This is a genomic window from Henriciella sp. AS95, from assembly GCF_038900055.1.
Lineage (GTDB): Bacteria > Pseudomonadota > Alphaproteobacteria > Caulobacterales > Hyphomonadaceae > Henriciella.
In genome coordinates this window covers 778,522-836,192 of sequence record NZ_JBBMQM010000001.1, presented here as the reverse complement: position 1 = coordinate 836,192, position 57,671 = coordinate 778,522, and the positions used below count along the sequence as shown (strand labels likewise).

45 protein-coding genes (2 of these 45 only partly in view) are annotated in these 57,671 nt (G+C 60.2%); 32 read left to right on the top strand and 13 right to left on the bottom strand.

What is annotated here, in order from left to right:
- Together WNY37_RS04355 and WNY37_RS04350 are read left to right on the top strand one after the other, a co-directional pair.
- Positions 1 to 652: the 3' portion of a LysR substrate-binding domain-containing protein gene (locus tag WNY37_RS04355; RefSeq protein ID WP_342972238.1), read on the top strand. 260 nt of this gene lie to the left of the window's left edge; 652 of the gene's 912 nt are visible here — the last part of the coding sequence; the start codon falls outside the window, past its left edge; its stop codon occupies positions 650 to 652.
- A 108-nt stretch (positions 653 to 760) separates the two neighbouring features.
- A complete protein-coding gene (locus WNY37_RS04350) occupies positions 761 to 1,408 on the top strand; it encodes a hypothetical protein (RefSeq protein ID WP_342972237.1) in 648 nt (215 codons plus the stop codon).
- A gap of 6 nt (positions 1,409 to 1,414) precedes the next feature.
- Here WNY37_RS04350 and yghU read toward each other — a convergent pair whose 3' ends face one another.
- Complete coding sequence (gene yghU, locus WNY37_RS04345; protein ID WP_342972236.1) at positions 1,415 to 2,284, bottom strand: glutathione-dependent disulfide-bond oxidoreductase; 870 nt, start codon at positions 2,282 to 2,284, stop codon at positions 1,415 to 1,417.
- A 99-nt stretch (positions 2,285 to 2,383) separates the two neighbouring features.
- Positions 2,384 to 3,238: an SDR family NAD(P)-dependent oxidoreductase gene (locus tag WNY37_RS04340; protein ID WP_342972235.1), complete on the bottom strand. Its 855-nt coding sequence runs from the start codon at positions 3,236 to 3,238 to the stop codon at positions 2,384 to 2,386.
- Between the two features lie 64 nt (positions 3,239 to 3,302).
- Here WNY37_RS04340 and WNY37_RS04335 point away from each other — a divergent pair, with 64 nt between their 5' ends.
- Both WNY37_RS04335 and WNY37_RS04330 read left to right on the top strand, forming a co-directional pair.
- The gene (locus tag WNY37_RS04335; protein ID WP_342972234.1) at positions 3,303 to 3,953 is read left to right on the top strand and encodes a hypothetical protein; all 651 of its coding nucleotides are present in this window, start codon (positions 3,303 to 3,305) and stop codon (positions 3,951 to 3,953) included.
- Positions 3,940 to 4,677: a hypothetical protein gene (locus WNY37_RS04330; protein WP_342972233.1), complete on the top strand. Its 738-nt coding sequence runs from the start codon at positions 3,940 to 3,942 to the stop codon at positions 4,675 to 4,677. Before WNY37_RS04335 ends, WNY37_RS04330 begins: the two co-directional genes overlap by 14 nt.
- On the opposite strand, the gene mtgA is transcribed toward WNY37_RS04330, so the two are convergent.
- From mtgA to WNY37_RS04315, 3 genes are read right to left on the bottom strand one after another with little or no spacing between them, the layout of a single operon-like run.
- A complete protein-coding gene (gene mtgA, locus WNY37_RS04325; RefSeq protein ID WP_342972232.1) occupies positions 4,674 to 5,459 on the bottom strand; it encodes a monofunctional biosynthetic peptidoglycan transglycosylase in 786 nt (261 codons plus the stop codon). The genes WNY37_RS04330 and mtgA overlap by 4 nt on opposite strands.
- On the bottom strand, positions 5,438 to 6,568 hold the full coding sequence (gene queG / locus WNY37_RS04320; protein ID WP_342972231.1) for a tRNA epoxyqueuosine(34) reductase QueG: 1,131 nt from the start codon (positions 6,566 to 6,568) through the stop codon (positions 5,438 to 5,440). Before queG ends, mtgA begins: the two co-directional genes overlap by 22 nt.
- Entirely contained in the window at positions 6,569 to 7,243 is a 675-nt protein-coding gene (locus tag WNY37_RS04315; RefSeq protein WP_342972230.1) for a glutathione S-transferase family protein, read from the bottom strand. It lies immediately after the preceding gene.
- Between the two features lie 119 nt (positions 7,244 to 7,362).
- Between WNY37_RS04315 and WNY37_RS04310 the strand changes: the two genes are divergently transcribed.
- Positions 7,363 to 10,089: a M1 family metallopeptidase gene (locus WNY37_RS04310; RefSeq protein ID WP_342972229.1), complete on the top strand. Its 2,727-nt coding sequence runs from the start codon at positions 7,363 to 7,365 to the stop codon at positions 10,087 to 10,089.
- A gap of 103 nt (positions 10,090 to 10,192) precedes the next feature.
- On the top strand, positions 10,193 to 14,938 hold the full coding sequence (locus tag WNY37_RS04305) for an NAD-glutamate dehydrogenase (RefSeq protein ID WP_342972228.1): 4,746 nt from the start codon (positions 10,193 to 10,195) through the stop codon (positions 14,936 to 14,938).
- Positions 14,939 to 15,118: 180 nt separating this feature from the next.
- Here WNY37_RS04305 and WNY37_RS04300 read toward each other — a convergent pair whose 3' ends face one another.
- Positions 15,119 to 16,243: an AI-2E family transporter gene (locus WNY37_RS04300; RefSeq protein ID WP_342972227.1), complete on the bottom strand. Its 1,125-nt coding sequence runs from the start codon at positions 16,241 to 16,243 to the stop codon at positions 15,119 to 15,121.
- The gene (locus tag WNY37_RS04295; protein ID WP_342972226.1) at positions 16,240 to 16,521 is read right to left on the bottom strand and encodes a YrhK family protein; all 282 of its coding nucleotides are present in this window, start codon (positions 16,519 to 16,521) and stop codon (positions 16,240 to 16,242) included. Before WNY37_RS04295 ends, WNY37_RS04300 begins: the two co-directional genes overlap by 4 nt.
- 125 nt (positions 16,522 to 16,646) lie before the next feature.
- On the opposite strand from WNY37_RS04295, the gene WNY37_RS04290 reads away from it, so the two are divergent.
- The 5 genes from WNY37_RS04290 (at position 16,647) to WNY37_RS04270 (ending at position 24,589) form a co-directional block, all read left to right on the top strand.
- Positions 16,647 to 18,155 carry a helicase HerA-like domain-containing protein gene (locus WNY37_RS04290; RefSeq protein WP_342972225.1) on the top strand — a complete coding sequence of 503 codons (1,509 nt, stop codon included), beginning with the start codon at positions 16,647 to 16,649 and terminating at the stop codon, positions 18,153 to 18,155.
- Positions 18,156 to 18,321: 166 nt separating this feature from the next.
- Positions 18,322 to 21,171 (top strand): TonB-dependent receptor, encoded by a 2,850-nt coding sequence (locus WNY37_RS04285; protein WP_342972224.1) that lies wholly within the window; start codon positions 18,322 to 18,324, stop codon positions 21,169 to 21,171.
- Positions 21,172 to 21,250: 79 nt separating this feature from the next.
- Positions 21,251 to 22,300 carry a phytase gene (locus tag WNY37_RS04280; RefSeq protein WP_342972223.1) on the top strand — a complete coding sequence of 350 codons (1,050 nt, stop codon included), beginning with the start codon at positions 21,251 to 21,253 and terminating at the stop codon, positions 22,298 to 22,300.
- Positions 22,301 to 22,433: 133 nt separating this feature from the next.
- Positions 22,434 to 23,867 carry an aldehyde dehydrogenase family protein gene (locus WNY37_RS04275; protein ID WP_342972222.1) on the top strand — a complete coding sequence of 478 codons (1,434 nt, stop codon included), beginning with the start codon at positions 22,434 to 22,436 and terminating at the stop codon, positions 23,865 to 23,867.
- 161 nt (positions 23,868 to 24,028) lie between these two features.
- A complete protein-coding gene (locus WNY37_RS04270) occupies positions 24,029 to 24,589 on the top strand; it encodes a hypothetical protein (RefSeq protein ID WP_342972221.1) in 561 nt (186 codons plus the stop codon).
- 157 nt (positions 24,590 to 24,746) lie between these two features.
- Here WNY37_RS04270 and WNY37_RS04265 read toward each other — a convergent pair whose 3' ends face one another.
- Positions 24,747 to 25,526: an SDR family NAD(P)-dependent oxidoreductase gene (locus WNY37_RS04265; protein WP_342972220.1), complete on the bottom strand. Its 780-nt coding sequence runs from the start codon at positions 25,524 to 25,526 to the stop codon at positions 24,747 to 24,749.
- Between the two features lie 66 nt (positions 25,527 to 25,592).
- On the opposite strand from WNY37_RS04265, the gene WNY37_RS04260 reads away from it, so the two are divergent.
- Complete coding sequence (locus tag WNY37_RS04260; RefSeq protein WP_342972219.1) at positions 25,593 to 26,000, top strand: YkvA family protein; 408 nt, start codon at positions 25,593 to 25,595, stop codon at positions 25,998 to 26,000.
- Between the two features lie 6 nt (positions 26,001 to 26,006).
- On the opposite strand, the gene WNY37_RS04255 is transcribed toward WNY37_RS04260, so the two are convergent.
- On the bottom strand, positions 26,007 to 27,317 hold the full coding sequence (locus WNY37_RS04255; RefSeq protein WP_342972218.1) for a penicillin-binding protein activator: 1,311 nt from the start codon (positions 27,315 to 27,317) through the stop codon (positions 26,007 to 26,009).
- Here WNY37_RS04255 and rsmI point away from each other — a divergent pair.
- From rsmI to WNY37_RS04240, 3 genes are read left to right on the top strand one after another with little or no spacing between them, the layout of a single operon-like run.
- Positions 27,311 to 28,237 carry a 16S rRNA (cytidine(1402)-2'-O)-methyltransferase gene (gene rsmI / locus WNY37_RS04250; RefSeq protein WP_342972217.1) on the top strand — a complete coding sequence of 309 codons (927 nt, stop codon included), beginning with the start codon at positions 27,311 to 27,313 and terminating at the stop codon, positions 28,235 to 28,237. The two genes, WNY37_RS04255 and rsmI, sit on opposite strands and share 7 nt — an antisense overlap.
- Positions 28,230 to 28,613, top strand: coding sequence for a YraN family protein (locus WNY37_RS04245; RefSeq protein WP_342972216.1), 384 nt, complete (start codon positions 28,230 to 28,232; stop codon positions 28,611 to 28,613). Before rsmI ends, WNY37_RS04245 begins: the two co-directional genes overlap by 8 nt.
- Positions 28,614 to 28,649: 36 nt before the next feature.
- Complete coding sequence (locus WNY37_RS04240) at positions 28,650 to 29,282, top strand: BON domain-containing protein (protein ID WP_342972215.1); 633 nt, start codon at positions 28,650 to 28,652, stop codon at positions 29,280 to 29,282.
- Here the strand turns inward: WNY37_RS04240 and WNY37_RS04235 are convergent.
- A complete protein-coding gene (locus tag WNY37_RS04235) occupies positions 29,279 to 30,100 on the bottom strand; it encodes an META domain-containing protein (RefSeq protein ID WP_342972214.1) in 822 nt (273 codons plus the stop codon). The genes WNY37_RS04240 and WNY37_RS04235 overlap by 4 nt on opposite strands.
- 179 nt (positions 30,101 to 30,279) lie before the next feature.
- Between WNY37_RS04235 and WNY37_RS04230 the strand changes: the two genes are divergently transcribed.
- The 6 genes from WNY37_RS04230 to WNY37_RS04205 all read left to right on the top strand — a co-directional run bounded on the left by WNY37_RS04230 (position 30,280) and on the right by WNY37_RS04205 (position 36,907).
- Positions 30,280 to 30,789 (top strand): fasciclin domain-containing protein, encoded by a 510-nt coding sequence (locus WNY37_RS04230; RefSeq protein ID WP_342972213.1) that lies wholly within the window; start codon positions 30,280 to 30,282, stop codon positions 30,787 to 30,789.
- 144 nt (positions 30,790 to 30,933) lie between these two features.
- Complete coding sequence (gene gshB, locus WNY37_RS04225; RefSeq protein ID WP_342972212.1) at positions 30,934 to 31,884, top strand: glutathione synthase; 951 nt, start codon at positions 30,934 to 30,936, stop codon at positions 31,882 to 31,884.
- A gap of 27 nt (positions 31,885 to 31,911) precedes the next feature.
- Positions 31,912 to 32,271 carry a hypothetical protein gene (locus WNY37_RS04220; RefSeq protein WP_342972211.1) on the top strand — a complete coding sequence of 120 codons (360 nt, stop codon included), beginning with the start codon at positions 31,912 to 31,914 and terminating at the stop codon, positions 32,269 to 32,271.
- Positions 32,272 to 32,355: 84 nt separating this feature from the next.
- Positions 32,356 to 33,900, top strand: a complete 1,545-nt coding sequence (locus tag WNY37_RS04215) for a YifB family Mg chelatase-like AAA ATPase (protein WP_342972210.1) — start codon at positions 32,356 to 32,358, stop codon at positions 33,898 to 33,900.
- A gap of 65 nt (positions 33,901 to 33,965) precedes the next feature.
- Entirely contained in the window at positions 33,966 to 35,447 is a 1,482-nt protein-coding gene (locus tag WNY37_RS04210; protein ID WP_342972209.1) for an ATP-binding protein, read from the top strand.
- Positions 35,444 to 36,907, top strand: a complete 1,464-nt coding sequence (locus WNY37_RS04205; protein ID WP_342972208.1) for an MFS transporter — start codon at positions 35,444 to 35,446, stop codon at positions 36,905 to 36,907. Before WNY37_RS04210 ends, WNY37_RS04205 begins: the two co-directional genes overlap by 4 nt.
- Before the next feature lie 12 nt (positions 36,908 to 36,919).
- Here the strand turns inward: WNY37_RS04205 and WNY37_RS04200 are convergent, their stop codons facing one another.
- Positions 36,920 to 39,202, bottom strand: coding sequence for an NADP-dependent malic enzyme (locus WNY37_RS04200; RefSeq protein ID WP_342972207.1), 2,283 nt, complete (start codon positions 39,200 to 39,202; stop codon positions 36,920 to 36,922).
- Positions 39,203 to 39,344: 142 nt separating this feature from the next.
- Here WNY37_RS04200 and mutS point away from each other — a divergent pair, with 142 nt between their 5' ends.
- The 5 genes from mutS to WNY37_RS04175 all read left to right on the top strand — a co-directional run bounded on the left by mutS (position 39,345) and on the right by WNY37_RS04175 (position 47,135).
- Positions 39,345 to 42,008 carry a DNA mismatch repair protein MutS gene (mutS, locus tag WNY37_RS04195; RefSeq protein WP_342972206.1) on the top strand — a complete coding sequence of 888 codons (2,664 nt, stop codon included), beginning with the start codon at positions 39,345 to 39,347 and terminating at the stop codon, positions 42,006 to 42,008.
- Positions 42,009 to 42,499: 491 nt separating this feature from the next.
- On the top strand, positions 42,500 to 43,387 hold the full coding sequence (locus tag WNY37_RS04190) for a LysR family transcriptional regulator (protein WP_342972205.1): 888 nt from the start codon (positions 42,500 to 42,502) through the stop codon (positions 43,385 to 43,387).
- A gap of 103 nt (positions 43,388 to 43,490) precedes the next feature.
- Complete coding sequence (locus tag WNY37_RS04185) at positions 43,491 to 45,302, top strand: SLC13 family permease (RefSeq protein WP_342972204.1); 1,812 nt, start codon at positions 43,491 to 43,493, stop codon at positions 45,300 to 45,302.
- 86 nt (positions 45,303 to 45,388) lie between these two features.
- Positions 45,389 to 46,843 carry a hypothetical protein gene (locus WNY37_RS04180; RefSeq protein WP_342972203.1) on the top strand — a complete coding sequence of 485 codons (1,455 nt, stop codon included), beginning with the start codon at positions 45,389 to 45,391 and terminating at the stop codon, positions 46,841 to 46,843.
- Positions 46,844 to 46,883: 40 nt separating this feature from the next.
- Complete coding sequence (locus WNY37_RS04175; RefSeq protein WP_342972202.1) at positions 46,884 to 47,135, top strand: hypothetical protein; 252 nt, start codon at positions 46,884 to 46,886, stop codon at positions 47,133 to 47,135.
- A gap of 6 nt (positions 47,136 to 47,141) precedes the next feature.
- On the opposite strand, the gene WNY37_RS04170 is transcribed toward WNY37_RS04175, so the two are convergent.
- Entirely contained in the window at positions 47,142 to 49,070 is a 1,929-nt protein-coding gene (locus tag WNY37_RS04170; RefSeq protein WP_342972201.1) for a gamma-glutamyltransferase family protein, read from the bottom strand.
- 100 nt (positions 49,071 to 49,170) lie between these two features.
- Between WNY37_RS04170 and WNY37_RS04165 the strand changes: the two genes are divergently transcribed.
- From WNY37_RS04165 to WNY37_RS04140, 6 genes are all read left to right on the top strand, one after another.
- Positions 49,171 to 49,947 (top strand): enoyl-CoA hydratase, encoded by a 777-nt coding sequence (locus tag WNY37_RS04165; RefSeq protein WP_342972200.1) that lies wholly within the window; start codon positions 49,171 to 49,173, stop codon positions 49,945 to 49,947.
- Between the two features lie 133 nt (positions 49,948 to 50,080).
- A complete protein-coding gene (gene rpsT, locus WNY37_RS04160; protein ID WP_342972199.1) occupies positions 50,081 to 50,344 on the top strand; it encodes a 30S ribosomal protein S20 in 264 nt (87 codons plus the stop codon).
- A gap of 469 nt (positions 50,345 to 50,813) precedes the next feature.
- Complete coding sequence (locus WNY37_RS04155) at positions 50,814 to 52,283, top strand: DnaA/Hda family protein (protein WP_342972198.1); 1,470 nt, start codon at positions 50,814 to 50,816, stop codon at positions 52,281 to 52,283.
- 177 nt (positions 52,284 to 52,460) lie between these two features.
- Positions 52,461 to 53,582, top strand: a complete 1,122-nt coding sequence (gene dnaN, locus WNY37_RS04150; protein ID WP_342972197.1) for a DNA polymerase III subunit beta — start codon at positions 52,461 to 52,463, stop codon at positions 53,580 to 53,582.
- Between the two features lie 663 nt (positions 53,583 to 54,245).
- Positions 54,246 to 55,361, top strand: a complete 1,116-nt coding sequence (recF, locus tag WNY37_RS04145; RefSeq protein ID WP_342972196.1) for a DNA replication/repair protein RecF — start codon at positions 54,246 to 54,248, stop codon at positions 55,359 to 55,361.
- A gap of 142 nt (positions 55,362 to 55,503) precedes the next feature.
- On the top strand, positions 55,504 to 56,595 hold the full coding sequence (locus tag WNY37_RS04140; RefSeq protein ID WP_342972195.1) for a GAF domain-containing protein: 1,092 nt from the start codon (positions 55,504 to 55,506) through the stop codon (positions 56,593 to 56,595).
- Between the two features lie 63 nt (positions 56,596 to 56,658).
- Here the strand turns inward: WNY37_RS04140 and WNY37_RS04135 are convergent, their stop codons facing one another.
- Positions 56,659 to 57,671 carry the 3' portion of a hypothetical protein gene (locus WNY37_RS04135; RefSeq protein WP_342972194.1) on the bottom strand. It continues 361 nt past the right edge of the window, so only the last 1,013 of its 1,374 coding nucleotides appear in the window; its start codon lies beyond the right edge, outside the window — the gene reads right to left on this strand; the stop codon is at positions 56,659 to 56,661.

Genomic DNA, 57,671 nt, shown 5'->3' with positions numbered 1-57,671 from the left:
GCACAACACGATGGCTGGCCGTATAAGACTGGGCGTCCTGCCGTCCATCGGGCCTTATCTCCTACCTGCTGTCACGCGACGTCTGCATGAGCGATTTCCCGAACTCCGTCTCAAAGTCAGCGAATGCGATACGCTTGAACTCGATCAGGGACTTCGCGAAGGCCGGTTCGATGTCATCATCTCGACCGCCGACGCGCATGGCGGGATGAGCAGCGAAATCATGTTCCGCGAAGACTTATGGGTTTGCGGCTCGCCCGAAGATCTTGTTGCCGCGAAATCTGAGTCTGTCAGCCTCGACCAGCTCTCGGCCCGTCCCTTCCTGACGCTAGGGTCCGGCCACCGGCTCAGCCGCCTCATTCAGGACATCGCTAGACGCGCTGGGACGACAATCAGCGCTGAATATGAGGGCTCGAGCCTCGATGCCGCCCGTCAGATGGCGGTCATGGGCGCTGGCTACGCCATCATGCCGAGCCTGTACGCGCTGTCCGAGGCTCGCCGCGATCCGGACTTCATCGTCCGCCGGATCGACGACACGGACTGCCATCGGAACGTTTCGCTGATCTGGAGGCCAACCTCGCCGCTGGAGCCCGAATTCCGCACGCTGGCAGCGCTGATGAAGGATATTGCCGGCGAACTGCTGGGCGGAAAGTAAGCGCTACTCCGCCGCCTCGACCTTATCCTGCGTCTTGGTATCAAAGTCGCTGGCGTCGCGGGACTCGTGTGAGTATCAACCGTCTCTCATCTGCGTTATTCTACTCAGATGCGGGTTATTTTTTCTGCAATTCTACTCTGTCTGGTGGCATCATTCGAAGGCCATAGTCAGTCCGCTGCACTCGAAGATTCGATCGAGCAAAACCCCGCCAGTGTCGTTCGAAGCATGTCTATCCAGAAAAGTGCTGAAGCCGGCGCTGGAGACGAATACATCCAGGGACTGTTCGACCAAGTCGAACGCAAGTTCGGTGTCATCACCACAGAGGGCTCTGATGAACCATGCTTCTTGGGTTGCGAGGGCGGCATTGTTGGCGGCATCGCTTCGTTTGATGGTGAGAATTACCGGGCTTTCGCCGCCCACATTATGTTGGCCCATCTGGCTGTCGATCTTGGACTGGGCCAGCGAGCGATACCGCACATCGAGAAGGCAGAAACGCTATTTTTGCGCGATCTTGATGCGATCAATTCTTCAAGTGGTTTCAGGAGCCAAATGTTTGGATGGCACCAGTCATGGGGGTGCGAGGCGTCGCCCGTAGCACCTTCCCATGCTGCAGCAGATCTTGCCTATGTTGCGCGACGGGCTGGTCTTTCCGACCTTGCAGACCGGACCGAACAAAACTGGAAGCTAAGGCTGAAACAGCGCAGCACCTCCAGCTCCGCCCGCGTATTGAACTACTTGCCAGATTTTCCGTCCTAGCAGGCTCTATGATTCGCCGACCTTATCCTGCGTCTTGGTATCAAAGTCGCTGGCGTCGTGGCGCTCGCGTAGCTGGCTCGCGGGATCACCAAAGGTCCGGTTGACCATGCGCCCGCGTTTGACGGCTTCGCGCTCGGCAAGCTGGTCGGTCCAGCGGATGACGTTCTTGTACTCTTGAACCTGCAGGAATTCGCCGGCTTCATAGATGATGCCCTTGGCCATTGCGCCATACCAAGGCCAGATCGCCATGTCGGCGATGGAGTATTCGTCGCCCGCCATATATTCGCGGTCGGCGAGGTTACGGTCGAGCACGTCCATCTGGCGCTTCACTTCCATGGCAAAGCGATTGATCGGGTACTCGTACTTCTCCGGCGCATAGGCATAAAAGTGCCCAAAGCCGCCGCCGAGATAGGGCGCAGAGCCCATCTGCCACATCAACCAGCTGATCGCTTCGGTGCGCTTGTAGTGATCTTCCGGCAGGAAGGCGCCGAACTTGTCCGCAAGATAGAGGAGGATCGAGCCGCTCTCGAAGACGCGGGTGACGGGATCGGTCGAGTGGTCTGCCATGACCGGAATCTTGGAGTTCGGATTGAGCTCGACATAGCCGGAGCTGAACTGGTCGCCCTCGCCGATATTGATCAGCCAGGCATCATATTCTGCCCCTGAATGCCCCGCCGCCAGAAGCTCTTCCAGCATGATCGTGACTTTGACCCCGTTCGGCGTCCCGAGCGAATAGAGCTGGATGGGATGCTCGCCAACCGGCAGTTTTTTCTCATGGGTCGGCCCCGCGATTGGGCGGTTAATATTGGCGAACCGTCCGCCGCTCTCCTTGTCCCAGGTCCAGACTTTCGGGGGGGTGTATGTCGGGTCGCTCATGACGGGTCCAATTCTTCTGGTTTGTCTTTATCTTGCACCAGGAAGGTAAGGATCGGCGATCCAGCGTTCAATGAACTCAACGTCTTGTGATCGCTCTGATTAGCTTTTCTCAGCATCAAGGACGGCCTGCAGGCCCTCGCGATAAGTCGGATAGGCCGGTCGCCAGCCGGTCGCCGCCTTTAGCTTCGCATTCGGCACGCGCTTGCACTCTGAATAAAAGCTCTTCGCCATGTCGCTGACATCGGCGGACTCCATATCGACGAAGGCCGGCATCGCTGCGCCAAGAAGGTCTGCCGCGAACACCATCACATCCTGAGGCGGAGCCGGCTCATCGTCACAAAGATTGAACGCGCCAGACAGCCCAGGCCTGTCGATGAGCGCCTTCAGCCCGCCGGCGAGATCGTCAACATGGATGCGGGAAAACACCTGGCCCTGCTTGATGATCTGCTCCGCATCACCGCTGCGGACCTTGTCGAGCTGCGATCGCCCCGGCCCGTAAATGCCCGGCAAGCGAACCAGCCGCACATCCGGCCTCGCGCCAAACCACTGGCTTTCTGCAAGAACGCGCCTCTCCCCACGCTTCGATCCGGGGCTGACCGGTAACCATTCAAATGCCCAGCCGCCCTGCAGGTCGCCATACACACCAGTTGTCGAGAGATAGGTGATCGAAGCCGCGCTCTGGGCGAATTCCCCTGCCAGGCCAAAACCGGGACAGCCATCATCCGACGGCGGCGTCGATACAACCCAGTGGGCGCCCCTGGCCGCGAATTCGATCGCACCTTTATCGCCGACGAGCACGCTCTTGAGGCCATCCTCCTCGAGCGCCGCCGCCTTGTCCGCTGACCGCGCCGTGCCATACACCTCCCACTCACCGGCTTCGAGGCAAAGCGCCGCCAGCCGGCTGGCCGAGTAACCAGGCCCGATCAAAAACAGTTTGCGTGACTGATCTGTCATTTGAATATGCCAGAACCTCTCTCTACCGCTAATATGTGTAGAGTTTTCGAGGGGTTTTTAAAGGATGAGCCTGCTTGCCATCGCGATTGGTATCTTGCCCATGAGCCAGTCCGCCGTCACCGACATCAAGGGCGCCGAACAGGTGCGCCTCAATGAATGCATCCGGCTGACCGAGGAAGACCCGGAAGCCGCATTCGAGGAAAGTCTGGCTTGGCTCGGCGAAGGCGGCCGGCCTGCTGCCCGCTATTGCAACGCGCTCGCGATCATCGCCATGGGCAATTACAAGGAAGGCGCCGCCCGGCTTGAAGAGCTGGCCAACGCGCCAGATGCTGGCGGTCTGGAAGACCGGGCGGTCTACCTCGCCCAATCGGGCAATGCGTGGCTGACAGCGGGATATCCCGAAGCCGCCTTGGTGACGCTCGACAACGCCGTCAAGATTGCTCAGGACGATCCGGAGATTCGCGTGGACCGCGCTTCGGCCAAGCTGATGCTGGAGCGCTGGGAACCGGCCCTGGACGACCTCGATTTCGCACTGGAAAAGATCCCGAACAATCTGTCCGCGCTTCAATTGCGCAGCCGCACTCATCTTGAACTCGACAATCTCGACCAGGCTGAGGCCGATCTCAACCGAGCCCTTCTGATCGATGGCAAGAATATCGAAACGCTGGTCCTTCGCGGTGACATCCGGGAAGCGAAAAGGCTTGCAGGACAATAAGGCAGCCGACCGCCGCCAAAGCGGGACGCGACTCCGCCATTCCTGGCCGCTGCTCGTTTCGCTCTTTGGCGTAAACCTGCCCCTCCTCGGCCTTCTTGGCTTGATGTCCGGCCATGCGCGGCAAAGCGACCTCGCCGTCATTGTCCCGGTTACGCTGATTGAAATACCAGACAAGGTTGAGCCTGAACCTGAACCGGTTCCTCCACCCGAAACAATCGCGCCAGCGCCTGCGCCCTCCGCTCCAGCGCCGCCCGAACCAAAATCACCCGAAATCGATCGCCCGACGCTCCAGTCGCCCATTGTTGCAGCGCCAGGAGAAGTGGCCGACGCCAACATGCCGGAACCTGGCCCCGATAACGACGCGGCGGACATGACGCCGACGATACGCGAACCAACACAACAAGCCGTCACGGCGCTCAAAGCGTTTCGGTGCAATCGGCTCGGCGCGGACCGTCCTGCAGATTGCGACAGCATTGGCGACGCAGTCACACCGGTCACAAAGCCAGCCTTTGCCGAGGAGCCCGATATGAAATCGAAGGCGTGGGCCGATTTCGAGCTTCAGCAGCCCGACCTCGCCCTCGCCCGCATTCTCGCCGAAGGCTGCCCGCCGAATGACGGCGTCATTAATGACGTCTTCGTGCCGACCGACAATCCGTACCTTCAGGGCGCGGCCAGCATGGTTGGCAGCCTCAGCGCAAACAGCGCGAAACCGGAGTGCGGCTAGGGCTGTCGCGCCGCCGATTTCTCAGGGTCGAGCACGCAGTCATCGAGGCCTTCATTGGCAACCACCCGCATGCGCGCCTGCAACGTCCCAGCCCGCTGGCTGACATAAGGCCCGGGCGGATCAACGCGCCATTTGTGCGGATTGGGCAGGACGGCCGCGAGCAGCGCCGCCTCACGCTCGCTCAAATCGGCCGCACGCTTGCCGAACCGGATACGAGCGGCGGCTTCTGCGCCGAAGATGCCGTCGCCCCATTCGATCGTGTTGAGATAATTCTCCATCACGCGGCGCTTGCCCCACATGCCGTCAATGAACAGCGCAAACCAGGCTTCGCCGCCTTTGCGGACATAGCCGCCGCCATTCCAGAAGAAGACATTCTTGGCTGTCTGCTGCGTGATTGTAGAGGCCCCGCGCAGGCGCCCGCCCCGCTCGCGTTCCTCAACGGCTTTCTGAACCGCTTCGAAGTCGATGCCGTCATGCTCACAGAACCGGGAATCCTCCGCAGCGATCACCGCCGTCACCAGATTGGGAGAAATACGGTCGATTGGCATGATGATGCGGCGGAACTCGTCGCCGCCCAGCGTGCGCTCCACCATGGTGATCGAGCCTGGGACCGGCACCCATTTCAGCGCCAGGGCATAGACATGGGCGAGCACGAAGAGGAGCAGCGCCAGCTTGATGATGCGCCAGATCCAGCGCCCGGCCATCGCCAAGGCGCCCGGCTTGTCGCCCGGAGGCTCCAGAGTCGGCGGTCGATCACTCTCTAGACTGGCATCAGGGCCCATTCGGCTTTTACCTCATCATCGGTTTCATCCGCGGCGCGCGCGTCTCTTTCGGCGGCAAACCGGGCCTTATCAAGGCAGGCGAGCGCCCAGACTGCAGCGCCGCGCACAATCGGATCCTCATCTTCCAGATGAGGCAGCACGGACCGTTCAACCAGATCAGCCTCACCGCTATTGCCTATCGCAATAAGCACGTTTCGCAGCATCCGGTTCCGCCCGGTCCGCTTGACGGGTGATCCGGAGAACACGTCGCGGAACGCGGCGTCATCGAGCGCCGCCAGATCCGCAAGTTCCGGCAACTTCAATTCCGCCCGCGCCCAGAGCTTTTGCTCGGAGGATCGGCTGGCAAACTTGTTCCACGGACAAACCGCCAGACAATCATCGCAGCCATAGATCCGGTTTCCCATCGCCTCGCGAAATTCGACGGGGATAGGCCCGGAATGCTCGATCGTCAGGTAAGATATGCAGCGCCGCGCATCGAGCTGATAGGGCGCCGGAAACGCCTTCGTCGGGCAGATATCGAGACAGGCGCGGCAGGACCCGCAATGGTCGGATTCGGCCTCGTCGGGCGCAAGGTCCGCCGTCGTCAGGATTGCGCCGAGAAAGAACCAGCTACCCAGTTCGCGGCTGACAAGGTTTGTATGCTTGCCTTGCCAGCCCAGCCCGGCCTTTGCCGCTAGCGGCTTCTCCATGAGCGGCGCGGTATCGACGAAGACCTTCACCTCTTCGCCGCTCAGCTCGACAAAGCTCCGCGCCAGCTGTTTCAACCGCTTCTTGATGAGATCGTGATAGTCGCCGCCTCGCGCATAGACGGAGATATTGCCGTGAGACCTTAGCGCCAATTGCTCCAGCGGATCACTGTCAGGACCGTAATTGACGGCCAGCATGATCGCGGATTTTGCATCCCCCCACATGGCGGTCGGCGCCTTGCGACGCTCCAGCGTCGCCTCCATCCAATCCATGTCGCCATGCCGGCCTTCCGAAACGAAATGCTCAAGCCGCTGACCAGCCTGCCAGGGCGTATCGGCCCGGCAAATCCTGCAATCGGAAAACCCGAGATCGAGCGCGGCCTGTTTCAGCCGCGCTTCGAGGCTGTTGCGCGTGTCCGCCATCTAGAAATCCAGATCAGCATAATGCTTGGCCGGACGCGTGCCGTCGACCTTGTCCCCAAGCAGCGGGCGAAAACTCGGCCGCGACTTTATCTTCGAATACCAGGCTTTCAGATCAGGCGTGAGATCCCAGGGCACGTCGCCGAAATAATCATAGGCCGAGAGGTGCGCCGCAATAGACAGGTCCGCCATGGTGAGCGCTCGCCCCGCCATGTATGCTCGCGTCTCGGCAAGGCCATTCAAGAACGTCATCTTGCTTTTCAGCGCATGAACCCCTGTCCGCAGAGATGCGGTATTGGTTTCGCTCGAGCGGCGTACCCATTGGTTGACGCGTTCGGTCAGCAGGGTGGCATTTACCTCTGCGAAACTGTCCTCGCTCCACCGCCAGAGCCGCCTGGCTTCAGCACATTCATTGGCGACAAAAGGCAGCAGGCGAGGATTGGCATGCGCGGTTTCCAGATACTCGCAGATTGCATGCGTACCGATCGCCGTGACCTTCACTTCAGCGGACGTATCCACCAGCGCAGGCGCGATTGCGCCGGGGGCCATCTCGATCAACTCATCCGGCAGGGACCACGGCGCCGCAATACATTCCTGATACCGGCAGCCCTTCTCGCCGAGGACGAGACGCACCGTTCTTGCCAGAGGATCGATTGGCCAATGCCACAGCCGTTTCATATATTCACACCTATAAGGCCGAATTCACCCGATAGCGACCACAACAGCACAAGGTTTTTGCGTATTCTTGCCAACCATGTTTGATGCGGCCCGCAACATGTCCTCCTGGAGAATCCCTCATGACGCTTAACAGGTTCAAAACAACCATCTTCGCTGGCGCAGCCAGCATCGCGCTTCTTTCAGCCTGCGGCCCGAATCCAGGCCCGACAGAGACCGACACCACCAGCGAAAAAATTGAACCGATCAAGCTCGAAACGCCGCCAGCCGGTCAGCTCCCCGACACTGTTATCCCGACAGCCTACAGCCTGGATCTCGTCACCGACCCGGCAGAAGCAGGCTTTACCGGCACCGCCGCAATCAAGATCCGCCTGTCTGCGCCGCATCTTCGCATCTGGCTCCATTCCCTCGACCAGACCATTGAGCGCGCCTATGTCCGCCTCGAAGACGGCACCGAGATTGAAGGGACCTTTGAAGGCAGCCTGGCCGATGGCGGCGTCTCCAAGATCGATTTCGAGGAACCGGTCCCTGCCGGCAATTCGACGCTCGTCATCGACTACCGCGCCCCCTACAATTTCGGTCTCGCCGGGCTTTACAAGGCCACGCAGAATGGTCGGCCATACCTGGCAACGCAGATGGAGCCGATCGATGCCCGCCGGATGTTCCCCGGCTTCGACGAGCCACGTTTCAAAACACCATGGACGCTGACCGTCACTGCCCCGCAAGGCAATCAGGTGATCGCCAACGCACCGCTGACCGGGACAAGCCAGCTCGACGATGGTCTGGTCAAACACACTTTCGCCCCGACCCGCCCCATCCAGTCCTATCTGGTCGCGCTGGCCGTCGGACCGTATGACATGCGCGAAGGCACTGCCCTGCCCGCCAACACGCTTCGCGCCACGCCTGTACCCTTCCGCGGATTTGCACCCGCCGGCAAGGGCGACCAGCTCAAGATAGCGATGGACGTGACCGACGATTTCGTCGGCTATCAGGAGCAGTACTTCAACTACCCCTATCCGTACGCCAAGCTCGACATCATCGCCGTGCCGGACTTTGCCTATGGCGCGATGGAGAATGCCGGCGCGATCATCTACCGCGAAAGCGCCCTGCTCATCTCGGACCGCACCTCTCTCAACCGCCGCCGCGGGGTCCTCGGCACGCACGCGCACGAACTCGCCCACCAATGGTTTGGCAATCTCGTCACTCCGAAATGGTGGGATGATATCTGGCTGAACGAAGCCTTCGCGACCTGGATGAGCAACAAGACGATGAATGCGGTTTATCCCGATCAGGGCTATGACCGCGCATCGCAACGTGGCGGCCTCGGTGTGATGGCGGCTGACAGCCTGCTGAACGCAAGGCAGATCCGTAACCCGATCGAACGCAATGCCGACATCAATGATGCCTTTGACGGGATCACATATCGCAAAGGCGGCCATGTGCTGTCGATGTTCGAAAGCTATCTCGGCGAAGATGCCTTCCGTGAAGGCATACGCGTCCACATGAAGCGCTTCGAGGACGACGCCGCAGACGTGGAAGACTTCATGACGTCGGTCGCCGATGGCAGTGGTGACACCGGCGTAGTCGACAGCTTCCGCAGCTTCATCTTCCAGCCGGGCATCCCATACCTCAACGTCGAAACGAGCTGCGAAGCCGAAGACGCCGGCCTGATTACCGTCACCCAGTCGCGTTACGCGCCCCTCGGGTCGAAAATCGACGCAGATGCATCGACCTGGCAGGTGCCCTTCGCGATCCGTATCGCCAGCCCGGCCGGCGACACAGTTGTCCGCGAGATGCTGACTGATAAGACAACTGAAATCCCGCTGGACGGCGCCTGCGCGGACTGGGTCATGCCGAATGCATCAGGCGGCTATTGGCGCTTTTCTCTTTCAAATGAAGACTGGGCCTCGCTCACCGAACAGTTCGACGCGCTCACACCGCCTCAAAAACTGGCTTTCATTGACTCGATCAACGCGGCTTTCCGCGCGGGCGATGCACCCGCAGCAGCCGTTCTGAACGCGCTGGAAGCATCCGCAACCGCTGAGTGGGATGTCGCCAATCTCTCCGTTTCGACGGCGAAGGGTTACTTCGAAGCGCTGCCTGCAGAAGACCAGGACGCGATGCGCGACTGGGCACAGGCAACCTACGGTCCGGTTTATGAGGACCTGAAGGCGCGCGCGGGCTCGCTCAGCCAGGGAGAAGAATTGCTACAGCAAAGCCTGTACGCCGCACTCCTCACCATGGGCAATATGGAGGCTGAACGCGAAGCGCTCGCCGATCGCGCCGCCGCCTTTGTCGGTGTAGACGGTGAGCCGGACCCGGATGCGGTCGACGCCGATACGCTGACGCCCGCAATTACCTGGGGCACAAAACTGGGCGGACGCGACTTCTATGAAGCCGCTCTGGAATATGCTCGCAACGATGAGAACCAGTATGAGCGCCGCATCATCCTGCAAACCATCGCCCGTAATGCTGACGAGAGCGAACTGGCTGATCTCATGAAAGAGATGCAGGGCAGCGACTGGCAGGGTCAGGAAACCTGGTCCGTCATGCAGGTCTCTCTCGCAAACCAGGCGAACTGGGACACGGCATGGGGCGTGTATCAGGCGAGCTTCGACAATTTCATCGCCCGCACGCCGGAAATTCGCAAACCGCAGACCGCCAGTGTGGTGCAGAACTTCTGTGATGCAGACAAGCTCGCCGAAGGCACAGCCTTCTTCCGCGAGAAAGCCTCCGCCATACCAGGCTATGAACGATCCCTCGCCCAGGGCAGTGAAGGCGCCGAATTGTGCAGCGCCTTCCGCGCTGAAAAGCTGAACGAACTGAGGGCAGCGATCGCCGAAAAATAGTCAAAATGCGCTTGCCCTTCGCACCTGCAACGTGCGGAGGGCAATTGCCGCAAGGGACGGCTCGGGGTACAAGCGGGAACGTCCAGACAAACAGGATTCCGCCATGCCCGATCAAGCGCACAACCCCGCAAAACCTGCGGGAAAATTGCCGCTTGAAGAGCTTCGCAAACGCTTTCGGGCGGAGGCTGAGAACGACACGTTGATGTCGCTATCACCCCAGGACAGCGACGCGCTGGCCACATCTATCGCAGAGCTGGCAGATGGTTTTGAAGGCGATGCTTCTGTTGTCCGCGTACACGATGCCCGCGGCGCCGATGGCAAACTGCTCGGCACCACTGTTCTGGAAGCCGTCAGCCTCGACAAACCTTTCCTGGTCGACTCCCTGCTCGGCCTCTGCGCCGATTTCGGGTTTGAGGTTCGCGGCCTCCTGCACCCGATCCTGACGACAGACGCAGGCACCGACCTTTCCCTGATCCAGATCCACGTGCCGCCGCTGAGCGCCACAGAATGCCGCCAGCTCAAATCGCAAGCCGAAGAGACCTTGCGGGACGTCACAATGGCTGTTCGCGACTTTGCCGCCATGCAGGAGCGCATGGCGAATGAAATTGAACGCCTCAAGAGCAGCACACTGACCGATCCGAGCATGCTGGAAGAGGCCGTCGCGTTCCTCGAATGGCTTAGCGATGACCATTTCGTATTTCTTGGAACGCGCAGCTACGATTTCGAGACCGGCCCCGACGGCACCGTGCTTCCAGAAGAGCCGATCATGGTTGAAGGCTCCAACCTTGGCCTTCTGCGCGATGAAGATCGCAATGTGCTGAACCGCGGATCAGAACCGCTTGTGTTGACGCCAGCCATCGGCTCCTTCCTGTCAGAGCCTTCGCCGCTGATCGTTGCCAAATCGACGCTCAAGAGCCTCGTCCACCGCCGCGGGCTTTGCGACTATGTTGGCGTCAAACATCTCGACGACCAGGGCCGCGTGATCGGCGAGACCCGCTTTCTCGGCCTGTACACGGCAGAAGCCTACAATGAGAGCGTGCGGGCAATCCCCTGGATCAGGCGCAGGGTCCAGAAGGTGCTGGAGGCCACCGGCGCGATCGATGGCAGCCACAATTATAAAGCCCTCACCAATATTCTCGAAACCTGGCCGCGCGACGAAATTCTTCAGGCGAAATCCGAAACACTGATCCCGCTCATGAAAGGCGCGCTCAGCCTGGTTGGACGCCCCCGCACCCGCATGTTTGTGCGCCGCGACCAGTTCAACCGCTTTGTGTCGGTGCTCGTCTTCGTGCCACGGGATGCCTATAACACCGCGTCTCGCGAGCGCATGAGCGCGCACATTGTCGACGCCTTCAAGGGCAAGCTGATTTCGTTCCAGCCCCGCTTTGATTCATCGCAACTTGCGCGCGTCCACCTGCTGATCGAGCTGACGGACAGCAACGTCCAACCGGACCTGGTGAAACTCGAAAAGGAGGTCGCCGATCTTAACCGGACCTGGGAGGACGCCTTCCGCGCCGCACTGGTCGGGCTTGACCTGCATCACGAAGATTTCGAACGGGCCAGCGGATTCCGCACCGGCTTCAATGCCGGCTACCGCGAAGCCTTCACGCCAGATGACGCCCTGGTTGATGTCGATGCAATCCGGCAGCTGACGAGCGAACGGCCTGTCAGCATGCGCGCCTTTCGCAATATCGAAGATGATGACGATACGGTCAGGGCGAAGATCTATTCCCGCAGCGGCGCGATCACGCTGTCTGACTGCGTTCCCGTTTTCGAGAATATGGGCCTGATGGTCTATTTCGAGACCGGCTACCCCGTGACGCCCTCCCCGAAACCGATCGACAACGGTCCGGCGACCTACTGGATCCATGCCCTCAAGATGCGCTCAGGGACGGGCGAAGAGCTCGACCTCGAAGCCTTTGCCTCACTTTTCGAAGAGGCTTTTGTTTCTGTCTGGATGGGACAGACAGAAGATGACCGCTTCAATGGCCTCGTCCTGTCGGTTGGCGCTGACTGGCGCGAGGCGGCCCTCTGCCGGGCGCTTTGTGCCTACCGTCACCAGACGGGCCTCGACCCGGCGCGCAGCACGCAAATCGAGGCGCTGAAACGCCATCCGAAACTGACGCGCGCCCTGCTTGAGCTCTTCTCGATACGGTTTGACCCTTCCCGGCCCGAGACCCTGTCAGAGCGCATGGCGCTCGCCCTCTCTAAACAACAGCAAATCGAAGCGCGTCTGAATGAGGTCTCGTCCCTCGACGAAGACCGCGTCATTCGTCGCCTCACGCGCCTGATCCTGGCCATCCAGCGCACCAATTTCTGGCAGCGCCAGCCAGACGGCACACCTTACCCCTTCATCAGCTTCAAGATCGCCAGCCAGGAGATCACGGACCTCCCGGCACCCAAGCCATTCCGCGAAATTTTCATGTCCAGTCCCCAAGTCGAAGGCGTGCATTGCCGGTTTGGCCCGGTCGCTCGCGGCGGACTTCGCTGGTCCGACCGCCGGGACGATTTCCGAACCGAAGTTCTGGGCCTGGTCAAGGCGCAGCAGGTCAAGAACGCGGTTATCGTGCCCGTCGGCTCCAAAGGCGGATTCTTTCCCAAACAGATCGCTGCGAATGCCACGCGTGAAGAGCGTAATCAGGGCGGCATTTCCGCCTACCGAACCTTTATCAATTCGCTGCTCGACCTGACGGACAACCTGGTTGACCATGACGTCCACCACCCTGAGAACACTGTCATCTGGGACGGCGATGACCCCTATCTCGTCGTCGCAGCCGACAAGGGCACGGCGACTTTCTCCGACATCGCCAATGAGATCAGCCTCGAGCACGGCTTCTGGCTCGGCGACGCCTTCGCCTCTGGCGGGTCTGCAGGCTATGACCACAAGAAGATGGGCATCACCGCCCGCGGCGCCTGGGAAGCGGTGAAACGCCATTTCCGCGAGATGGGCAAGGACATCCAGACCGAACCGTTCACCGTCATTGGATGCGGCGACATGTCGGGCGACGTCTTTGGCAATGGCATGCTCCTGTCGAAGGAAATCCGGCTGCAGGCGGCCTTCAACCACATGCACATCTTCATCGATCCTGACCCGCAGGATCCGCACCGTCTTTGGGAAGAGCGCCAGCGCATGTTTGATCTGCCGCGGTCATCCTGGATGGACTATGACCAGTCGCTGATTTCCGAAGGCGGTGGCATCTTTGAGAGATCGGCGAAGTCGATCACTCTGACTGACCAGATCAAGAAGCTGACGGGCCTCAGTCAGGATGAGGCAACCCCGGACGAGGTGCTGCACGCCCTCCTCATGGCCGACTGCGAACTCCTCTGGTTCGGCGGCATCGGCACTTACGTAAAGGCCTCACACGAGACACATGGCGACGCTGGCGACCGCGCCAATGACGCTATCCGCGTCAATGGCCGTGAGCTCAAAGCGAAAGTCATTGGCGAAGGGGCCAATCTCGGCCTCACCCAGGCTGGACGCATCGAGTTTGCCTTGAAAGGCGGGCGCATCAATACCGACGCAATCGACAATTCGGCAGGCGTCGACAGCTCCGACCACGAGGTCAACATAAAGATCCTGCTGTCGCAGGCGATGCGAAACGGCAAACTGCCCTCCGGCAAGCGGAACGCGCTGCTCGCCCAGATGACCGATGACGTTGCGGCCCATGTCCTGACGCACAATTACAGCCAGACCGGCGCCTTGTCGCTCGCGGAGTCGACAGCCGCGCGCGATCATGAAGCCAATGAACGGCTCATGGTCTATCTGGAGGAGCGCGGCGTCCTCGATCGCCAGGTTGAAGGCCTCCCGACCACGTCGGACATGCGTGAGCGAGCCGAATCCAGATCATGGCTGACCCGGCCGGAACTCGCCGTTCTCATGGCATGGTCGAAGATTACCCTGTTCGATGACATCATCGCGTCGAAAGTCCCGGACGATCCGTGGTTTGTCGAAACACTGGACGGCTATTTCCCCGACGAGCTGCACAAGTTCACGGACGCCATGCAGGCCCATCGGCTGCGCCGCGAAATCATCGCAACCGTTCTGGCGAACAGGCTCATTGATGCTGGCGGGCCGCTGATGCTGCTGCGCCTTCGAGAACGGACAAATTGCGAGAACGCCGCGATCTGCCGCGCCTTCGAAACGGCGCGCGTCCTGCTCGGACACGCCGAGTATCGCGCGGCGATTCACGCTCTCGACAACAAGATCAGCGCGGATGCCCAGACGGACCTTCAGCAGCTCGGCGCCGACGCAATTGCTGAAATCATTGCGGCCCTGCACAGACAGTCTCGCGACCTGAGCGTTCAGGACGCCGTCGATACCTATGCGCCCGCCTTCGAAATCCTCGGCCAGAAGCTCGCCGATACGCTTGGCGGGTTCGAATTGAGCCAGCTGCGCCGGCGCACCCAGTCTCTTATAAACGCTGGCGCCCCCGAAGACCTGGCCGCCAGGGCCGCCCTGATGCCGCTTTTGCCGATCGGGGTGGACCTCGCTTCGATCTGCGCCTCAACCGGCGTCGATCTTGAAGATGCGTTCTCAGCCTATCTGAAGATTGGCGAAGCCCTTCGCCTCGATCGCCTGCGGGCCGAAGCGTCCCGCAATCTTGACGATGCGAGCTATTGGGAACGTCTTGCCACGCGCCGACTGATCGAAGACCTGCGCAGACACCAGGCGGATGCCGCCTCTCAGGCGCTAAGCTCCGGCGAGCCCGACAGCTGGCTGAGCGAACGCGAAGGCAACCGCAAGCAACTGGTGCAACAGCTCAACGCCTTGTCGTCATCAAAAGCCAATTTCGCGCAATTCACACTGGCAGCCGATGCCGTCCGCAACTTCATGGCGCAGTCGACTTAGCAGATCGTGGGTATCAGGAGAGATCGGGATGGGCCCGCCAAACGGGGACGTGTCTGACGGGCCCTACAGACTCTCCGCAGGCTGGGTGGGGGGACGCACGCGGAGGCCTGATCTAAGAGCAGTGGCAAGAGGTGCCGCTGCGAATGAACACTATGATTTGATCCCCATATCTTGCCAAGCTTAGTCAGCAGAAGTTTCTGCAGTGATAATACTATCACTATGGCCATGTTCAGCAACGAAATCACCCGGTTTTCCGTCCGCAGACAACAAGATTGCAATCCATCTTGTGGAAGAAGACTGTGAAAACAAGATCATAAGCAGAACAGTGAGCGGGGCCGACAGAAACATGCCGGGGATTCCCCAGATCGCGCCCCAGATCGCCAAAGACAGCAAAACAACCAGAGCGGACAGATTCAGCGTCTCGCCCATAATCCTTGGTTGCACGAAATTTCCGATCATGAACTGCCAGAAGCTGACGCCGAGAAACACGATGCCCGCATAGATATAGCCCTCATTCGTCCCTTCGCCCGGAATCCAGGCCGGCACTTGCGGCTGCACCAGCGCAAACAACAGAGGGACAAAAGCGGCAACGATCGAGCCGATCGTCGGAATATAGTTCAGAACGAAGATCAGGGCCGACAGAAATAGGGCATTTTCAACCCGAAGGACCAGCAGCGTCACATAGGTCAGGCCTGTGATCAGCGCCGATATGACGGTCTGGGTCCACAGATAGGTCTCAATCCCTCTGCGGGCCGCATCGCCCACCTCCCGCACCCGGTCGCGATTGCCGGAATCTGGAAACAGCCGATCCAGCTTTGCGCCCCAAGCGGACTGGGCGATGAAGAGGAAGGCAACATAGATCAGAATGATGACGAGGTCGCCTGAAAGGTCCCCGGTGGCAGTCGCGATCGTGCCGACGAATTTCTGACCCGTGTCATTGAATACGATTTCTGTCAGCGTCGGCGCACTTTCCATTTGCAGCACGCCATAGATGTCGGCAATCAACTCGTTGATGCGCGTCTCATAATCGCTCGCCTGCCCGCCAAATTGAGCGATCCCCTGCGCCAGCAAGGCGATAAAAAATCCGAACCCCAACAAGACCGCAAGAATGGCGAATGCCCGGCTTACCGTTCGTCCTACGAATCCGATCTGGTTATGGATCGCCCTTGCGAACCCCTCCATCACCAGGAAAAGAAAAACCGCCATCGCGAATGGCGCGAGGATGGACCGTGACTGGTAAAGCATCGCGATGATCACGCCCGTAGCGATGATCCATATTCCGACAATACCGGATCGCATCGTCATTCGTCAGTGTCTCCCCCCTCCGAACCTTCTACCGGCAACCGCGCCATATGAAAGTCCCGCACCAAATGAACCAGCGGCCTGACAGCAAAGAAAAATGAGCCGATCAGGAACAGCCAGGTCCCCGCATTCTGTGTCTTATCGCTGAAAAATAGCGCTGAGCCAATAATGAAGGCAATGGCTGCGAGCGCGTCAATGGAATCATAGACCCACGAATATCTCTGATAGACCTTGGCATGGGTGTCGGTCTGAAAATTGAGCCACTTTGACTGTTTGCTCATGATGTCCTCCTTTCAGGTGTACAAGCGATGCACGTTTGTCCTGTTCCATCTGGAGCAGCCATTGCGCGCTTTGCCGATACCTGCAATTGCGTCTAGCTTCATGGCAACTGGCAGGGAGTTCTAGCATGGCGAATGCAATTTATGTCGGCGGCGGCGGCCCGGAGCAGAATGAAGCCCAGACGCTTCTTCTCAATCGCGCGAACCGGCACGGCATCATCGCAGGTGCAACCGGCACAGGCAAAACCGTCACGCTGCAGATTCTGGCCGAGGGCTTTTCAAACCAGGGCGTTCCCGTTTTCTGTGCCGATGTGAAAGGCGACCTTTCCGGGCTCGCCAAGTCAGGCACTGAAGATTTCAAACTGCACGATGCTTTCATGTCCCGCGCCACGAAGATCGGCTTTGCAGAGGACTATAGCTATCACGACACGCCTGTCGTCTTCTGGGATGTCTTCGGCAAGAAGGGACACCCGGTCCGCGCCACCATCTCGGAAATGGGCCCCACCCTGCTCTCGCGTCTGATGGACCTCACCGAGACTCAGGAAGGCGTTCTCACCGTCGCATTTGAATATGCCGATGATGAGGGCCTGCTCCTTCTGGATCTCAAAGACCTGCAAAAGCTCCTCATCCATCTCGGGCAGAAAGAGGTCCGCGACGATGTCTCGCTTCGCTATGGCAATGTCGCGACAGCCTCGCTGTCCGCCATCCAGCGCAGCCTGCTTGGCCTGGAGCGCGATGGCGCCGAGGAGTTCTTCGGCGAGCCTGCGCTCGACCTGATGGACCTGATGCGCACGTCGCGCGATGGCCGCGGCATCGTCAACATTCTGGACTCCACCCGCCTCATCAATTCGCCGAAGCTCTATTCGACGTTCCTGCTGTGGTTGCTGTCTGAGCTGTTCGAACGCCTTCCCGAAGTCGGTGACCCCGACAAGCCGAAGCTGGTCTTCTTCTTTGATGAGGCCCACCTGCTCTTCAATGATGCGCCCAAAGCCCTGCTGGCGAAGATCGAACAGGTCGTCCGGCTGATCCGCTCCAAGGGCGTGGGTGTCTATTTCGTCACCCAGAATCCGCGCGACCTGCCAGACAGCGTCCTCGCCCAGCTGGGCAACCGTATTCAGCATGCCCTTCGCGCCTATACGCCAACGGAACGCAAAGGCGTCAAAGCCGCGTCGGACAGTTTCCGGCCCAATCCGGATTTCGACACCGAAGAAGTGATCACCCAGCTCGGCACAGGCGAGGCGCTCGTCTCGACCTTGGATGAGAAGTCCGCGCCTCATGTCGTTCAGCGAACCCTGATCCGCCCGCCATCTTCCCGCCTCGGCCCCATCACTGACAAGGAACGCGCCGAGATCATGGCCGACAGCCCTGTCGCCGCGACGTATGACGAGGCGATTGACCGGGAGTCAGCCTACGAAATCCTGATGGAGAAGGAAGAGCAGGCCGCCAAGGAGGCCGAACGGCTCGCCAAGGAAGAAGAAAAGGCCAAACGGGAAATCGAGAAGAAGAAGTCGCGCACCAAATCGCGCTCGCGTCGTCAGACCCCGGCAGAAGCGGCCGTGAAGACGGCAACCCGCACATTTGCCAGAGACTTCACCCGCTATGTTCTTCGCGGAATCCTCGGCAGCCGAAAGCGCTGATCGAAAATTGCTGCGCTGCACGCAACCACACGATGCGGAGCAACTGTGATGCGGAATCCTCGTCACAAAAGTTGAGAAAATCTGTTGCAGAACTGAAACTGAAACGTCGCCGAACAGTCATGTAACACTGATAGCCGCCTCTCATTCTTAATGAGGGGTGAACTCGATGAATTTCAAACTCGGTAAGCTGGCAGCAGCCAGCGTTGTCAGCCTTGGACTGGCACAAATGGCGCACGCCGACGTGCTTGAAGGCACCGTCACCGATGGATCCGGCGAAGCCGCCCTGGAGGGCGCGCTGGTCAAAATCGAAGGTCTGAACCGTACGACCAGCACCGGCCGCTTTGGCGACTATCGTTTCTCCGGCGTCCCGGCCGGTCAGTATGATGTCACGGTTTCCTATATCGGCGCAGATCCGATCACCCAGACCGTTACGATCACGGGCGACTCATCGGCTGACTTCCGCCTCGGCGGCGATATTCGCTATCTCGACAACGTCCTCGTCGTTGGGTCTTCGGCGGCCCAGGCCGGCGCCATCAACCAGCAGCGCGCCTCTGACGCCATCATTTCGGTGATCGATTCTGACGGACTGGGCAATTTCCCGGACACAACGGTCGCCGATTCGCTTTCCCGCGTTCCCGGCCTCTCGATCAAGACCGACCAGGGTGAAGGCCGCTATGTTTCCATTCGCGGCATCAACCCCGACCTCATCGCCGCCTCCATCAACGGCGTTCGCACGCCCTCGCCGGAAGATCGCCGCGGCGTCCTGCTGGACGGCGTTCCGTCGGATCTGCTCGACGGCATCGAAGTCCAGAAATCGCTGACACCGGATGTCGACGCCGACACGCTTGGCGGTGTGATCGACCTGAAGACGATCTCCGCGTTTGACCGTGATGGCCGGTTCATCCGGGGCAAGATTGAAGGGGCGTACAATGAGATCACCGAAGAGGTCTCCCCGAAGGCAACCCTGACCTATTCAGACACCTTCGCCGACACAATCGGCGTTGCCCTTTCGGTCAACTATCAGGACCTCAGCATCGAAACGCACAACAATGAAACCGGCGAGTTCGGACTCACAGACGACGGCATCGGCTATCTCAATGACGACTACGAGATGCGCTGGTACGACCTGAACCGCCAACGCCTCGGTTTTGTGGGCAACTTCGACTGGCGCTTCAGCGAGAACACCGACCTTTATCTGCGCACCCTGTTCAACAATTACGAAGATGACGAAGTTCGCAACAAGTTTGAGTTCAAGGACCTCGACGACTCTGAGGATGACGGCATCATTGCCCCTGGCTCGCAGACCGTTCCACTGAACGAAGTCGATGCGGAGGCGCGCAAGCGCCGCGAAGTTCGTCAAATCCAGACTTACTCGCTAGGCGGCGATACCGCCTGGGATGACTGGAACTTCAAATACGAGGTCTCCTACGCCTACGCCGAAGAAGACGACAGCGACAATCACGATGTCACGTTCCGCTTTGAAGACATTCAGGATGCGGCCGCCGATGCCGGCCTGACCGACACCAATGTCGTGTTCGACTTCAGCAACCCTGAAACGCCCGTCCTCTCCGGCGACGTGCTCTCTCTCGTTTACGACCCGTCCAACTACATCATGGACGCATTCGAGGAGGAAAAGACCACCAACGAAGACAAGGAAGTCGCCGCGCGCTTTGACGCCGAGTATGACAGCGTAATCGGCAACACGCCGGTCACCTGGAAAGCCGGTGTAAAGCTGCGGGACCGTGAGAAGACGCGCGACGCGAATGTCATCTTCTGGGAAGCCGATGAAGACCTTAACCTCTCGCCTTATGTTGGCTCACGCCTCCTGTCAGGCTGGCGCCTGCCGAACCCGATGGTCGAGTGGCCGGACGCAAACCTGACCACCGCCCTGCGCAATGGGGCTGGCCCAACCTTCGAACTGGACGAGGACGCAACAAACTTCGACAGCCTCGCCGAAGATTTCACCATCGAGGAAACGATCACGGCCGTTTACGGCATGGGCACATTCGACATCGGCGATCTGACCCTCGTGGCTGGTGTTCGCATGGAAGACACCAAGACCGATCTGACCGGCAACGTCTTCGCCGAAGAGGATGATCCGGCAAACCTTGTGGCTCGCGAGGTGTCGAACGACTACAGCCACTGGCTGCCATCGGTGAACGCCAAGTACCACTTTACTGACAAGATCATTGGCCGCGCCGCATATTACGCTGCCGTCGTTCGCCCGTCCTTTGGCGAATATGCGCCCTACACGCTCTTCAATGACGACCGCGACGAGCTCGAAGTCGGCAATCCGAACCTCGACCCATACGAAGCGGACAATTTCGACCTCGGCATCGAGTTCTACCCGACCGAATTCTCCGTGCTGTCGATGGGCGTCTTCTACAAAGAGATCGACAATGCGATCTATCCGGCGACCTATGAACGCGATGAAGACATCAATGGGGACCTGATCCCGGTCGCAGACTTCCGCGCCCTCGTGCCCGTCGACCTGACCTATCTCACTGATGCCCAGCTGGCCGATGTCGAGGAGATCGAGACCTACATCAATGTCGGCAAGAGCGAGATCACCGGTGTTGAGTTCAACTATGTCCAGGACCTCGGAGACGTGTCGGAGGCGCTGGATGGCTTCCTCCTGTCGGGCAACCTGACGCTGACCGATTCTGAAAGCACGCTGCCGGATGGCCGCAAGGTGCCGTTCCTGCAACAGTCCGATACGGTCTGGAACATCGCTCTCGGCTACGACAAGGGGCCATGGGACCTGCGCGTGTCGGCGAATTTCCGCGGTGCCCAGCTTGATGAGCTCACCGAAGAAAACCTCGACCGCATGACCGATGAGCGCACGCTTGTCGAAGCGTCGGCCAAGTACAAGCTGAACGACCATGTCCAGCTTTACCTTGAGGGCAAGAACCTTACCGATGAGCCTGAATACTACTATTTCGGCAGCAAGCGCCGTCTCTCGCAATATGACGAGTTCGGCACCACCGTCGTCTTCGGCGCCCGAATGACTTACTAGTCTGGCTCAAACATCGATTGCGCGGGCCGGTGCGATCAGCGTATCCGGCCCGCAGGACTCTTTGACAGGATATTCCCAAATGAGATTTTCTGCCCTGGCACTTACCGCCATTTCCGCCTTCGCCCTTACTGCCTGTGAAACCAACGATGTCTGGATTGACGACGGCATCGCTGCAATTCCCGTCGCCGCCAGCTTTGAAACGGCTCCCATGACCGGCATTGGTGACCGCGCCGATGACCCGGCCCTCTGGGTCAATCCCGACTACGTCTCCAAGAGCCTGATCCTCGGCACCAACAAGGAGGAGGGCCTGCACGTCTACAATCTGTCTGGTGACGAAGTTCAGTTCCTGGATGTTGGCCGCCTGAACAATGTCGATGTCCGCGGCAACATCGCGGCGGCATCGAACGACGAGTTCAACGCGATTTCATGGTTCGCGATGGCCCCGTCGTCAGAGACGGTTTCCCACTGGTTCGACAGCCCGACCGAAAAGGAAGAGCCGTACGGCATCTGCATGGGCAGGATCGGCGATGATTATCTCGCCATCCCGACCTACAAGGATGGCTCCATCCAGATCTGGAAAAGGTCGGGCACCTATGGTGCGCCGTCTGCCGACCTCGTCCGCACAGTGCAGGTCGGCCAGTTCGGCCCGAAACAGCTCGAAGGCTGCGTCGTCGATGATCGCGCCGGTGTGCTGTTCATCGGCGAGGAAGAGCACGGCATCTGGAAACTCGACCTGCGCGATCCCGACAGCACCCCCGAAATCGTTGACACAATCGCCGCCGCAAACGGCCTCGTCGCCGATGTCGAAGGCATGGATATCTGGGAAGGCGAGAACGGCGAGGGTTATCTCGTCGCATCCGCACAGGCCGCAGACCGTTTCGTCGTTTACGACCTGAAAGCCCCGCACGCGCCGCGCGGTATCTTCACGGTCACCGAGAGCGCTGATGGCAGCGTCGACGCGGTCAGCCATACAGACGGTCTCGATGTGAACTCAGCGCCCCTGCCCGGCTATCCGCGCGGCATCCTCATCGTTCAGGACGACGCCAATCCGGACCCGGAAGTCGATCAGAACTTCAAGGTCGTCGACTGGGCAGCGATCGAAGCGGCGCTCGGGCTCGACACAAATTAAGCCAAACTGAACGACTGCTGGCGCCCCGTTGACGCGTTTTGACGCGGCTTCACGGGGCGTTAGCGCTTTTAATTATGCCTCTGCGCGCTTAGATATCCACCAGCTATATCAAAGACACTCCGGAGGACTGAATATGCAGGACTATCTCAAATTCTATATCAATGGCGAATGGGTCGACCCGGTTGAGCCGCGCACACTCGAGGTCGAAAACCCGGCCACTGAAGAGCCGTTTGCGCGTATCTCGCTCGGCTCCGAAGCCGATGTCGACAAGGCCGTCGAGGCCGCTCAGGCTGCCTTCGAATCCTTCTCGCAAACCTCGGTCGAGTATCGCGCCGAACTGCTCGAGAAGATTGCCGCGGGCATCAAGGAACGCAGCAGCGACATGGCCAAGGCCATTTCCGACGAGATGGGCGCACCGATGTGGCTCGCTCAGGCCGCCCAGGTCCCCGCTGGCATGGGTCACTACATGACCGCCGCCAAGATCCTGCGCGAATATGAATTCGAAGAGCAGCGCGGCAAGACCCTTATCCGTAAAGAGCCGATCGGCGTTTGTGGTTTCATCACCCCATGGAACTGGCCGCAAAACCAGATTGCCTGCAAGGTGGCTCCAGCCATCGCGACAGGCTGCACCATGGTTCTCAAGCCGTCTGAAATTGCGCCGCTTGATGCAATGGTTATTGCTGAAATCTTCCACGATGCTGGCGTACCACCAGGTGTGTTCAACCTCGTCAATGGCGATGGACCCGGCGTTGGCGCCTACATGTCCCAGCATCCTGGCATCGACATGATGAGCTTCACCGGTTCGACCCGCGCTGGCTCGCTCGTCTCTCAGGCGGCGGCGCCGACGGTTAAGCGCGTCGCGCTCGAACTGGGCGGCAAGTCGCCAAACATCGTCCTGCCGGATGCAGACCTCAACAAGGCGGTCGCTGGCGGCGTCATGCACATGATGAACAATACAGGCCAGTCCTGTAACGCCCCGTCCCGTATGCTCGTCCAGCGCGACCAGCAAGACGAAGCGATCGCCATCGCCAAGGCCACGGCCGAGAAGGTTCAGGTTGGTGCCGGTGCCGACGCTCCGAAAGGCGCGATGGGCCCGATCTCCAACGGCAATCAGTGGAACAAGGTTCAGGATCTGATCCAGAAGGGCATCGACGAAGGCGCGACGCTGGTCACCGGCGGCACCGGCCGTCCTGAAGGCTTCAATAAAGGCTACTTCACCAAGCCGACCGTCTTCGCCAACGTCACCAACGACATGACGATCGCCCGCGAAGAAATCTTCGGCCCGGTGCTGTGCATCCTGCCATATGACACCGAAGAAGACGCCATCAAGATTGCCAATGACACCGTCTACGGCCTGGCTGGCTACGTGCAGTCTTCCGACATCGACCACGCCCGTGACGTTGCCAACAAGATCCGCGCTGGCAACATCCACATCAACGGCGCTGGCGGCGACCTGAATGCGCCATTCGGCGGCTTCAAACAGTCAGGCGTCGGCCGTGAGTGGGGCGACTTCGGCTTTGAGGAATTCCTTGAGGTCAAAGCGGTCCTCGGCCACAGCCCGGCCTGACCCTCGCTTCAAGACACAAGACAGAGCCCGCAGCCATCACACTGCGGGCTCTTTCAATTGTACCGTCGACACATCACATAGGAAGACAGGAGCAAAACACGTTGTCTGGCGTTCAGTTTGGACACGTATAATATGGCCAGAACTATCAGGGCGAACATATCATGTTGACCAAATCCCTCATTCCCGCGCTCGCTAGCCTTGCATTGCTTGGCGCCTGCGCGACCGCCACACCTTATCAGGCCGCTTCACCGAGTGATCGCGGCTATTCCAGCCAGAAGATCGAAAGCAATCGCTGGATCGTCAGCTTTTCGGGCAACAGCCTGACAGATCGCCAGACGGTCGAGACCTATCTACTCTACCGCGCTGCCGAACTGACCGTTCAGAGCGGGCACGACTATTTCAATATGGTTCGCCGCGCCACGGACGCTGACTCCAGCCTTGTGCCAGTCGGCGGCTCCTACGCGCCATACTATAGCTACTTCGACCCGCATTACCGCTTCTATGGCCCTCGTGGCCGGATCGTGCATCCTTATTACCGGGATCCCTGGGGCTATTATGATCCCTTCTGGGGCGGCCCGAACGAGTACCGGGAAGTTACCCGGTTTGAGGCTTCCGCCGAGATCATGATGGGCAGTGGCCCGAAACCAGACGACCCGGCCTACTTCAATGCCAGTGAAGTCCTGGCGAATCTTGGCCCGAGCATCGTGCGGCCAACCAACTGATCGGTTCCGGCCTACAGCAATAAAATGGTAGTCTGCCGCGCTCCTGCGCAACAGCGATTTCCTGACACATCGCCCGACCGTCTGATCTGAGCTGACAAACAAAAAAGCCCGCCCCGGTCTGTCCAGGGCGGGCCTTCTTTCTTGCCGTGGCTCTCGCTTAACGCGGGGCCATACGGATCGCGCCGTCAAGGCGAACATCTTCGCCGTTGAAATAGCCATTGGTGATCATCTGCTCGGCGAGCGAAGCATATTCGGCCGGGTCACCCAGGCGAGCCGGGTTCGGGACCGATGCAGCCAGCGCCTGTTTGACGTTATCTGGCGCGCCTTGCAGCAGCGGCGTGTTGAAGATGCCCGGCAGGATCGTGTTCACGCGGATCTGCTCGCGGGAAAGGTCGCGTGCGATCGGCAGGGTCATGCCGACAACGCCGCCCTTCGATGCGGAGTAGGCGGCTTGGCCCATCTGGCCATCTTCAGCAGCGACAGACGCCGTGTTCACGATCGCGCCGCGCTCGCCGTCAATCGGGTCGAGCGTCATCATGCCAGCGGCAGACTTCGCGATACATGTGAACGTGCCGACGAGGTTGATCTGGACGATCAAATTGAACTTGTCGATCGGGAAGTGTTTGATCTCGCCAGTGTTCTTGTCGCGCGAGGCGGTCTTGATGGCATTGCCGGTGCCTGCGCAATTCACGAGGATGCGCTCCTGGCCGATTGCAGCGCGGGCTTTTTCAAAGCCGGCATCGACGGAAGCCTCATCGGTGACGTTCACCTTGCAGAAAACGCCGCCAAGCTCATCGGCAATGGCTTCGCCTTTTTCTTCGTTGAGGTCAAAGATCGCGACTTTGACTCCCTGGCTGGCAAGACGGCGAGCGGTCGCTGCGCCGAGGCCGGAAGCACCACCGGTGACGACGGCGCTGATGTCGGAATTGAGTTTCATAATGCGGGGCCTCTCTTGAAGGTTCGACTGATGAGAGCGATCTATAGGGTGAGGAGCCGTCCGCCAATGCGTAACCCAACGGAAATCATTATAGAAAACGGTGAGTCCCAGCCGCGCCGCCTGCCCATTGATGTGGAAGCAGACCGCCGGCGGACAAAGCGCAAATTCATGACAAAGCTCTTGAAGGTCGCCGGGCGTCTTCCGTTCGCCGATGACCTTGCGGCGTCCTATTACGCCGCCATGGACCCGAAGACACCAAAAAAAGCCAAGGCGGTACTCTTCGCGGCGCTAGGCTATTTCGTCGTGCCAACTGACGCGCTGCCAGACGTGATCGCTGGCCTCGGCTTTACAGACGACGCCACGGTTCTTGCGACAGCACTTGGAATTGTCGGCTCGCAGATCAAGGAAAAACACCGGCGCGCCGCGCGTCGCCTGCTTGGCCTGCCAGAGCCTGCGAGTCCAAAAGAAGACTAAAGCGGCCTAACCGATGTCCGGGCCGAAGCTGTTGCTGGCCGGCTGGATCTCGACAGCGCCGCTCGGCTGCACCTCATAGATCGCCATTTTACGCTGCGTCGTGCCATCCGGCGCAAACCGGAAGAGCCCGTTCAAGCCATAGAACCCATCCTGCTGCGTCATCTCATCAGCCTCGAGCTCTCCATCCTTGGAGAGCTGCATCACGAGCGCAGCAGCATCGTAAGCCTGCGCCGCAAGTGAACTCGGTGCACGGCCATAGATCCTGTTATACCGGGCTTCAAATGCCTTCAGATCAGCCTCTGGCGGCGCAACGAACCAGCTGCCCGCCAGCGATGGCTCACGCCAGATGCCAGGATCATTCCAGTTGCTGAGCCCCATCAGTTTCACGCGGCGGCTCACGCCATAATAAGCCAGCAGTGGCGCGACGCGGCGGAGCTGCGTTCCGCGTTCAGGGATCAGGACAGCGACACGGCCAGAGGCTTGCGCCTGATTGATGGACCTGGCGAGATACTTCGCTTCGCTCGTCGGGGAGCCCTCACCTGCCGGGTAGAATCCGGTCGAGATCACGACACCGCCAGCTTGCTGCGCTTCAAACTGAAGCGCTGTCTGGATACGCGTCCCAAGATCGCTCTGAGGGCCAAAGAACGCGAACTGACGGATGCCGTTCGCAACCGCATAGTCCACCAGCGCCTTGACTTCCTCTTCCGGCGTAATCGAAGCCAGCCAGGTCGAACCGCCCGCGACCGTATTGTCGTTGGAAAAGCCGATGATCGGCGTCCCTGCGAGCGCGCGATCTGTATTCAGGGCTGCAATATTGGCTCCAAAAAGCGGCCCGAGGAAAAATTCTGCGCCTTCGCGCTGCGCCTGTTCAGCCGCTTCAATGGCAACGCTCTGCGAGCCAGCAGTGTCTTTCGGCAAGAGCACGAACTCTTCATTGCCATGATCGAACAGCGCCATCTCGATACCGGCCAGCATGCCTTCGGCTTCGGCGCGCACACCGGCGTTCGGATGCGAGAATGGCAGCAGCACAGCGGCGCGCATGATATCCCGCCCCTTCAGGTATTCCGGCGTAAACCGGCCAGGCTGAGGCAGCGGCATGCCATTCACATCCGCCAGGATGCCGGCACCGTGAATATCATTTGGTAACTCATCGTCCGTCTGAGCTTGGCGAGGATCAGGATCAACCCGCGGCTTGCCGCTGGAAATCGGGGCTGGCGGCTGGCTCGGGCCAGTGGCACACCCGGCGAGCGCGAGAAAAGCTGCGAGAACAAGGCTTGGCGCGAGGCCTGCAAAGCGCGATGGTGCCCAAGATGTCATCCAAAGATCCTTCCGTTCCGGCCGCGAGTCGCCCCGATGGCGAGCCTAGTGCTGAGACCGCCCCCGCGCAACACGGCAAAACCCGTCTTGAGCCCGGCCTTCATGTCGTCTCGACCCCCATCGGCAACCTGCGCGATATCACCCTGCGGGCTCTCGATACGCTGGCGGCTGCCGATGAAGTCTTGGCGGAAGACACACGCGTCGCCCGCAAACTGCTAGATGCTCACGGCATTCGCGCAAAACTGAGTGCCTACCATGACCATAATGGGGCAGAGCGACGCCCGGACATCCTGTCCCGTCTCGAGGATGGCGCCACGATTGCGCTCATCTCGGACGCCGGCACCCCGCTCGTCTCGGATCCGGGCTGGAAGCTCGTCCATGAAGCGGTCGAACGCGGTATCAAGATCATCCCGGTGCCCGGCGCATCAGCCCTTCTGGCAGGCCTCGTCGCATCCGGCCTCCCAAGCGACCGGTTCATGTTCTGTGGCTTCCTGCCCCCGAAGTCCGGCCAGAGAAAGCGCGAAGCCGAATCCCTGAAGGCGGTACCGGCAACGCTCGTCTTCTATGAAGGCGGCTCGCGGCTTGCCGCCTGCCTGTCGGACCTTGCCGAAACGCTGGGCGCTGACCGCCGCGCCGCCGTCGCCCGCGAACTCACAAAATTCTTCGAGGAAACACGCCACGGCACGCTTGGGGACCTCGCTGCCCATTATGGCGAGAACGGCCCCCCAAAAGGCGAGATCGTCATCCTTGTCGGCCCGCCCATCGATGCCGCCCCGGACGAGGCTGACATCGATGCAGCGCTGATCAAGGCGATGGCGGAATCGCCGATGAAACGCGCCGCCAACGATGTCGCCGAAGCGTTCGGCATATCCAAACGCGACGCCTATCAGAGGGCACTCGCCCTGAAGGACAATGGCTGAGGGCGTCCGGCAGCGGGCCGAGCGGCGCGGGCGGCGCGCTGAAACGCTGGCCGCACTCTGGTTGCGGCTGAAAGGGTATCGCATCCTCGCGCGCCGCGTGCGCTTGCCCGTTGGCGAAATCGACCTCATTGCCCGGCGCGCCAATACGGTCGCCTTCATCGAGGTGAAGGCGCGGCAGACGCGCACGGTCGCCGAGACAGCCGTTCCCGAAGCAAACTGGCGGCGGATCAATCGCGCCGCGCAAAGCTGGATGGCACAACAAGCGAAAGCCGAACATCTCGACTGGCGCTTCGACCTCGTGATGATTTTGCCACACCGATTGCCAATACATTTGCGCAATCAGTGGCGCCCAGATTTTGCCCCATCCGGCGCCTAGGTCATACTTAGCTTTTAGATGAAAGAGATTTGGCCCATGATCAGATCATCCCTTATGGCTCTCGCCCTGACGGCACCTGTCCTCATGTCCGGCTGTGCAGCCGCTGTCCTTGGAACCGCTGGCGCGGTCGGCGTCGCCTCGGTGCAGGAACGTTCACTCGGTGAAGCCGTCGATGACGCGACGGTGTCCAACCAGATCAAGGCCATGTTGCTCAATGAAGACGGTTTTGGCGAGGTCGATGTTGAAGTCGCTCAAGGCCTCGTCCTGCTGTCTGGCCGTGTCGCAACACCGGAACACCGCGTACGCGCGGAAGACATTGCATGGACAGCAACCCGCACCCGCGATGTCGCCAATGAGATTGTGATTGAACGGCCCGGCGGCTTTTTCGCCAACGCTTCTGACGAGTTGATCACGGCGCGCGTGCGCGCCTCGCTGATCGCCGCCAAGAATGTGAAAAGCGTCAACTACAATATCGAGACGTATGATGGCGTCGTCTACCTGATGGGGATCGCCCAATCCAACGAAGAACTGAAAGAAGCCGCAGAGCGCGCCAGCGTCGTCGGCGGCGTGCAGCGTGTCGTGTCCTACGTCAAAGTGCGTCAGATTCCAGCCCAGTTCGAAGCGTCAGGCGGCAGCGATAGTGAATTGCTGGGTGGCTCAGGCAGCTAACGCGCCGTCAGGCTGCGGCCATCCGCGCCCGTCAGGGTCAGCAATCCATTCTCGTCGAGATCGACATCCGGATTGTCGCCCATGACCGCAACAAAAGCCTGCTCCTGTTCCATGATCTCCTGCGGGAAGCAGGCGCGGCGCGTCATGGCCAGCGGGCCAAATGTCAGCGTCCCCGCATTCAGCTTGAAGCTCCCCGTATACGAGTTGCACGAGGACGAGCCGCTAACCCGGCCGTCTTCTTCAAAGGTCATCGTGATCTGCGAACTCTGAAAAAGCGGGTCGCCATTCAGGGTGGCTGCCATCCACTCATGCGCCGTTAGCTGGTCCATTGAAACAACGGCGGACGTTGTCGGCACGAGATTGATGTTACCTAGCTCATAAAGACCCTCGGTACGGTCGAAAATGTTCGCCGTGTCGCTCGTCCACATCAGGTCGCCTGCGGCATCATGGATCTCGGCCCGCAAGGACAGTCTGTCACGCTCCAGCTCGATGTCCGCCGGCACAATCACCTGAAACGGAATAGGCACCTGGCGCCCGTTCAGCTCGAAGCTCTCACTTGCGATTTCTTCCCTGACCATATCAGCAGGCCCCTCCTCATAAACGAGGATGCTGGCAATCGCATCTGCCGGCAGAGCAATCCGCTGGCGATAGGCAAGCGTGCCCGTAATGGTCATCGGTTCGGTCTCTGCAGGGTCTGACATCTCTGCACTCATTTCAGCGTCGGAACCGGCTGTCCCGTTCGGCACGTCTTTCGCCGTATCCGTTTCGCAAGCCACAAGCATCGCCATGGCGACAGGAAGGACGAAGAGCGTGCGCATGGTCGGCACCTTTCACGATTTTGCGAGCAAGTGATCCACGATCTGATACACATCGTAATGCCTTGTACAAGGACGGGTCCATCCAAAACATTAGATCATTGTTTTTATAAGTTTTTTAATGATCCACGCATGAGCGGTCGCCGTATTGAGGATATCCACAACTCAAAAGGAGACCCCTCATGAAATCCCTCTTCACCGCCGTTGCGACGACTGCCCTCTTTGTTGGTGGCGCGGGCCTCGCCCACGCCGAACACCACATGGAAAAGTCGGAAAAGATGGACATCGTTGACACCGCTGCGTCCAACGACGCCTTCTCGACTCTCGTCACAGCTGTCACTGAAGCAGACCTCGTCGAGGCTTTGAAAGGCGACGGCCCATTCACCGTCTTTGCTCCGACCAACGAGGCCTTCGCGGCCCTGCCAGAAGGCACACTCGATACGCTGCTCATGGAAGAAAACCAGGATCAGCTACAGGGCATCCTCAAGCTCCACGTCGTCTCGGGCAAGATCATGGCCGGAGACATCGCTGAAGGCTCCACCGAGGTGGAAACCCTGGCCGGTGATACGATCACCGTCACCAAGGACAGCCACGGCGCTGTCACTGTCGGCGACGCAGATGTCGTTACCGCTGATGTGAAAGCCTCCAATGGCGTCATCCACGTCATCGACAGCGTTATCCTGCCAGAATAATCGACCACGCCCCTCACGGGATCGCCCCTCTGGCCTCGCGCCGGAGGGGCTTTTCCTTATCAGATGGCGCATTGATCGGCACGGGCACTTATCAAGGCGCTCAATCGCCCTCATATAGCAGCCACACTTGCTGAGGGAGCCTTTATGAGCCTGCGTATCGCGATCCAGATGGACCCGCTGTCCACGGTCAATATAGATGCCGATACCACGTTTGCGCTGGCAGAAGTAGCGCAGGCACGCGGTCACAAACTCTGGATCTACGAACCGCGCCACCTTTCCTTCGATACCGGCCGCGTCACCGCCCGGGCCAAGCCCGTCACCTTCCAGCGCGTCGCCGATGAGCCTGGTCTTGTGGGCGAGGAAACCCTGCTTGATCTTGCCGATGATATCGACGTCGTGCTGATGCGCCAGGATCCGCCTTTCGACATGGCGTATATTACGGCGTGCCACATCCTTGAGCTTCTCAAGGGCGAGACGCTGGTTCTCAATGATCCGGAATTCGTTCGCTCGGGTCCGGAGAAACTCTTCCCGCTCCTATTCCCGGAAATCATTCCCGATACGCTGATCTCGCGCGATCTGAAATCCATTCTCGACTTCCGCAAACGCCACAAGGACATCATCATCAAGCCGCTCTACGGCAATGGCGGCGCCGGCGTCTTTCGCATGAAGGAAGACGACAGCAATTTCAGCTCGCTGATGGAAATGTTTCTCGAGCGCACACGCGAGCCGATGATTGCCCAGGCCTTCCTTCCTGCCGTCAGCAATGGCGACAAGCGAGTCATCCTTGTTGATGGCAAGGCCGTCGGCGCGATCAATCGCCGGCCGCAAAAGGGCGAAACCCGGTCAAACATGCATGTCGGCGGCACGGCAGAGCCGGTCGAGCTGACCGAGACCGACCTCAAAATCTGCGAGGCCATCGGCCCGGAACTGAAAAGCCGCGGACAGATTTTTGTCGGCATTGATGTGATCGGCGACAAGCTGACCGAAGTGAATGTCACTTCCCCGACCGGCATTCAGGAACTGAAGCGCTTTACAGGCATCGATGCAGCGGCCATCTTCTGGGACTGTGTGCAGGAGATGGTTGCCAAGAGCTGATCTGCACCCCAAACTGAGGGTATGAATATGAAAGCTGCCGTCTTCGCATCTGTTGTCGCCCTGTCCTTTACCGGCGTCGCCTGCTCGGAAAAGGCACCTGCCGAGTCCGGCACGGCTGCCAACGTTTCGGCTGAAACCGCCAGCGCACCAGCCGCCTCTGAGTTCAATCTCCGTTATCCGGGGTCTGAATCGACGACAGCATCTGATTCCAGCGGCGGGTTTAACCTGCGCATTCCAGACGCAGGCGCGCCGCAGGAAGGCATTCGCCTGCCTGATGGGGCGATCAATGAGAACCGCCTGGCCGACATTCCGGAAATCGAAACGCCGGCGACAGAAGTGCCTCCAGCAGAAACCGACCCCGACGACGAGATTATCCGTCTCGACTAGTCTGGCTCGCGCCAAAGTTTAAATTTGTTCTTTATTTGTTCCGAGTGTCATGCTAGGCAGTGGCCAGCATTGGGGCGCACGGATATGGTTTGTCGGATCACGACATTTGCATTTGAGGGCATCGAGGCAAAGCCTGTCGACGTTCAGGTGCAGATTACCTCGGGCAATCCATTTTTCACCATCGTTGGCCTGCCCGACAAGGCCGTTGGCGAAAGCCGTGAGCGTGTACGCGCCGCCTTTTCGGCAATAGGCCTCGCCCTCCCTCCCAAGCGGATCACCGTCAATCTCGCGCCGGCCGACCTGCCCAAGGAAGGCAGTCATTATGACCTTGCGATTGCATTAGGTGTTCTGGCAGCGATGGGCGTGATCGCGCCTGACGCTCTGGATGGTCACGCGGCCATTGGCGAGCTTTCGCTGGACGGCGCGCTGGGCCAAACGCTCGGTGTCCTGCCGGCAGCCATGGCTGCGATCGCCATGGATCTGCGATTGATCTGCCCTGAAGCATGCGGGCCTGAAGCCGCCTGGGCAGGCGAGGGGGCGCTGGCAGCGCCAAACCTCATATCCATGATCAATCACTTTGCCGGCCGCGCCAGCCTCGTGCCGCCTGTCGCGGGCGAACTTGCACCGCCAATGGCAATTCCCGACCTTTCCGATGTCAAGGGTCAGGAAGGCGCAAAGCGCATTCTCGAAATCGCTGCAGCGGGCGGACATAACCTCCTGTTCTGCGGCCCGCCGGGTTCGGGCAAATCCATGCTTGCCCAACGGCTTCCCGGTCTGTTGCCGCCGCTCTCTGCGACCGAACTGCTGGAAGTCTCGCAGATTCAGTCGGTCGCCGGCCTGCTGGAGCGCGGCCAGCTTTCGCGCCAGCGCCCGTTTCGCGCGCCGCATCACTCAGCATCGATGGCAGCCCTCGTCGGCGGCGGCATCAAGGCGCGTCCGGGTGAAGTTTCACTGGCCCATCACGGCGTGTTGTTCCTTGACGAGCTGCCCGAGTTTCCAGCCCAGGTGCTCGACAGCCTTCGCCAGCCTCTCGAGGATGGCTCGGTCGTCATTTCACGCGCCAACCGACACGTGCGGTACCCGGCACGCTTTCAGTTGATCGCCGCGATGAATCCCTGCCGTTGCGGCGGGGGCCCGGGCGACGGGGCCTGCAAGCGTGGGCCCGCCTGCGCGCGGACCTACCAGTCGCGCATTTCGGGCCCTTTCTTTGATCGCATCGATCTCTTCTTCGACACACCGCCCGTCACAGCCATGGACCTGGCCTTGCCCGCCCCGTCGGAAGGCACCAAAGAAGCGGCTGCTCGCGTTCAGACCGCTCGTGACATCCAGACAGAGCGCTATTCCAGCCCCGCCGAAGGCCGGCGCGCTGTGAACGCCGATGCGCCAGCTCGCGACATCGCCGCCATTGCCGCTCCTGATGACGCCGCGAGCAGCCTGCTCTCAGATGCTGCGGCAAAACTCGCTCTGTCGGCGCGCGCCTATCACCGCGTGCTGAAAGTCGCGCGGACCATTGCAGACCTTGATGGTGCAGGCGGTGTAAAGCGGGTTCACCTGGCCGAAGCCCTGTCCTATCGCCGCAGGCTTCCGGGCGATCAACCCGCCTCCAGCCAATCCTCGCTGGCCCGCTGAACCTGTAACATCCGCCTGCGATATTAAGCGATTCATCAGGCTTTTCGGTTAGGTCTGGCCGGGTCATGACAGATCCATCCGGTAAACTCTCCCCAGAGCAGGCCTTCCTGGCCACAACGAGCCATGAAATCCGCACGCCGCTCAACGGCATTCTCGGCACCGTCTCGCTGCTGCTCGAAACAGAGCTGGATCCCGCCCAGAAGGAATATGCCGAAGCGATCCGCCTGTCGGGCTCGCGCCTTCTGGACCTGCTGAATAACATCCTCGATTTTGCCCGCCTCGACAGCGCGCCCACCGAACTCGAGCAGGAAACAATAAACGTCACCGATCTCGCCCGGGAAGTGACAGAGCTGCTTTCCCCCCGGGCTCACAGCATCGGCCTGGATGTCGCTGTGCGAACACATGCCGGCATTCCGACAGACGTGGTCACGGACGGCGGAAAACTGCGCCAGATCCTGTTCAATCTTGTCGGCAACGCGCTCAAATTCACCGAAACCGGCGGCGTTCTGGTCGACATCGATGCGGATGAGACCAGCCTCCTCTTCAACATCATCGATACTGGCCCCGGCATCGCGCGCGCCGACCAGACAGCGCTGTTCGAGGCCTTCCGGCAGACTTCGGCGGGCGACGCGCAGAAGGATGGCGGCGTCGGTCTCGGCCTTGCGATCGTCAAGAAGCTCGCAGAGCTTATGGGCGGCAGCGTTACGCTCGAAAGCCAGCCGGGCCTCGGCACGAAATTTACCGTCCGCATCCCCGTCACCGCTGCAGAACAGACCCGTCCGGCCGGCCCCCGCCTCGAGGCACGCGTAGCCCTTGCCGGATTTTCGCCGAGCACCTGCCTGTCTGCCGCCGGCGCCCTGGCAAATGCGGGCGCAACGCCGCTCATCACAGACAATGCTCAGCACGCCCGCCAGGCCCGGCCGGATCTCATTCTGGCGGATGCGAAGCTGCCGGAACGGTCGCTGCGCGCGCTCACCCGGATTGCACCGACACTGGTCGTGATGCGTCCGGAGGACCGGGGCCTGCTCGGCCGCTTTCACGACATGGGCGCCAGCGGTTGGCTCGTGCGGCCCTTGCGAGACCGGTCCCTCATCGAACGGGCCCATCTCGCCCTGAAAGGCACAGCTTCACCGGACGAAAAAGAAAGCCCCTCCGCGAGCGGACGTGTCCTGATCGCCGACGATAACCCGGTCAACACTCTGATTGCGCAACGTGCCTTGGAATCGGCAGGATTCTCGGTCAGTGTGGTGTCGACCGGTCGCGACGCGGTCGATATCGTGCAGCGTCTCAAGCCGGCTCTCATTCTCATGGATCTGCGTATGCCGATCATGGATGGGTATGAAGCGATGAAGAGCTTGAGGAGCGCCGGACACAAAATGCCGATCATAGCCATCTCAGCCGAGATCAATCCCGACATTGAACGTCGCGCGCGCGCCGCCGGGGCGACCGGCGTCGCCGCCAAGCCGCTCGATGCCGAAGCCCTTCGCCGCCTCGCAACGGACTGGACCACTCGCTCGTCTTCTGGCCGCAAATTGGGCGCAGCATGAGCACGCAGTCCTCCGAGGCAGCCAAGCCCCGCAAGGAAACGCTCAAAGCGTCTTTTAAATCCTATCTGAAACCGACCATGGCCTTCATGCTGGTGCTGGGCTTTGCCTCTGGCCTGCCGCTGATGATGGTCTTCTCGAAGCTGTCCTTCTGGTTGCGGGAGTCCGGCATCGACCGCGCCTCGATCGGCGGTCTTTACGCTGTTTCATTTGCCTATTCCCTGAAATTCCTGTGGGCGCCCGTCGTCGACCGGATCCAGATCCCAGTCCTCAAACAGCTCTTGGGCCAGCGGCGCAGCTGGATGGTGCTCGCCATATGCGGCACGGCGCTCGGCCTCTTCCTGATCAGCTCGACAGACCCGGCCGTCGCGCTCGGGCCTGTTGTGATCGGCGCGCTTGTCCTCGCCTTCTCAGGGGCCACGCTCGACATTGCGGTTGACGCCTGGCGCATTGAATCGGCGCCCAATGACGAGCAGGCCAACATGGCCGCCGTCTACAATCTCGGCTACCGCTTTGCCATCATGTTTGCGGGCTTCGGCATGGTGATTGCCGGGTCGACGAGCTGGCATTTTGCTTATGCCCTGATGGCTGTCGTCATGCTGACGATCGGCGCCATCATCATCTTCTTCGTCTCAGAGCCGGAGCATGTCGATCGCATCAAGGATGAGACCAAATCCTTTGCCATGAAAGTGAAGGACGCCGTCGTCGAGCCCTTCTGGCAACTTGTCCGCAAATTCGGCATTTGGATCATACCGGTCGCCGGGATCGTCACACTCTACCGGATCAGTGACTTCACCATGGGCGTCATGGCCAGCCCCTTCTATGTAGACCTCGGTTATTCGCGCGAAACCGTTGGCTGGATCCAGGGCATCCTCGGCCCTTGGCCGATCATTGTCGGCGGCTTTGTCGGCGGTTTCGTAGCCGTCCGCTACAGCCTCATGCCCGCGCTCATTGCCGGCGGCGTCATTACCCTGCTCACCAATGGCGCCTTCGCCGCCCTGGCGATCATGGCAGGGCCGGATCTCGACGTGGTCGCCAATGCCGTGTCTGCGGGGGTCGCGCCGCCCGAAGGCGCGGTTGTTCACACACCGGACGTCTGGGCGCTGATGGGTGTCATCGTGGCTGACAATCTGGCCGCCGGCTATGTCGGCTCGGTCTTCATCGCCTACATGTCCTCGCTGGCAGACCGGAAATTCGCCGCGACGCAATACGCTCTGCTCAGCTCGGCCTATTCCTTCTTCTGCAAGCTCGCCGCAACGACGACCTCCGGCCCATTGTCGGAATCCATAGGCTGGGCCGGCTTCTTCACGGTTACCGCGCTTTACACGCTGCCGCCCATCGCGCTCATCCTGTTCGTGATGAAATACGGCCCGGACCGCGCCAAAGGCATCCGCATCGAAGGGGATGAGGTCGACAGCGACGCGGTGCCCGCCCCTGAAGGGCCGACACCCGCCAAGGCCTGACGCGCGCTGCGCCTAGCCCTTATTGTGAACCAGCTTGTCGATGTCGAAGGCGGCAAAGGTCGCGAGATTCACGATATCGTTCACCGTCGCACCGAGAGACGCGATCTGAACCGGCTTTTCAAAGCCCAGCAGGATCGGACCAATCACCGTTGCACGGCTCATCGAGGTGAGCAGCTTGGTCGCAATCGCCGCCGAGTGGATCGCCGGCATGACCAGCACATTGGCCGCATCGGTCAGGCGCGAGAACGGGTAGAGCAGCTTGTGCCCCGGGTTCATCGCGACATCCACAGCGACATCGCCCTCATACTCGAAATCGATATCATCGCGCGCATCCAGCATGGCGACCGCTTCACGGACTTTCTCGGCCCGCTCGCCCATCGGGTTGCCGAAGGTCGAGTAGGACACGAAAGCGACGCGCGGCGTAAACCCTAGGCTTCTGACCGAATCTGCGGCTTCACAGGCGATGCCGACAAGATCTTTTGCCACGGGCAGTTCAGTGATCGACGTATCGGCAATGAAGATCGTCTTGCCCTGGTTGATCACCATGGACATGCCGATGACCTGCTTGCCCGGAATGGGGTCCAGCACGGTCTGAACGTCTTTCAGCGCAACGTCATAATTGCGCGTAACCCCGGTAATCATGCCGTCTGCATCGCCGAATTTCAGCATGCAGGAGCCAAATACGTTCCGGTCCTGGTTGACCATGCGCTGCGCGTCGCGGCGCAGGAATCCCTGCCGCTTCAGCCGGTCGTAGAGATAGTCGGTATATTCCGGGTTCCGGTCGGACAGGCGCGCATTGATGATATCGAGTGAGCCTTCCGGCACACCCATTTGCTGCATGCTGCGCGTAACCTGGTCTTCGCGGCCGATCAGGATCGGAATGCCGAGACCCTGGTTCTTGAACGAGAAGGCAGCGCGCACGACGCTCGGCTCCTCCCCCTCTGCAAAGACAATGCGCGGCTGTTTCTCGCGCACGTAGCCCTGCACGCCCTGAATGAACGACGCCGTCGGGTCGAGCCGGCGCGCCAGCTGGCGGCGATACTCGTCCATATCCTTGATCGGTGTGCGGGCAACGCCAGTATCCATCGCCGCTTGCGCCACGAAGGGCGGCACAAAGCTGATCAGGCGCGGATCGAACGGCGTCGGGATGATATATTCCCGGCCAAATTGCGGGCGCGAGCCGTGATAGGCCGCTGCCACTTCGTCCGGCACGTCTTCACGGGCCAGCTGGGCAAGCGCTCGAGCTGCCGCGACTTTCATCTCTTCATTGATCCCACGGGCGCGCACATCGAGGGCACCGCGGAAAATGTAGGGAAAGCCAAGGACGTTATTGACCTGGTTCGGATAATCGGAACGACCCGTCGCAATGATCGCATCGTCACGCACCTGCTTGATCTCTTCAGGCAGGATTTCCGGGTCCGGGTTCGCCATGGCAAAGATGATCGGATTGGGGGCCATGCTGGCCACCATTTCCTTGGTGACGGCGCCCTTCACCGACAGGCCGAGGAGGACGTCAGCGCCCTCGACGGCTTCTGACAGCGTGCGCTTGTCGGTCTTCACCGCATAGGCAGACTTGAACTGGTCCATCTTCTCGGTGCGGCCTTCATAGACGACGCCGGTGGAGTCGCACATCAGGATGTTCTCGGCCTTCACACCGAGATGACGGATCAGGCCCGCACACGACAGACCAGCGGCGCCAGCGCCAGACACGGCAACCTTGACGTCTTTCAGTTCGCGGCCGGTAATGGCACAGGCGTTGATGATGCCGGCGGCGGCGATGATGGCCGTGCCGTGTTGGTCATCATGGAACACAGGAACTTCCAGCTCTTCGCGCAGGCGGCTCTCGATGATGAAGCATTCCGGCGAGCCGATGTCTTCGAGGTTGATCCCTCCCCAGGTCTCGCCGATGTTGCGAACCGTCGTGATGAATTCCTCAGTGTCGGTCGTCTCGACTTCAACGTCGATGGAGTCGACATCCGCAAAGCGCTTGAACAGGACCGCCTTGCCTTCCATCACCGGCTTCGATGCCATCGCGCCGAGATTACCAAGGCCAAGGATCGCCGTGCCGTTCGAGATGACGGCGACCATGTTGCCTTTCGACGTGTACTCGAACGCAAGGTCCTTGTCCGCTGCAATAGCGTTTACAGGGACTGCGACGCCCGGGCTGTAGGCGAGCGACAGGTCACGCTGCGTCGCCATCGGCTTGGTCGGCGCGATGGAGAGTTTGCCGGGACGTGGCTGGCTGTGGAAGTCGAGCGCTTCCTTGTCGGTGAATGTCGGGCGCTTTGACGTCATGTCTTCTGACCTTTTATGCCTTGTATTGGTTTGCCAGTCTCTACGCCGCTCCGAAGGGGGCGACAACCCGCTGAAGCGCGCTTATTTGAAATGCAGACGCCGCGCCCGAATCCGTTACACTCCCGCAATGCCCGATAGTCACATGAGTGCAAAGCCTGCCAAAGCGCCGACTCCTTTCATGGCGCAGTATCTTGATATCAAGGCGAGACACGCGGATGCCTTGCTGTTTTTCCGCATGGGCGACTTCTACGAATTGTTTTTCGAAGATGCCGTTCGCGCCTCGGAGATCCTCGACATCACGCTCACTTCGCGCGGCGAACATGAAGGCAGGCCGATTCCGATGGCCGGCGTGCCATACCATGCCTCCGAGGCCTATCTCGCCCGACTGATCAAATCCGGCGAACGCGTTGCGGTCTGCGAACAGACAGAAACGCCCGCCGAAGCCAAGAAGCGCGGATCGAAATCCATCGTGAACCGTGATGTCGTGCGCATTGTTACGCCCGGCACGATCACCGAAGACACAATCCTCCCTGCCCGTCAGGCCCAGGCGCTCGTCGCCATTGCGTTTGCATCTGGTGGGGCAGACGCAGCCATTGCCGCTTGCGATGTCTCGACCGGCGCTTTTGACATCCGGTCGATTGCGCCCGAGGCCATCGGCGACAGTCTGTCGGCGCTGCCCATGCGGGAACTTCTAGTCACAGAGGAAGACGAAGCCCGCCCGCTCGTCCGGCAAGCCCTGTCAGCGTTCCGCACGCCGGTCACCCGGCGCCCGAAACGCGCCGCCTCGCCCAAATCGGGTGAAGCCGCCCTGAAGGCGACCTACAAGGTCGCCGCCCTCGACGCCTTCGGCGCGTTCACGCGCGCCGAGCTGTCTGCCGCCGGTCTCCTGCTCGACTATCTCAGCCTCACCCAGGCAGGCGCCGATATCCGTCTCGACCCGCCCCAACGCGGAGAGACCGGCAATCGGCTGGCCATTGACCCGGCCACCCGCGCAAGCCTGGAGATTGACAGCGCGATAAATGGCGGACGATCCGGCACGCTGCTCGCCACAGTCGACCGCACGCTCACCGCGCCGGGCGCACGCCTGCTGGCCGCCCGTCTCGCGCAACCCTCGTGTGACATTGAGGAAATAGCCGCGCGCCACGATGGTGTCAGCTTCTTTGCGAACGAAACCGACCTTTGCAGCGATGTTCGCGCTCAGCTCAAATCCGTCCCCGATATCGAACGCGCGCGAACGCGTATCCGTCTGGACCGGGGCGGCCCGCGCGATCTCAAAGCCATCGGCGACGCGATCAGAGCGGGCGGTGACGTTTCAACCTGTCTCGCCAGCCTTGAGACCGGATTGCCGAAGCTGGTCGCCGATGCCGCCAACGCGCTCGCGCTCGAACAACAGGCCGACCTTGCGACGCTTGCCTCCGATCTCGCCGCCGCGCTTCGCGAAGACCTGCCAACCCTCGCCCGCGATGGCGGCTTCATCGCAGACGGGTGGGACGAGGCACTGGACGAGGCCCAGTCCCTTCGCCGCGACTCGCGGAAGGTCATCGCGGCCCTGCAGTCGCGCTACGCAGAAGAGACCGGCATCAGCGCCCTCAAGATCAAATTCAACAATGTACTCGGCTATTTCATCGATGTGCCGGCCCGCCATGGCGAAGCCCTGCTGAAACCGCCGCACGCCGAGACCTTCATCCATCGCCAGACGCTTGCCTCTAACATTCGGTTTTCCACCGCCGAACTGTCGGATCTCGCTGGCCGGATTTCCCGCGCCGAGGAAGCGGCCAAGACACGCGAACTCGAACTCTACCGGGAGCTCTGCACCCGCGTCGAGGCGTATTCAAGGGCCATATCGGCCGTTTCGAACGCCCTCGCCGCGATAGACCTTGCTTCGGCAGCGGCATCGTGGGCGAACGAAGTCGGCGCGGTTCGCCCTGCCCTGGTGGCGGACCCTGTCTTCAAGGCCGATGGTCTGCGCCATCCCGTCGTTGAAGCCGCGCTCAAGGCGGAAGGCGAAGGCTTTACAGCCAACGCCCTGGAGCTCGATGCCTCAGGCAATACCGCCCCACGGCTTGCCCTCGTCACCGGCCCGAACATGGCGGGTAAGTCGACCTATCTGCGCCAGGCATGTCTTGCCATCATCATGGCTCAAGCAGGCTTGTTCGTCCCCGCCAGATCCTTGACGCTCGGCGTCGCGGACCGGGTGTTCTCTCGCGTTGGCGCATCCGATGACCTTTCGCGCGGACGGTCCACCTTCATGGTCGAGATGGTCGAAACCGCCGCCATTCTCAGCCAGGCAAGCGACAAGAGCTTTGTCATTCTCGACGAAGTCGGCCGGGGTACATCGACCTATGACGGCCTCGCCATCGCCTGGGCCGCCGTCGAACACCTGCACAATGTCAACGGCTGCCGGGCCCTCTTCGCGACCCATTATCATGAGCTGACAAATCTGGCTGACGATTTGAACCACGCAGCCAATCTCAGCCTTCGCGCCAAGGAATGGAAGGATGAGCTTGTCTTCCTGCATGACGTGCAATCAGGCCCGGCCGACAAATCGTACGGGGTGCAGGTCGCGCGCCTTGCCGGGCTGCCTGCTCGGGCCGTGCGACGCGCAGAACAGGTTCTCAAAAAGCTCGAAGCCAAACCCGACGCGGTCGATGCCCTGCCCCTGTTCGCAGCGGTCGCTGAGGACGCCGAACCCTTCGATGCCGCCCCGGAATCAGAGGCCCTCAAACTGCTTGAAAGCATAGAACCGGATAATCTGACGCCGAAGGAAGCGCTCGATCTCATCTACCGGCTGAAGAACAATAGCTAGCGCCTGCGCCGGCTTCATCTGGAGACAACCCACCAGCGAATTTGTTCGCGCCGCGAGACCACTCAGCGGGCGAATCTCGCGCCGAGCGCGAAAAAGATGCAATTTTTGATTATTTTTGCGCCTGCGAAGGGATTCGCGCTTGTCATTAACAAAAATTTAAGGATGAATGAGCTTGTCGACGCCAGCCCAATTCACAGCCACATCATGGTAATGGGGGACAACGTGGCAGTGACGATGCAAATTCATTCGCAGCAACGAATCTGCATGCAAGAGTTACCTCTTGGTCCAGGGACGGGACCTGGGCGGCGTCGACAATTTCAAACAGCTGACCAGTAACGGCCAAACTGAAACTTGTGGGCAGGTTTACATACTTGAGAAAACTCGCCTGTTAAGCGAATTACTATATAAATCAGCCCGCGTCTATTGAAGAACGATTCCAGCTGTGCGTCTATGCCTAAGATCGTTCAAATTTGCCCAAAGATTTTGCAAAAATGCACAACTGGAATTGGGATGACCTGCGCTATGTCGCAGCGCTCGCCGACACTGGAACTATTGCAGAAGCCGCCCGACGGCTGAACGTCAACCGGACCACGGTTCAGCGGCGAATTTCAGCGTTCGAAGAGCAACTGCAATACAGGCTGTTTTCCCGCGACGGTTGGGGACTAACCCCGCTCCCGGAGGCGACGCCCTTCCTGGAGGCCGCTCGCCAGATCGACGAATCCCTTTCGGCGATCGAGCGAAAAATGAGCGGAGCCTCTGGCGACGTGTCCGGCGATCTCACATTCACCACCACGAATTCGATGTATATCGCGCAGATCGCTGAACTCGTCAGCCGGTTTCAGAGCGCTCATCCGGGCATCCTGCTCCACATCAACCTCACCAGCAGCACCCTCAATGTCAGCCAGCGCGAAGCCGAAGTGGCCATCCGCCCATCCATGGCGCCGCCTGAACATCTGGCGGGCCGGCGGATCTGCGACGTGACTTTCGGGCTGTATGCTTCATGGGAATATGCCGCTCGCTTCAGGTCCCACTCGCCGGCAGAGCATGACTGGATTGGCTATACCGACAGTTTTGAAGGCACGCCGGCGAATGAATGGATTTCGAACAACGTCCCCCGCAACCGGGTCCGAATGCGGGCAGACAATTACGTCGCCATTGCTGAGGCGGCGCGCTGGGGATCAGGGATTGCCGTCCTCCCCCGAGCCTTCGGCGATCAGCACGATGGCTTGAAACGCATCGAAGGGATGCTGGATGAGCGCATCTCGACCGGGCTATGGATGTTGACGCACCCTGACTTGCGCCAGTCGCCTCGCGTTCGGGCTTTTATGGATTTCATGAGCCATGGGCTATCAGACGTTCGCAAGGTCTTCGACTGTTAGCCATTATGGCGTTTCACTTTTCTGATCGCACAAATCAGTTGCAATGACGCTGCCTGTGCGCGCAAGACTGTAGATAGTATAGCTCCTCGAGACCCAAGCCTGCATGATTGACTTCACCCTGTCCGAACCGATCCAGATCGCGATTGTGCTCGGTCTTCTGGCATTGGTCTTTGCGGGCTTTGTTCGCGAAAAACTGCCGTCGGACGTCACGGCGCTTCTGGCCATGGCGGCCTTGCTTGTCACAGGCATTCTCACGGTCGATGAGACGCTGGGCGTCTTCTCCAACGCCGCCCCCATCACCATCGGCGCCATGTTCATCCTGTCGGCTGCGCTTGAGCGCACGGGCGTTATCGGCGCAATCGGTAATCTGGTGATCCGTCTGGCGACACGATGGACGCCGACGCTCGCCGTCGTGGCGCTGATGGCAATCGTCATCACGCTTTCGGCTTTCATGAACAACACGCCGATCGTCGTGATCCTTATTCCAGTCGCAATCCGGCTGGCGCAGACGGTTGGCACGTCGCCGTCGAAACTGCTGATCCCCCTATCCTTCGCATCCATCTTCGGCGGCATGACAACGCTGATCGGGACATCGACAAACCTGCTAGTGGACGGCGTAGCCCGGGATGCGGGTCTGGCCGCTTTCGGCATATTCGAAATCACAGCGGCCGGTCTGTTCATGGCGCTTGGTGGGACGATCTACATGGTCATTATGGGCCGTCAGCTCTTGCCGGACCGTGACAGCCTCGCGGCATTGCTACCCACGACGAAAAACCGGCGATTCGTTGCGCAAGTTCTCGTCCCGGTCGACTCCCCGCTTGTTGGCAGCACCGTCAAGGAAACGGGCTTCTCCGCCGAGAAAGGATTCACCGTTATTGACGTCATGCGCGAGAACCGTTCGCGAAGAGACGAATTGTCGACGCTGACCCTGCAAGGCGGCGACCGCCTGGTCATCCGCTCCCCTGTGTCAGAAATGCTGACCCTTCGCGAGGCCGGGAATGTCGCTATTGGCGCAGGCGCGGGCGGGCAGCACGCATTCGAGCCGGTCCAGACGACCGAGACCCATGTCATGGAAGGCGTCGTCGGCCCTGAATCCCGGCTTGTGGGCCGTCCCATCGTCGGCGCAGGCCTGGTCCGCCTGTATGGTGTCTACGCGCTGGCCATCCATCGGCGCGGTGAGAATATTGGCCTTGGCGGACGCGATATTCGCTTCGATGTGGGCGACACCGTCCTGCTGGAAGGCCCGGCGGCCGGCCTGAAACAGATGTTCGAGGATGGCATGCTCTCCAACCTCACAGAGACCACAGAACGCCCGGTTCGCCGCGACAAGGCGCCCATCGCCATTGGCGCCGTTCTCTTCGTGATGGTGTTTGCTGCCCTTGGCGTGATGCCAATCGCTGGCCTTGCCCTCATCGCCGCGGCCGGTGTCATCGCGCTGGGCTGCCTTGATCATCAGGAAGCCTATAAATCCATTCAGTGGGATATCCTGATGCTGATCTTCGGCATGCTCGCCTTTGGCATTGCGCTGGACAAGTCGGGCGCGGCCGCCCTGATCGTCGGCGGCATTGCCGGCCCACTAGGCGCGTTCGGCCCTCTGGCCGCCCTGGCGGCGATCTATCTCATCACCTCGGTGCTGACAGAGTTTGTCTCCAATAATGCGACCGCCATCCTCATGACGCCAATCGCCATCGGCCTTGCAACCAGCCTCGGCGCAGACCCGCGCGGCTTTGTCGTCGCTGTGATGTTCGCAGCGAGCGCCAGTTTCGCAACGCCCATCGGCTATCAGACCAATACGCTGGTCTACTCCGCGGGCGGATACAAATTCACCGATTTCGCCAAGGTCGGCATTCCCCTGAACCTGACCTTGTTCGTCGTCGCCATGTTCGTGATCCCGGTTTTCTGGCCGCTGGCCTGATACGAGCGCGGTCTGGCGAGACGATCACGATTGGCAGCGCTTCGATTGATGCTAATGTGCGGCCCAGACTTGAGGGGGACGGTTTCATGAAACTTCTACGTCGTGGAATGGCGGCAGCGGCGCTGGCCGTGGCTATGGCGGCATCTGCAAGCGCTGAGACCTGGGCAAGCTACAAAAACTGCATTGCCCCCACCGCGATGGGCAATGAGCCGCAAGCCCTGCTGCAGGACCCCTATTTCTTCACACGTTCCGGCATCATTCTGACCTGGTATATCCATGGCGCAGCGCCCTTCGCGTCAGCCAATCCGGAGGCTGTCCTGCCTTTCGCGGACTGTTTTGACCCGGACTTTGTCCTCGATTGCGGCATCCCGCGGGACGCGGCGATGGCCGCCACGCTGCGCGGCCCGAATGGCGCAGCCGCGCTCCAGCCCGGCGGCGCGCTCTACCGCTATTTTGAAGCAGGTCCACCTCCGCCTGCCGCCATCAAATATGCGGGCCAGAATATCGGCACCTGCTTTGGCGACGACAATGTCCACATCAATCTCGAAGACGATTTCTATGTCAGCGAGTTCGACCAGGAGGCCTGCACAAACCTGTCGAACGAGATGAGCATCAAGACCAATGGCCAAGGCCTGAAGATCGACGCGACAAAGCTGAACCAGAGCGCCGATCCGGCCCTTTTGCGTCAGGCCGATTGGGCAATCATGTATGGCATGACCTTCTTTGAAAGCTACAACTGCACCTTCTATCCGAAATCTGGTGAGAAGACGGTCTATGATTACTACCAGTCGAAGCTCGCCAATGAGAGACAAGCTGCCCGCGACGCAAAATTCGCCGGCCTCAACGGCTGCGAGATCGCTTACGGCTATGTCTACAACGGCATCAACGCCGACTACGTGCCCGCAGGACGCGTGCCTGGTGAGGGGATCGGCTGGGCGCTCGACTATGAGAAAGCCAACCTCAACAATGAAGAATGTCCCGTCATGCCCCAGGCGCTGAGCGACTGGGTGATGAAACAGCCCCTCGAATCTTTCCAGCCCGCGCCCGACCCCTACACGGCTCTGCGGCGTCGCACCCGCCCGACATTCGGAAACGACCACGCCGCCTGGACCGATTTCGCCGAAGCATGGATGGAGCGCTACGACCTCGTCAACGCTTCTAACCGGTGCCAGGACGTCAAGGATTATGTGTTCGGCACGAACGGCGACAACATGTCGGCCGACAGCGCCGAGGCCGCGTTCCGCCGTCTTCTGTATCTGGCCGAGAAGTCGCCCGAGCGTCAGGTCGCAACCTCAGCCGTCTGCGCCTTCACGCCGGACTATGTCTGGCCGAAGGTCCAGCAATATAGGGCGAAACAGTCAGCAGATCGCGCCGCCGCAGAACGCCAGCGACGGATCAATGAGCAACGCACGCAGCAATCGCGCGATCGATGGGCGCCGCCAGCGCAGAAGAACTATCTTTGGACGAACGCACCGACGACACGCTGCTATTCGGCCGGCGATACCAAGTACGGCACAAAACAGGTCTGCTTCACGAACTAGCCGACTTCGCAGCGCCGTATTTTCCCGATAGTCTGGGCGAATGGCGTACTTCCGAAAGCCGAAAACCCAGAATGAGCGCAAGGCGGACCAGGCTGTCCTGGCTGAGCAGGGCGCTCCTGTTCACAAGATCAAGGCGCGGAAGCGCACGCTGAAAAAGGCCGAGGCGGGACCGCCCACGGACCATAGCGATCTTAAACCGGCTGCGCGCAATGATCGCTCACGCGGGAAGCCGAGCCACAGTCCGGCACGGAAAGCAAAACAGAAGGTGCGGGACAAGACGCCCCGGACCTAGCGCTGACTAATACCCGTCCGCATTGCCGTCCTTGCGCATCTCGGTCGCGGCGATCCAGGCGCCGGTCTCGAAATCCTTCGCGATCGCCTGATAGCCGCCGCCATTGGCGCTGCAGCACTCGACTGTAAAGCCGCGGCGCTCAAGCTCGGCGCGCGTTTCCGGCGGGATACCGCTTTCGAGGTGGACGACGCCCATATCGCTCTCGCAGGCGTCGCCGGAGAGGTCATCGGTCGGCTCGCAGCCACCTGTATGTTCCCAGCGCGCCGCGTCGCCCGCCTCCTGCAGGCCCATATCGAAATCGACGAGGTTGAGGATGATCTGGACATGGCCCTGCGGCTGCATGCCCCCGCCCATCAGGCCGAAGCTCATCCACGGCTCATATGGGCAGGCCTCTTCGGCGGCCACAGCGCGGACCTGACAGCCCGGCATGTCCTTCCTGAACGCGAAGGCCGGAATGATCGTATGGAAAGGCCGTTTGCCTGGCTCGAAGACGTTCGGATGCTCAGGGTCGAGCGAGAAGAGCTGGCCGCGATCCTGGAACATGAAGCCGAGACCATCGGCCACAAGGCCTGAGCCCATGCCGCGATAGTTCGACTGGATCAGCGAGACCATCATGCCGTCCTTGTCGACCACGGTGAGATAGGTTGTGTCGCCATCATTCAGAGCCGCGTCTGCCGCGCCAAAGCCAGCTTCAGGTGGATCCATGGCCTTGCTGAGATCAATCAGCTGGCTGCGTTCGGCGTTATAGCCCTCGCGGATGAAGACCTCAGGATCAATGCCGCTATAGGCCGGATCGGCATAGCCCTTGGCGCGATCCGCAAAGGCGAGACGCTTCGCTTCGATCTGCGCCACCAGACTATCCGCCGAGCCAAAACCCATCTCCCGCAGATCGAACCGCTCCAGCATTTGCAACATCTGCAGCGCCGCGACGCCCTGCGTGTTCGGCCCAAGTTCGCAGAGCTTCACCTCGTCTCTATACGTCACACACAACGGCTCGACCCACTCGCCGTCATGCTGGTTGAAATCCTCATAGCGCAGCGCCCCGCCAATGCGCTCGAAATAGTCCGACATGATGTGGGCGGTCTCGCCTGAATAGAATTCGGCCGCGCCGTGATAGGCAATCCGCTCCAGCGTGTCGGCAAGGTCCGGGTTCTTGAACAGCGAGCCTTCGCGCGGCGCCGGCGAGAAATACGTCGCCTTGGCGTTCTCATACTCTTCCAACATGCCGCTCTCATAGGCCGGCTCGTATCGCTTTGGTCCAAAGCTCCAATAGTAAGAGATCACTTCGGGGATCGGCGCGCCTTCGCGCGCATAGCGGATCGCTGGCTCGAGGTTCTCGTTCATCAGACGCTTGCCGAACCGCTCATGCAGCGCATACCAGGCCTCGACGGTCCCTGGCACAGTCACGGGCGCCGCCCCATAAGGCGGGATTTCCTCGCCATCCATGAATTCATCGGCCTTGGCCTGCATATCCTCAAGTGTCGCGCCCATCGCCGAGCGGCCCGACCCATTATAACCGTAGAGCTTCTGCGTTTCTGGATCCCAGACGATAGCGAACAAGTCGCCGCCAATGCCATTGCCGGTCGGCTCAACCAGCCCGAGCATCGCATTCGCGGCAATCGCCGCATCGACCGCACTGCCGCCGCGCTTCATCACATCAAGCGCTGTCTGTGTGGCCAGCGGATGGGCCGTGGCCGCCGCCGCATTCGGCGCGACGACAGCCGATCGAACACCGATATCGCGGCCTGACGGCATCCGGTCGCCGGGGCCGGGCAGCACCGGTTCAGAGTCCGCCTCCGAGACTGGCGCCTCGCTGGGTGTAACAGCCTGCGCCCTCGCTTCCGGGGCGGCTGCTGTCTCTGTCACACAGGCTGCGAGCCCCGCCAGAACAACGCCTGCAACAGTGGACATAACCGCCTTGCCAATTCTCTTCACTGGGGACTCCTATCGACGTCGAACCTTTATTCCCGTATGGCACACGACATTCGCGGCTTGAGACCGCAAACGCAAGAAGAACGCAAAAACGGGACTTTACATGGCATATGAAACGCTGCTGACCGAAGTCGATGACGCGATCGCGATTATCACGCTGAACCGACCGGACGCGCTGAATGCGTTCAATAATGAGCTCATGGATGAGCTGACCGAAGCGCTCGACCGTTTCGATAATGATGCAACGATTGGCTGCATCGTGATCACCGGCTCCAAGAAGGCCTTCGCTGCCGGCGCCGACATCAAGGAAATGCGCGAGCAATCCTATCTCGACGCCTATTATGCCGATTTCATCACGAAGAACTGGGAGCGCGCCTCGCGCATGCGCAAACCGGTTATCGCAGCCGTGTCAGGCTACGCGCTTGGTGGCGGCTGTGAGCTGGCCATGATGTGCGATTTCATCCTCGCTGCCGAGAATGCCAAGTTCGGCCAGCCGGAGATCACCATCGGTGTATCGCCCGGCGCTGGCGGCACGCAGCGCCTGACGCGCTTTGCCGGCAAGTCCAAGGCGATGGAAATGTGCCTCACCGGCCGCATGATGGACGCCGCCGAAGCTGAACGCTCCGGTCTCGTCTCGCGCATCGTACCGACTGATGATCTTCTTGATGAAGCCCGGTCTGTTGCCCGCAAGATCGCGTCCATGCCGCGCGCCACAGCGATGATGACCAAGGAAATGGTCAATACGGCCTATGAAACCACACTCAGCCAGGGCGTGATGTTCGAACGCCGCCTCTTTCATTCGCTGTTCGCAACGGACGACCAGAAAGAAGGCATGGAAGCCTTCGTCGAGAAGCGCGAACCGCACTTCAATAATCGTTAAAACGGGGTCCGGCGGGGGCGAGCTGTATCGCGCCTGCCTTTATTGCACCCATCACCGCCCATTCCGGTTGACGACATGGGGTGGTTTAGGTATGTCCGCCGCTTGCGTCCGACCGGACACTCAGGAGTTATTGATGGCGAATACACGCTCAGCCAAGAAAATGGTGCGCAAGATTGCACGTCGCACCGAAGTGAACACAGCACGCCGTTCGCGCATGCGCACCTACATCCGCAAGGTTGAGGAAGCGATTGATGCCGGCGACCAGAAAGCCGCTGCTGAAGCGCTGAAGACGGCCCAGCCGGAAATCATGCGCGCCGCCAGCAAGGGCGTTCTTCATAAGAACACCTCGGCCCGCAAGATTTCGCGCCTCAGCGCGCGCGTCAAAGCGATGAGCTAACGCTTTCCTTCGAAGCGTTACAAATCTGCATTTTTGCAAGACCCGCATGGCTTCCCATGCGGGTCTTTTTTTACGTCTGCACAGGCTGTGATCAGGCTGCAAAAGCCGACAAAAAAATTGTTAAATTCACAGCTTGTTGGGGCCTCAAAAGTTGACAGAACAATTGCGGAACAGATATATAGGTACTATACGTTCACTTGTGCGCCGAATATTTTTTCAGGCTTATATACAATTGAATTTTCTGGAGTTTTCCCCTGTCACAAGAACTTCAAGATGCTTATTCCGAAGAATCAAAAAAAAGGCAGCTAGACTCACTCTGAGGCCCTGTGTTTTAGTAAATCCATCGACGGAAATTAGTCCCTGTACAGCGTGTTTTTGGCGTCAGACCGGTGAGGTCTGAAAGCAGGGTTCGTGTCTTCCTTGTCGTTGTGGAGAGTGGAACACAAAACACAGAAAAGGGGAAGTTCCGATGGGGCGCCAAGAAGAATCTGGCAACTGGGGTAGAGAAGGCAAAAAAGCCGAGGGTAAAGTTATCGACAAGCATCAGGGTCTGGCCATTTGGAACGCTGTTCTGGATGACGCCCGGCAGATCGCGTCACCCGACGACTACAACAAGTGGATCAAAGACCTGCGCTTCGTGGCTGAGGTTAACAATTCTGTTCTCATCGCTGCGCGTGACCAACTCACCTTTGACCGCATCAGTGGCAATCACCGCCCGATGTTGAAACGAGTCTGGCGCAAGACTGACCCGAAGGGCCGTGCCCTCGAAATCGCCTGCTGGAAGGACATACCGGCAGAAACACGCGAGCTCGCAGGTGATCTGTGGTCCGCGGAACAGGAAGCAAAACGGGCAATCGGCAACGACGCCGACGAAGCCGCCGAAGTCACCGCACCAAGCGACGGCTCGATGACCTTCGAGACGCTGATCGTGGGCGACACAAACAAGTGTGCCGTACGTCTGGCTGAGCGGCTCGTTGAAGGCACCATGCTGCGGGCCGACGTCGCGCTCATTTATGGCCGCCAGGGCACTGGCAAGACGCACATTCTCCGTGCGATCGAATTCGCCATCGCCGCCCGCGCTGACGGACGCCGGGTGACCTATATGACGGCCGAAGAATTCATGACGGCCTTCGTTGATGGGGCTCGCGAGGGCGACACCCGCAATCTGAAAGCGCAAGTTCGCGACAATGATCTCCTGCTGATCGATGACCTGCAGTGGATCGCCGGCAAGAAGAAGACCGATGAGGCATTCTTTGCGAACATCCGGTCCGTCACAAAGAGCGGTGGCCGTGTTCTCCTGACGGCTGACGAAGCCCCCGGAGACCTGAAAGGCTTCTCACAGCGTATGCGCGGTGAGCTGCTCGGTGCGGCAACGGCTGAAGTGGGTCTGCCCGATCAGGAAATGCGCCGTGAGATTGTGCGCCTCCATGCCGCTCTCATCCGCAAGGATCAGCCAAACTTCGAGCTGAGCGAAGAGATGATCGACCGGATCGTCGCGACCGTTCGTGGCCCGGGCCGTGAGCTGTGCGGTGTCCTGTGGAGCCTGCAGACCGAAACCGGCTACGGCGATGTCGAACCGGATATGGACATGCTGGTTACGGTGCTTCGCCGTCAGCAGGGCGAATATCAGGCCCCGACGCTGGACAATATCAAACGTGCCGCCATGCGCATTTTCGATATCTCCAAGCCGGAGATTGAGAGCGCGAAGAAGGCCCGTCAGGTCTGTCACCCGCGCCAGATCGCCATGTATCTGTGCCGTGAAATGACGGACAAATCCCTGCCGCAGATTGCGCGTGCCTTTGCCAAGAAGGATCACACCACGGTGCTTCATGCATGGCGCAAGATCCGCAAGGCCATGCAGACCGATGCCGACATGGTTCGTGATGTTGAACGTGTCCGGGAGATGGTCTTCGAAATCCAGTCCGAGGGAAATGGCTGATCCGCAAAGATTCCTGCGAATCTTCCGCTTTCAGGGGCTTGCATTTTAGCCCATTTTGACAAGGGTACTCGGCCCGCTTCCTTTGAGGAGGCGGGCCGATTCGTCTCAACCGGGGATGATGAACAGGCAAACAAGAAGGACAGCGGCACCAAGACTGCTGACAGGATGGGCTGATCGATGAAGCTGACGATTGAACGAAGTGATCTGTTGAACGCACTGTCCCACGTGCAGAACGTGGTGGAGCGGCGCAACACGATTCCGATCCTGTCGAACGTCCTGATGGAAGCCAAGGGCAGCGAACTGACGCTGGTCGCAACAGACCTTGATATCGAGGCCGTCGACAGCGCCGATGCGAAGATCGACAGCGAAGGGTCGATCACAGCGCCTGCCGGCACCCTGTTCGACGTTATCCGCAAGCTGCCCGCTGGCGCAGATGTCGAGCTTGAACTCAACCCGGAAAACCGCCGCCTGACGATCCGCTCCGGGCGCGCCAAGTTCGAGCTGCCAACCCTGCCGGCCACCGACTTCCAGACCATGACCGGCGACGACAGCGCGACGACTTTTGATGTCGACGCGGCAGATCTTCGCCGCCTGATCGACAAGACGCGTTTTGCCATCTCGACCGAAGAGACGCGGTATTATCTGAACGGCGTCTATCTGCACGCGGCCGATGGCGACAAGGGCGCGAAAGTCCTGCGCGCCGTGGCCACGGATGGCCACCGGCTCGCGCTCGCTGACGCGCCGGCCCCGAAAGGCTCTGAAGGGCTTGATGGCGTGATCGTCCCGCGTAAGGCAATCGGCGAAGTGCGCCGCCTCATCGATGCGGTCGACGGCGATGTCACCATTTCCGTATCCGAGACCAAGATCGTCTTCCAGGCCGGCCGCGCCGTGCTGACGTCCAAGCTGATCGACGGCTCCTTCCCGGACTATCAGCGCGTCATTCCGAAGGGCAATGACAAGCGCCTCGTCATCGACAACAAATCCTTCGAAGCCGCCGTTGACCGGGTCTCCACCGTGTCCGCCGAACGCTCACGCTCTGTGAAGCTGTCGCTGGCCGACGGCAAGGTCACGCTCGCTGTGAACTCCGCGGAAACCGGCCAGGGCCATGAAGAGATCGAATGCGACTATAGCGATGACGCGATGGAAATCGGCTTCAACGCCAAATACCTCCTCGATGTCACAGCGCAGATCGAAGCCGAAGACGCCGAATTCATGCTGAACGACCCGGCCTCACCAGCGCTGATCCTCGATCCGGGCGATCTTGCCACACGCTATGTGCTGATGCCGCTTCGGGTTTGATCGCCGTGGCGGGGCGAGACAACCCGATCGTCGCGCTGCAGAGGTTCATTCTCTATGTTCTAACGATCTTCGGAATAATCTGCGTCGCGACCTTTTGGTCGACTGGACGAGAGGATGTCTTTGCCATCGGATACTCGGACGCTATCGTTCCGCTCTTCATTTTTGCATTGGCTCACCTTATTCCATTGATCGCCTTCGTAACTTCGATCATTTTTTTGCTGATGCGCCGGGGGCGTGCCTTCTTTTACGCAGGCAATGCAATCATCACGCTTCTTGTGCTCGTGCCAATCTATGCTGTGGGGTCGTTGAATGGGCTCTTTGGATAGTGTTGGCGTCACTCTCGATGGCCCCAAGGCGATCTGACAGCCCATCTCCTACCATCTCGGCTCGCGTGACTTCAGCGTTCGGAGATGGGCCCTCTGACCGCTGCGCGGTCGAGGGTGACGCATACTTCAACATCTGGAAATGTGTGGAGAGTCAGCCTTAAACGTTCGGATCATGATTGCGTTAGCCACATCCTTCGATGACTGTCCTCCTCCCCCGTTTACGGGGGAGGTGCCCGAAGGGCGGAGGGGGAAAGCAGCAAGCGCTCCCTTCTGCGGTTCCCCCCTCCGACCTGCTTCGCAGGCCACCTCCCCCGTGAACGGGGGAGGATGACAAGACATGACCGCCCTAACGCGCCTCCGCCTGTCCAACTTCCGCAATTACGAGACCGTCTCGCTCGATCTCGTTGGGCGGCATGTCTGCCTCTATGGCTCGAATGGCGCGGGCAAGACCAACCTTCTGGAAGCGGTCTCACAGCTCGGTCCGGGACGCGGCCTGCGCTCAGCCACGCTCGCCGATCTCACCCGCCATGGCGCAGACACAGGCTGGACCGTCTCTGCCACCGTCGATGACCAGAAGATCGGCGTCGGCCTCGAAACCGATGGCAATTCCTCCAAACGCATCATCCGCATCGACGGCGCCCCGTCCCAGGCCTCTGACCTCGCAGATCTCATCCGCATCGTCTGGCTGACCCCTGCCATGGACGGCGTGTTTCGCGGCGGGGCATCCGATCGCCGCCGCTTTTTCGATCGCCAGGTCATGGCCCACATCCCCTCACACGGCACCGCGGCTGCCCGATATGAGCGCGCCATGCGAGAGCGAAATGCCCTGCTTGAGCGCGGCCATGTCGACCCGGCCTGGGCCGATGCCATCGAAACCCGGATGGCCGAAGCGGGCGCCGAAATCGCCATCAACCGCGCCAGTGTCCTGGAAAACCTGCAAGCCGCTGTCGACGCCCGGCCCGACGGTTATTTCCCGAAAGGCGCTCTCTCTCTGGAGGGCGAGGCCGAGCAATCCGCCATCAAGGGCGAGGACTTCAAGACCATCTTTGAGGGGCTCGCCGATGCCTATCGCAATGGCCGTCGCCGCGACATGGCGGCGGGACGCACCCTGTCCGGCCCGCACCGCACAGATCTCGCTGTCATCCACCGGCCCACAGGCATGCCTGCCGGCGAAGCATCGACCGGCCAGCAGAAAGCGCTGCTGATCGGGCTCATTCTCGCCTCTGCCAAAGCGCTCAGCCAGGATGGCGAAGGGCCCTCGCCTATCCTCCTGCTCGACGAGGCCGCAGCCCACCTCGACGCCGACCGCCGCGCCGCCCTCTTCGACGAGCTCTGCGACCTCGGCGGACAGGCCTGGCTCACCGGCACCGAAAGCTTCCTGTTTGACGCCTTCAGAGACCGCGCACAGGCCCTTGAAGTCGCCGATGGAGACATCGTCCCATCCCGGTCCTGATGTCCCACAAGGCTTGCATCGAAAATCCAATTATTCCTGCTTTCAAAACATTGCATAATTCCGAGCGATAGGGCACGCTACCCGATAGGGATGCATATTGAGCACTCGCAGGCCGGGTGCTGAGGTGAGAGGTCTTACGACCATGAAAGAGCAAGCTCGTCTGGCTGCCTTGTCGGAAACGAAGCTGCTGGATTCAGCCCCCGATCCGCGTTTTGACCGATTGACCCGTCTCGCAGCGAATTCGCTGGAAACGGAAGTCGCTCTTGTTTCGCTGATCGATGCTGATCGCCAGTGGTTCAAATCCTGCTATGGGCTGAACACAACAGAGACCAGCCGCGATGTCGCCTTCTGCGAATATGCCATTCGCGGCAATGACGTCATGGTCGTTCTGGATGCGTCCAAGGACATCCGCTTTGCGGACAATCCCCTCGTCACGGGTGACCCTTTCATCCGCTTCTATGCAGGCGCGCCGCTCGTCACAAAAGACGGACACGCGCTCGGCACATTGTGTGTGATCGACCCGAAGCCCCGCGAGTCATTCGACGAAACCGACAAGCAGATCCTTCGCGATCTCGCTGATGGTGTCATGGTCGAGATTCAGGCTGATGCCCGCAAACGTCAGGTCCGCGACCTCTCGGTCATCAATCGGGAGCTGGAGCACCGCATGGGCAACATGTATGCGCATGTGTCCTCCCTGATCAGCCTGCTCGACAAATCAGATGTGGAGCGCGACGAGTTCGTCCGCCGCCTGCGCGACAAGATCAATACGCTGGCCGAAACCCAGTCACTTCTCGCAATGAATGAGTGGCAATCGGTCTCGATCCGCGAACTGGCCATCAAGTCGCTGTCGCCATTTGAGCCCGAACCCGACCAACCGCTGATCGCCATCCAGGACAAGGATGACTTTCACATCACGGCGCGCGCCGCTTTTGCGATGTCGCTGCTGCTGAATGAACTCGGCACCAATTCCGTCAAGCACGGCGCGCTTGGTTCTACGGGCGGACGCGCAACATTTGGCTGGACGCAGGGCGACCTGATGCAATTCTACTGGCAGGAAAAGCTCATCGCGCCGCGTGAAGCGCGCGAGCCCGGCAACGGTTTTGGCAGCATGATCCTGAAGCGCATCGTGCCAAAGACATTCGGCGGCGAAGCAATCTTCGACATTCAGCCCGAAAGCTTCAATTATTCGGTGACCGCTCTACCGGACCGGGTGCGAATGGGCGAAGAAGCCTAGCGCCTCCCAGCTGGACTGAGACATTTCCCGGCAACGCGATCAGTCGCTGGCAAGGCCGCTCACCTAAGGCGATCCACCCGCATCGGCCTCGCAATGACGCGACAGCTCGTCGACCTTGGCTGAGTACCGCGCGGGCAACAGACGCTTCAGCTCCGGCCGGTCGATCTGGTTGCAGCTCATGAGCCCCAGAACCAGCTTTGTATCATCCTGGATTTTCTCCATCCTGCGGATGTCTTCGCGTGATCCGTCCGAGCGGCGAAGCGCCTGCTCATTCTCTGCCGCTGCAATGTTGCGGACGGTGAGGTTCCAGGCCAGCGGCAGGATGTCATCAATTCGCTTGGTATGATCGAGGGCGGTTTGCCAGTCCTCATCCAGGATATGGATGAACCCGATATTCTCTTCAGTATAGGCAACACCAACGGCTGTTGCGCCGCGCTCGGCCCGCAGACGCGCCGCTTCGCGAAGCTCTGCAAGGGCTTCCTGAAGGGCGCTTTCGGAGTCCTGCCCCGAAGGCAGCTGCTCACTTGCGACCAGGGCAACGAGGGTCGTGCCAACGCCGTGATGGGCGATCTGGGCCTGCAGGAGGGTTTCGTCGAAATCACCACCTTCAAGCATGGACGCCGCTTTCAGGAAGGCCTGATAAGCCAGCAGCGCATCGCCGCGCTTGCGCAGGCATTGCCCCTTCCAGAGCAGCAACATCGGCGCCTCGAGTCCACGCGCCGACGCCTGGTTCACATAGTCGACCACGGTCGAACACCCGCGATTCCAGCCAAGCGAAGAATCGTTGGCGGCCCGGTACTCCAGCGCTGCGAGTCCGGCGGCGCCTCGCGCCTGCGCCTCCAGGGATTCAGAGTTCTCCAGCAGCGCCGTCATTGAGCCGCGCACCGCCTCGGCATTCTGTCCGCCCCAGTCCTCAAGCGCCGCCTGCAACTGAAGACGCTCATCGGTTGAGAGAAGTTCACCATCAGTGCCATCGGCCCGCAGGACCAGCCCGACAACCTGAGACGTCACCTCATTGAGCGGATTGCCAAGGAAATGCGCCTGGGCCAGCTGCATCGCATTTTCCTTGTATCCAG

Bases quoted from the DNA above. Each gene is read 5' to 3' on its own strand.
- WNY37_RS04350 (WP_342972237.1), top strand. From the start codon at position 761: ATGCGGGTTATTTTTTCTGCAATTCTACTCTGTCTGGTGGCATCATTC.
- yghU (WP_342972236.1), bottom strand. From the start codon at position 2,284: ATGAGCGACCCGACATACACCCCCCCGAAAGTCTGGACCTGGGACAAG.
- WNY37_RS04340 (WP_342972235.1), bottom strand. From the start codon at position 3,238: ATGACAGATCAGTCACGCAAACTGTTTTTGATCGGGCCTGGTTACTCG.
- WNY37_RS04335 (WP_342972234.1), top strand. From the start codon at position 3,303: ATGAGCCTGCTTGCCATCGCGATTGGTATCTTGCCCATGAGCCAGTCC.
- mtgA (WP_342972232.1), bottom strand. From the start codon at position 5,459: ATGGGCCCTGATGCCAGTCTAGAGAGTGATCGACCGCCGACTCTGGAG.
- queG (WP_342972231.1), bottom strand. From the start codon at position 6,568: ATGGCGGACACGCGCAACAGCCTCGAAGCGCGGCTGAAACAGGCCGCG.
- WNY37_RS04315 (WP_342972230.1), bottom strand. From the start codon at position 7,243: ATGAAACGGCTGTGGCATTGGCCAATCGATCCTCTGGCAAGAACGGTG.
- WNY37_RS04310 (WP_342972229.1), top strand. From the start codon at position 7,363: ATGACGCTTAACAGGTTCAAAACAACCATCTTCGCTGGCGCAGCCAGC.
- WNY37_RS04305 (WP_342972228.1), top strand. From the start codon at position 10,193: ATGCCCGATCAAGCGCACAACCCCGCAAAACCTGCGGGAAAATTGCCG.
- WNY37_RS04300 (WP_342972227.1), bottom strand. From the start codon at position 16,243: ATGACGATGCGATCCGGTATTGTCGGAATATGGATCATCGCTACGGGC.
- WNY37_RS04295 (WP_342972226.1), bottom strand. From the start codon at position 16,521: ATGAGCAAACAGTCAAAGTGGCTCAATTTTCAGACCGACACCCATGCC.
- WNY37_RS04290 (WP_342972225.1), top strand. From the start codon at position 16,647: ATGGCGAATGCAATTTATGTCGGCGGCGGCGGCCCGGAGCAGAATGAA.
- WNY37_RS04285 (WP_342972224.1), top strand. From the start codon at position 18,322: ATGAATTTCAAACTCGGTAAGCTGGCAGCAGCCAGCGTTGTCAGCCTT.
- WNY37_RS04280 (WP_342972223.1), top strand. From the start codon at position 21,251: ATGAGATTTTCTGCCCTGGCACTTACCGCCATTTCCGCCTTCGCCCTT.
- WNY37_RS04275 (WP_342972222.1), top strand. From the start codon at position 22,434: ATGCAGGACTATCTCAAATTCTATATCAATGGCGAATGGGTCGACCCG.
- WNY37_RS04270 (WP_342972221.1), top strand. From the start codon at position 24,029: ATGTTGACCAAATCCCTCATTCCCGCGCTCGCTAGCCTTGCATTGCTT.
- WNY37_RS04265 (WP_342972220.1), bottom strand. From the start codon at position 25,526: ATGAAACTCAATTCCGACATCAGCGCCGTCGTCACCGGTGGTGCTTCC.
- WNY37_RS04260 (WP_342972219.1), top strand. From the start codon at position 25,593: ATGCGTAACCCAACGGAAATCATTATAGAAAACGGTGAGTCCCAGCCG.
- rsmI (WP_342972217.1), top strand. From the start codon at position 27,311: ATGTCATCCAAAGATCCTTCCGTTCCGGCCGCGAGTCGCCCCGATGGC.
- WNY37_RS04255 (WP_342972218.1), bottom strand. From the start codon at position 27,317: ATGACATCTTGGGCACCATCGCGCTTTGCAGGCCTCGCGCCAAGCCTT.
- WNY37_RS04245 (WP_342972216.1), top strand. From the start codon at position 28,230: ATGGCTGAGGGCGTCCGGCAGCGGGCCGAGCGGCGCGGGCGGCGCGCT.
- WNY37_RS04240 (WP_342972215.1), top strand. From the start codon at position 28,650: ATGATCAGATCATCCCTTATGGCTCTCGCCCTGACGGCACCTGTCCTC.
- WNY37_RS04235 (WP_342972214.1), bottom strand. From the start codon at position 30,100: ATGCGCACGCTCTTCGTCCTTCCTGTCGCCATGGCGATGCTTGTGGCT.
- WNY37_RS04230 (WP_342972213.1), top strand. From the start codon at position 30,280: ATGAAATCCCTCTTCACCGCCGTTGCGACGACTGCCCTCTTTGTTGGT.
- gshB (WP_342972212.1), top strand. From the start codon at position 30,934: ATGAGCCTGCGTATCGCGATCCAGATGGACCCGCTGTCCACGGTCAAT.
- WNY37_RS04220 (WP_342972211.1), top strand. From the start codon at position 31,912: ATGAAAGCTGCCGTCTTCGCATCTGTTGTCGCCCTGTCCTTTACCGGC.
- WNY37_RS04215 (WP_342972210.1), top strand. From the start codon at position 32,356: ATGGTTTGTCGGATCACGACATTTGCATTTGAGGGCATCGAGGCAAAG.
- WNY37_RS04210 (WP_342972209.1), top strand. From the start codon at position 33,966: ATGACAGATCCATCCGGTAAACTCTCCCCAGAGCAGGCCTTCCTGGCC.
- WNY37_RS04205 (WP_342972208.1), top strand. From the start codon at position 35,444: ATGAGCACGCAGTCCTCCGAGGCAGCCAAGCCCCGCAAGGAAACGCTC.
- WNY37_RS04200 (WP_342972207.1), bottom strand. From the start codon at position 39,202: ATGACGTCAAAGCGCCCGACATTCACCGACAAGGAAGCGCTCGACTTC.
- mutS (WP_342972206.1), top strand. From the start codon at position 39,345: ATGAGTGCAAAGCCTGCCAAAGCGCCGACTCCTTTCATGGCGCAGTAT.
- WNY37_RS04190 (WP_342972205.1), top strand. From the start codon at position 42,500: ATGCACAACTGGAATTGGGATGACCTGCGCTATGTCGCAGCGCTCGCC.
- WNY37_RS04185 (WP_342972204.1), top strand. From the start codon at position 43,491: ATGATTGACTTCACCCTGTCCGAACCGATCCAGATCGCGATTGTGCTC.
- WNY37_RS04180 (WP_342972203.1), top strand. From the start codon at position 45,389: ATGAAACTTCTACGTCGTGGAATGGCGGCAGCGGCGCTGGCCGTGGCT.
- WNY37_RS04175 (WP_342972202.1), top strand. From the start codon at position 46,884: ATGGCGTACTTCCGAAAGCCGAAAACCCAGAATGAGCGCAAGGCGGAC.
- WNY37_RS04165 (WP_342972200.1), top strand. From the start codon at position 49,171: ATGGCATATGAAACGCTGCTGACCGAAGTCGATGACGCGATCGCGATT.
- rpsT (WP_342972199.1), top strand. From the start codon at position 50,081: ATGGCGAATACACGCTCAGCCAAGAAAATGGTGCGCAAGATTGCACGT.
- WNY37_RS04155 (WP_342972198.1), top strand. From the start codon at position 50,814: ATGGGGCGCCAAGAAGAATCTGGCAACTGGGGTAGAGAAGGCAAAAAA.
- dnaN (WP_342972197.1), top strand. From the start codon at position 52,461: ATGAAGCTGACGATTGAACGAAGTGATCTGTTGAACGCACTGTCCCAC.
- recF (WP_342972196.1), top strand. From the start codon at position 54,246: ATGACCGCCCTAACGCGCCTCCGCCTGTCCAACTTCCGCAATTACGAG.
- WNY37_RS04140 (WP_342972195.1), top strand. From the start codon at position 55,504: ATGAAAGAGCAAGCTCGTCTGGCTGCCTTGTCGGAAACGAAGCTGCTG.